Here is a 56,303-nt window from a genome sequence, read left to right as displayed (position 1 = left end):
CTCCAGGATGTAGAGGTTGCTGCTCTTGTTGGCAGGGTCGTAGTGGCGCTTGATCGAGTAGATGTAGTCGGCCGCGGTCAGTTCGCGCTTGCGGCCCTTGAAGGCGGGGTCGTCCGCGAAGTAGATGCCGGGCTTGATGCGGAAGGTGAGGGTTTTGAAGTCCTCGCTGATTTCGGGCAGCGCCTGCGCGGTGGCGGGCTTGAGGCGCACCGGGCGGGCGAGGTAGTCGAAGCGCAGCGGGGCGTCGAAGATGCCGGCGGTGATGGTGCGGGAATACAGATCGGAGACCTGCGCCGGGTCAAAGCCGGTCTCGGCGATGCGGATGGCGTAGCGCAGCACTTTCTTCGGGGCGACGCCCTCGGGCGGCGTGGGCTCGGCAGGTGCCGGTGCCGACGACGGGCCGGGCGCCTGGGCTTGCGCCGGCGCGCCCAGGGCACCCAGCAGGAGAGCAACAACGACAACAGCACGCATTCTTGGCATCCCTCGAGAACCGTCCTGCCGGCAGCCAAGCCCGGCACGGGCTGGCGATTGTGACGCGTAAAGGCGCAGGGGCGCCCTGGAATTCCCCTAGGAATAATCCGGCATCGCCTCCGCATAAACCGGCATGGGCAGGGCGCGGGGCCTGCACTAGACTGCGCCCGAAGTCCGAGCGGCCAGCGCCCGCCGCCGGGTCCCCTCACGAGCTCTGGCCGTCGCCAGGGCTGGCAGTCCGATTTGGAGACCGACAGCCATGACGGCTTATCTCTTGCGGCGCCTGTGGCAAATGATCCCCACCCTGCTGGGGGTCGTGCTGCTGGTGTTCTTCCTGTTCCGCTGGTTCGGCGGCGATCCGGCCGAAATTCTGGGCGGCCAGAACGCGTCCGCCGAGCAGATCCAGGCCATCCGCGAGCAGCTGGGCCTGAACCGGCCCGTGTGGGAGCAGCTGCTGATCTTCCTCAAGCAGATCGCCACCTTCAACTGGGGCCACAGCTGGGCCACCAACGAGTCCGTGGCCACGCTCTTTGCGACCCGCATGCCGGCCACGCTGACGGTGATGCTGCCCATCCTGTGCCTGGAGGTGCTGCTGGCCATTCCCTTCGCCCTGGCCGTGGCCGCCGTGCGCGGCTCGCTGACGGACCGGGCGGTGATGGTGCTCAGCACGGTGGCGGTGTCCATCTCGCTGCTGGTCTACGTCATCGTGGGCCAGTACTTCTTCGCCTTCCGCCTGGGGCTGTTCCCGGTGCAGGGCTGGAGCAACAGCACCTGGACCAATCTCACGACCTACGCGCCGCTGCCGGTCATGGTGGCGGTGGCCGTGGCCCTGGCGCCCTACACGCGGCTCTACCGCAGCTTCTTCCTGGACGAGATCGGCCACGACTACGTGCGCACCGCCCGCGCCAAGGGGCTGCCCGAGCGTCGCATCCTGCTCAGGCATGTGCTGCGCAATGCCATGATCCCCATCCTCACCAACATCTCCGTGGCCCTGCCTGGCGTGTTCGTGGGCTCCTTCCTGCTGGAGGTTTTCTTCTCCATCCCCGGTCTGGGCCGCGAGCTGCTGCTGGCGGTCAACCGCAGCGACTACCCGGTCATCCAGGCCTTTGCCATCTACCTGGCCATGCTGACCATGGTGATCAATCTCCTCACCGACCTGCTCTACAAGTGGGTCGATCCCAGAGTTGTCCTGAAATGAGCGCCACCATGACCTCCGCACCGGCCGCGACCAGCACCGATTCGCGTGGCTCGCAGGGCGTCTGGGCCGCGGCCTGGCGGCGCCTGCGTGGCGACCGCCTGGGCATGGCCTGCCTGTGGGTCGTGGCCCTGTTCCTGGGCCTGGTGCTGGCCACCGGCCTGGGCCTGATCGCCTCGGGCTGGCAGAAGGAGATCGGCGTGCCCAACGCGCCGCCCAGCTTCATGGGCCCGGCGCCGGGCGAGGCCAGCCAGGCCGCGCAGGGCCCCCTGGGCCCGAACGTGGACCTCTCCGACATCGACCCCCTCGCCCCGCGTTACGCCGAGTGGGAGGCCAAGGCCCGCAGCTTCAAGACCGAGGATCTGGTCAAGCAGGAGACCCTGCCCTTCGGCGGTGACCGCCTGGGCCGCGACGTGCTGTCCAAGGTGCTCAAGGGCGCTGAGGTCTCCATCATGGTGGGCGTGCTGGCGGCCCTGGTCGCCACCCTGATCGGCACGGTGCTGGGCGCCCTCTCCGGCTTCTTCGGCCGGCGCGTGGGGGACTTCCTCGAGTGGGTCTACAACGTCTTCACCGCGGTGCCGGACATCCTGCTGATCTTCGCCTTCGCGGCCATCTTCGGCCGCGGCGTGCTGCCGGTGGTGATGATCCTGGGCCTGGCGGGCTGGACCGGTGTCTACCGCCTGGTGCGCGCCGAGTTCATCAAGCATTCCAGCCGCGAGTACGTGCGCGCGGCCGAGGCCATCGGCGCCTCGCAGGGCTCGCGCATGTTCCGGCATATCCTGCCCAATGTGTCCCACGTGACCCTGGTGCAGCTGTCCTTGCTGGTGGTGCGCTTCATCAAGAGCGAGGTGATCCTGTCCTATCTGGGCCTGGGCGTGAGCGTGGACCAGGTCTCCTGGGGCACCATGCTGGCCGAGGCCCAGAGCGAGCTGATCCTGGGCTACTGGTGGCAGCTGACGGCCGTGGCCGTGTGCATGGCGGTCTTCGTGACGGCGTTTGCGCTGTTCACCGATGCCTTGCGAGATGCCCTCGATCCCAAGCTTCGCGGTCTCGAGTGACCCGCTGGAACCACTGACATGCTTCTGAGTATCCAAGACCTCCACGTCGCCTTCCGCATGGGCAAGCTGCGCGGCGAGATGCAGCGCCAGCAGGCAGTGAAGGGCATCAGCTTTGACGTGCCTGAGAACCGCACCGTGGCCCTGGTGGGCGAGTCGGGCTCGGGCAAGAGCGTCACGGCCATGTCCATCCTGAACCTGCTGCCGGACAACGCCGAGCGCAGCGGCCGCATCCTCTTCCAGGGCAGCGATCTGCTGCAGGCCTCTGCGCGCGAGCTGCAGCGGCTGCGCGGGCGCGAGATCGCCTGCGTGTTCCAGGACCCCATGAGCTCGCTCAACCCGGTCTTCACCGTGGGCGACCAGATCATGGAGCCGCTGATGCTGCATCTGGGCATGAGCCGCCGCCAGGCCCTGGCCCGCGCTGAGGAGCTGCTGCACGAGGTGGGCATCCCCGACCCCAAGCGCCGCCTGGGCTCGTATCCGCACGAGATGTCCGGCGGCCAGCAGCAGCGCGTGATGATCGCCCTGGCCCTGTCCTGCGGGCCCAAGCTGCTGATCGCTGACGAGCCCACCACCGCCCTGGACGTCACCATCCAGCGCCAGGTGATGGAGCTGCTGGCCAAGCTGAAGGAGGCTCACCGCATGAGCCTGCTCTTCATTTCCCATGACCTGGGCGTGGTGGGCGAGATCGCCGACCAGGTCGTGGTGATGCGCCACGGCCAGGTCCGCGAGCAGGCGCCTGTGGCGCAGATCTTCCAGGCCCCGCAGGATGCCTATACCCGGGCCCTGCTGGCCTGCCGCCCCTCGCTGCAGGACAACCCGGCCCGGCTGACCGTGATCGACGACCACATCGCCGGCCGTGCGGCACGGCTGGTCGCCCCGGTCAAGGACCCGGCGGCGCCGGTGATCCTGGAGGCGCGCGGCCTGCGCAAGAGCTTCTGGTTCCGGGAGGGCCTGTTCGGTCGCAAGGAGTTCCAGGCCGTCAAGAACGTCAGCTTCCGGCTGCGCAAGGGCCACACCCTGGGGGTGGTGGGCGAGTCCGGCTCGGGCAAGACCACCATGGGCCTGACCCTGCTGCGGCTGCACGAGCCCACTGGCGGCGAGGTGCTGTTCGAGGGGCGCGACCTGCTCAAGATGGGCGCCGCCGACTGGCAGCAGATGCGCCGCCGCATCCAGGTCGTCTTCCAGAATCCCTATGCCTCGCTGAACCCTCGCTTCACCATCGCCCAGACCCTGGTGGAGCCCATGGAGATCCACGACATCGGCGCCGACCACGAGGAGCGCCTGGAGATCGCCGCCGGCCTGCTCAAGAAGGTGGGCCTGGATGAGTCCGCCCTGCCCAAGTATCCGCACGAGTTCTCCGGCGGCCAGCGCCAGCGCATCGCCATCGCGCGCTGCCTGACGCTCAAGCCCGAGGTGCTGGTGCTGGATGAAGCAGTCTCGGCGCTGGATGTCTCGGTGCAGGCCCAGGTGCTCAACCTGCTGAAGGACCTGCAGGATGAGTTCGGCCTCAGCTACATCTTCATCAGCCATGACCTGGCCGTGGTGCGCTTCATCTCGGACGAAGTGCTGGTCATGCAGCACGGCGATGTGGTCGAGCAGGCCGACACCGCCCGGCTCCTGGCTGCGCCGCAGCAGGAGTACACCCGGCGTCTGCTGGGGGCGGTGCCGCGGGGCTACCAGGGGGCGGTCTCGTCTACCGGGCAGCCGGGCTGAGCAGGCTGTCCGTTCGCGGCGGCAGTTCGTCGCTTTGCGGGGTGGGCCGGAACGAGAAGGCCCTACAGTCGCGTCCATTCCAAACGAACTCTCCGGAGAACACCCATGAATCGCATCGCCACCCTGGCCACCGTCACCCTCGCCGCCCTGCTGAGCACGGCCTGCGTCATCGCCCCCAACGGTGAGCGCGTCGTCAGCGACCGCGAGGCGCTCACCCAGATGAGCGAGCAAGCCACCAAGACCTGCGGCGCCGGCAACGTCAAGGACGTGACGCACAAGAGCTTCACCTGCAAGTGAGGACTCCCGGACCAGTCACTGCGTGCGAGGCCCCCAAGGGGTCTTGAGCTGCTGTCACAGGCGCGGCCTATGATGGCCGCATGCAACGCCATGTGAACGCCAACGGCCTGCGCATCGCCGTCGACGACCAGGGGCCCCGCGGGGCCCCTGCGCTCTTGATGATCATGGGCTTGGGCATGCAGCTGGTTGCCTGGCCTCAGGGCCTGGTCGATGCCCTCACGGCGCGGGACCTGCGCGTGATCCGCTTCGACAACCGCGACATCGGACTCAGCCAGCATCTGGACCACCTGGGTCTGCCCCATGTGGGCTGGGCCTCCTTCAAGCATCTGCTGCACCTGCCTGTGCGCAGCCCCTACAGCCTGGCCGACATGGCCCGCGACGCCCAGGGCGTGATGGACGCCCTGGACCTGCCCCGTGTCCATGTCTGGGGCGCCTCCATGGGCGGCATGATCGCCCAGCACCTGGTGGATCAGGCGCCGGATCGCGTGCAAAGCCTGACCCTCATGATGACGACGGCCGGTGCCCGCCACCTGCCCGGTCCCACCTGGCCGGTGCGCCAGGCCTTGCTGGCCCGTCCGCCCCGCCGGGACGAGGCCACGCTGCAGGCGCATTTCGCAGCTCTGTATCGCCTGATCGGCAGCCCGGCATACCCGCCGGCTCCCGGCTGGCTGGAGGCGCGCGTGGCCGAGGCTCTGCGCCGCAGCGACCACCCTCAGGGCATGCTGCGCCAGCTCATGGCTGTGGTGGCCGACGAAGACCGCACGCCCCGGGTGACGCGTATCCAGGCGCCCTCGCTCGTGATCCACGGCGAGGCGGACCCGCTGGTGCCCATCGCCGCCGGGCGCCACCTGGCCCGCCACCTGCGCCACGTCGAGACCGACTTCATTCCCGGCATGGGCCACGACCTGCCCGAGGCCCTGTGGCCGCGCTATGCGGACCGGGTTGCGGCCCTGGTCCACGGCGCAGGCGCGGCATGAGCCCGGCGGCCCCGGATCTCCTGGCCCGCTGGCACTCGACCTGCCAGGCCCTGGGGCTCAGGCAAGACCTGACCCTTGCCGAAGCCCTGCTGGCCGCCTGGAGCGAGCCGCAGCGCCGCTACCACACGCTGCAGCACCTGGACGAGTGCCTGGCCGCCCTGGCGCAGTGGCGCCACCTGGCCGGCGAGCCCGAGCTGCTGGCCCTGGCCCTGTGGTTTCACGACGCCGTCTACGACCCGCGGGCGCATGACAACGAAGCCCGCAGTGCCGACTGGGCCCACCGCGCGCTGCCCGCCCTGGGTTTGCCCGAGCAGGCCTGCGATCGCGTGGCCCGGCTGGTGCTGGCTACGCGCGACCATGTGGCCAGCGATGCCGACATGGGCCTGCTGCTGGACCTGGACCTGGCCATCCTGGCGGCCAATCCCCAGCGCTTTGCCGCCTACGAGCGGCAGATCCGTGAGGAGTACGCCTTCGTGCCCGAAGCGGAATTCCGGGCCGGCCGGCGTCGCATCCTGGAAGGCTTCCTGGCCCGCGGGCGGCTCTTCGTCACCGAGGCCCTGCACGCAGTCTGGGACGGCAGGGCTCGCGCCAATCTGCGCCAGGCCTGCGCGGCCCTGGCCCAGGCCCAGGCCTAGAGCTGCGCCGCCACCACCTGCCCGCCGCGCAGCTGCACGCGGGCCTCGCCGAAGCGGGCCAGGTCCTCGGGGTCGTGGGTGATCATCAGCAGGGGGATCTGCACGCGGGCCAGCAAGCGCTCCAGCTCCCCGCGCAGGCGTTCGCGCAGCTCGGGGTCCAGTGCCGCGAAGGGTTCGTCCAGCAGCAGGGCGCGGGGCTCGGTGATCAGGGCGCGGGCCAGGGCCGTGCGCTGGCGCTGGCCGCCGGACAGCTGGTGCGGCAGCTGCGAGGCCACGCCGTCCAGCTCCATCAGCGCCAGCCAGTGGGCCAGCTTCTCGCTCATGACGCCGCGCGGCGGATTGCGCCAGCCCCGCTGCAGGCCGAAGGCGACGTTCTGGCGCACAGTGAGCTGTGGGAACAGGGCGTAGTCCTGGAAGAGATAGCCCAGGCGCCGCTCGCGGCTGGGGCGGTCCAGGCCGGCGTCGCTGTCAAACAGCGGCTCGCCCGCCACGCTGAGGCGGCCCGCATCGGGCCGCAGCAGACCCGCCACGGCCTGCAGGGTCAGGCTCTTGCCTGCACCCGAGGGCCCGTGGATCACCAGGCAGCGTGCCGTGGTGCGCACATCCAGGTCCAAGGCAAAACCTGACCCCGTGCCACCCGGCGCGGGTGGCAGCTGCTTGCGCAGACGGATCTCGAAGCTCATCTGGGCACCCTTTGCCTTGCTTGCTGTCCTGCCATGCGGGCATGAAGCCCTTGGGACCGCAATGCGGGGTTCATGCCCGCTCCCGGCTCGGCGGCGCCAGGCGGCTGGCGGCCACCAGCACGGCCACGCAGCTCAGCGAGGTGATCCACACCAGCAGCTGAGCCGTCGCGTCCTGCCCGGCCTGCACGGCTTCGTAGATGGCGATGGACAGGGTCTGGGTCTGGCCAGGAATGCTTCCCGCCACCATCAGCGTGGCGCCGAACTCGCCCAGGGCGCGGGCAAAGGCCAGCAGCAGCCCGGCCAGGATGCCGCGCCAGGCCAGGGGCAGGCTCACGCGGCAGAACACCGCCCATTCGCTCAGGCCCAGCACACGGCCAGCCTGTTCCAGTTGCGGGTCCACCTGTTCGAAGGCGCTGCGGGCGGCCTTGAGCACCAGGGGGAAGGCCACCAGCGCGGCAGCGAGGGTCGCCCCCTGCCAGGTAAAGATGAGACGGACGCCGAAGGTCTCGAACAGCCAGGCGCCCAGCCAGCCCTTGCGTCCTACCAGCACCAGCAGGTAGTAGCCCAGCACCGTGGGCGGCAACACCAGAGGCAGGGTGAGGAGGGCGTCCAGCAGCTCGCGCCCAGGAAAGCGCCAGCGCGCCAGGGCATAGCCCAGGGCCGTGCCCAGCAGCAGGTCCAGGCCGCTGGCCCACAGCGCCACCTTCAGTGACAGGCCCAGCGCGATCAGGGCGTCAGGCATGCGGGTGCGGCTGCGGGCCGTTCGGGAGGGCGGTCATGGGGCGGAGGGCAGGCAAGGCAAAAGGCGGAGGGGCGGTACGCAATATACCTTCCTGCATAACGACTGATGCCGAGGCGTATCAGGCCAGCAGCTTCAGCAGGCGCTGGATGTCCGCCTTGCAGGCTGACTGAGCCTGAGCCTCGATGCCTCGATACAGGTCCAGCAGCTGCCGGCCGCTGGGGCTGAGCTCGCTGCCGCCGCCCTGTGCACCGCCGGCGGCGCTGACGACGGCAGGCTTCTTGAGCGAGCGGTTCAGCTCGTCGATGAGGGCCCAGGCGCGCCGATAGGACATGCCCAGGGCCTTGGCCGCTGCGGTGATGGAGCGGGTCTCGTCCAGGGCTTCCAGCAGGGCGATCTTGCCGGGGCCGACGGCGATGGTGTCGTCCACCGTCACCCGCATGCGCAGCCGCAGCTGGGGCTTGGCCGCCTTCATCTCAGGGCTTGCCTGCGAGCTTCTGCAGGGTCAGCACGGCTTCGTAGTCCGCCGGGTTCGGCGGCTTGCGGGTGTTGGGGCGGGGCTCCAGGCTCTTGAGCTGCAGGCTGTAGCCACCGGCCTTGACCGGCTCGGCCGCAGGCCATGGCAGGGTCAGGACTTGTCCGGCGCCCTCGGCCGGCTGCACCCAGAACAAGGCCTGGGCCGTGCCGGCGGTGATGCACTGCACATTGACCGGGCAGCGCTGGTCGCGGTAACCGATGAACTGGACCTGGAGGCTGCCCGCGGCATTGCCGCCGGCAGCCTGGAACTTGAGGCGCAGGGTTTCCTCGGCGGGCGCGGCCAGGGCCGAGGCGCTCAGAAGAGCCAGGAGGGTCATGAGCGGGCGGCCGGGGGCCAGTCGTGAAGGCAGGGCAGTCATGCGGGTGTCCTTTCAGCAGACATGGGCGCATTCTGGCATTGCTGCAGAGGGGGCTGCTAAGGTGCCGGGTCCGCGACTCCTGCATGAAGCGCTCCATCATGGATACCAGTTCCCAGTCCGCCCAAGTGTTTGACCAACTGGCGGAGTTGTACCAGAGCAAGTACATGGACCTCGACCTCTACGATGAGAGCTATGCCTTGCTCACCCGCGAACTGCCTGAGGGCGCGCGCGTGCTGGATGCCGCCTGCGGCCCGGGCACTGTGGCGCGCCGTCTGCTGGGCTGGCGGCCGGACCTGCAGCTGCTGGGCGTGGACCTGGCGCCGCGCATGGTCGAACTCGCCTGCGCCGCGGTGCCGGCCGCGCAATTCGTGGTGGGCGACTGCCGTCAGCTGCCCGGTGAGGACGGCCGCTGGGACGCCATTGTCTGCGCCTTCGGCCTGCCCTACCTGAGCCCCCCGGACGCGCGGGCCTTCATCGCTCAGGCCGCGCGCCTGCTGAGCCCCGGCGGACGGCTCTACCTCAGCACCCAGGGCGGCCGCCCTGAGGACTCAGGCCCGCAGCGCAGCAGCCGGGGTGATGTGGTGCATGTGTTCTTCCATGCATTGGAGGGGCCAGAGGGGATCGGGGCCTGGCTGGCGCAGTCCGGGCTGGTCGTGCAGGCCCATGCCTCCCTGCCTTGCCCCGCCAATGCACCCGTGCAGACGAGCGACTGGTACTGCATTGCCCGCAAGCCGGCCGCGCTGCATCGTCATGACGGCACTGCCGTCACGTGATGTGCCGGCAAGGCGGCTGCCCTGCCGGCGCTGTCGCCTGCGGTGGGGTCAGGGCCAGTAGACCGCCACGTCTGCAATCGGCGCATCGGCGCTGTCGACACCGCCGATCACAAACACTGCGCCCGTGTAGGCCAACGTAGCCACGCCCCAGGCCCGCTCCTTGCGCAGCTTGCCCACGGCCCTGAACGTGCCTCGCACAGGGTCATAGCGCTCCACCGAGGGGGTAACGGCCCCCGCGCTGATGCCGCCCAGCACCACGGCGCCGCCGTCGTACAAGGCGCTGACCGCTTCATAGTTGCGTGCCTTGAGGGGCCCCGCCAGAGGCTTGAAGGTCTGGGTGACGGGGTCGAACAAGTCTGCATCCTGGCTGTTCAGCACCAGGACGTGGCCCGAACTCAGCTTGACGTTCAGAGGCATCTCGTTCCTGGAGGACAGCGGCGACTCCAGCTGCGTGAACGTGTTCTCCACCGGGTCGTACACCTCGGCCGAATGCGGTGCCCGGAGCGTTTGCCAGTCGGTGCCGCCGGCGATCAGGACCTGGCCAGAATCAAGCAGCGTGGCGGCGTGATACGTGCGCGGTGCCACGAGGCGCTGAGGCGCAAGGCTCTCGAACCTGCCGCTGACAGGGTCGAAGAGTTCAGCGGAAAAGGAGACCATGCCTGGCCGGACCCCTTGGCCGCCGGTGATCAGCACCTTGCCGTTCTTCAACAGCGTGGCCGTGTGGTGCGCGCGTTCAAGCGTCATGGGCATGGATGCGGTGCGGAAGGTCTTGCTCTTGGGGTCGAACAGTTCTGCCGAGTTCAAGGCCAGGACGCGGCCGTCGCCCAGATCGCCTCCGGTGACCAGCACGCGTCCGTCGGGCAGCAGCGTGGCCGTGTGACCCTGGCGCGCCTGCACCATGCTGCTCAGCAGCTCCACCCGGCCCGTGCGCGGGTCGATGAGCTCGGCCGCCGAGGTCGCCAAGTTGTTGCTCTTGCCGCCCAGCACCAGCAGGCGGCCATCGCGCAGCGTCGTCACCGTATGCCCCTGGCTGCGTGCGATGTTCAACCTCAGGGGGGCAGCGGCGTTTGCCGCGCTGCCTTCGACATAGGTGGCTGCCTGATCAGCCGCTGAGGCGGCCTGCGACGCGGTGGGTGCCAGCAGGCTCAGTGCAAGGCTCAGGATCAGAACGTTCAATGGATTTTTCATGACTCAATGGCAAGCGCCAACTCCAGTGTGATTTGCTGTAGATCCCTTGTGGGGACCCGCTCGGGCGCGCAGCTCGGGTGTGAGTGCGCGCCTCGGCTAATCTAGGGGCGCATCAATAACAAATTAGTGAATCTCCCTATTGATTGGGCCGGCATGCGCACGGCGGATGCATTTGCATGCGGTGCGAACAAGGCGGAGGCCGGGCTGCGTGGCGTGGTGTGAACGTAGAAATCCATCCATCTCTGAACTTCTACGCAGTTGGTGCATCCTTGAACTCTTGCGAGTTGCAAAGACGAAGAGAGAGGCGGCGCACTCATGAGTGGCAAACCTGCCTGCGCTTGGCGAAACCGATTGCACTGCTGGCGACCAGCGAACGACACGGGAGCAGAGGCAGCAGCACGGGCCATGCGGTGCCAGAGCTGATCTATCGACACTTCTGGGCCCAGGCGAGCGGTGCACAAGCCAGGCGCAAACTGCGCGTCAGAAAGACGCGACCCGCACGACAGAATGCACCACAGCGATAAGCATGTCCGACTTATGTACGCCCGCCGCATCGAGATGGTCAGACAGATAGATGACCACAGGCGCTCCCCATGCCCCTGAAGCTGCCGCGGCGCAAGGCGTGACGGCGCTCACCGCCAGGAAGTGGCTGGGGATGCTATCTGGCGGCGGTGAGGCTGCCCTGACCGATGCCTCGCCGCGCAGCATCGATCCGGTCAAGGCACGGCTCATCGTTGAACTGCGACGCAGGCGCATGCTGCAGTCCAACATCGCACGCAGCGTGGGCGTGTCGGCCTCGACAGTCAGCAGCGTGCTGGCACGAGCCGGGCTGTCCAAGCTCAGCGACCTGGAACCCGCACAGCCTGTCGTGCGCTACGAGCGTGAGGCGCCGGGCGAGATGCTGCTCATCGACACCAGGAAGCTCGGCCGCATCGTGCACCCGAGCCGCCGCGTCACAGGCAATCGGCACGACTCGGTCGGTGGCGCAGGCCGGGAGACGCTGTTCGTCGCCATCAACGATCATGCCCGGCTGGTCTTCACGGCCAGGCAGCCGGACGAGAAGAAGGCGCAGGCGGTGCTGTGCCTGAGAAGCGCCGTGGCCTACTACGCCGGGATGTGGGTCTCCGTGCAGCGGCTGCTCACCGACAACGGCTCGGCCTTACGCTCACGCGAGTTCCGCCAGGCCTGCCTGGAGCTCGGCATCAAGCGCGCGTTCATCAAGCCTTTCTCCACATTGACCTTGGACCAGATGCTGCGCGCCCGCCGCGGCGTGAAGCGCTGGAGATGGTGACGGTCGTCGAGGCGATTCTTCTGGGCGTCGATCCAGCCCCGGCACAGCGTGATTGCCACCGCTTCGGCGTAGCTGACACTGGGCTCGGGCGCGCCGCGCTTGGCGATCTGGAGCCAGAGGCCGTCCGAGCTGGCGTGGTGCTTGCGGAGCCAGGTCTCGAAGGCCTGGGCGGTCTCGAACAGGACCGGCGCGGCTTCGGCTTGGAGGGCGGGCTGGGCGGCATTCATCGTTGAGAGTGTGTCGCAGTGCCATGTGACGTGCTGCTGTCTTCAAATCCCTCGCGCAGCACCTGGTCCTGCCGCCGCCTCAGGTCCAGTGACTGTCTCACGTCGTCGGCACTCGCCGCGCGCCCATGCACGCCCAGCACGCGCTGCGGCTCCAGCCCGGCCTGATGCAGTGCCTGGCTCAGCTCCTCGGCACCCTCAAAGGCAGGCGGCACCGGCCCCTGCTCGGGGGCGTAGAACAGGTCGCCATGGAAGACGGAGCGGCTGGTGGCGTCCCAGGCCACCAGCATGTCCTCGGCATGGCTGCTCGTGATGGGCAGCAGGCGCAGGGGCCGGCCGGCCAGCTCGATCGCGAGGGTCTGCTGGACCTCCTCGGCGCGTTCGGCCTGCGCGGCACCGTGCTGCCGTCCCAGGGCCTGGCGGCCGCCCCGGCCAACGAAGAGCCGGGTGCCGGCCTCCAGATAGGCGGGCAGCCCCGCGCAGTGGTCACGATGCCCGTGCGAGAGCACCACAGCGGCGATGGGCAGACCCGGCGCCGTGCGCTCGATCAGGGCGCGCACCTGGGTGCCTTCCTCGCGACTCACCGGCGTGTCGAAGACCACCACGCCCCGGGGGCCGACGATGAAGTGGTTGTGGTAGCGCGAGGCCATGCCTTCGACGCGGTAGACCCCCGCCGCCAGGCGTTCCGCACGCAGCTCGCCGATGGGCATCTGGGGCTGGTAGCCGGCGGGCAAGGGCGGGCGGGTGCTGGACGGCTCCACGGCATCGGGCCGCTGCAGTTGCCAGCGCTGGGTGCGCCGCTCGCCGTTGTAGATCTCGATCTCGGCGGCTTGCAGGCCGCGCTCATCATGAGCGCCGAGGTAGACGTAGCGCAGCGCTCCCTGGCGTACTTCCAGCAGCCGGCCCTGGGCGCCGGACCAGCGCAGCTGCAGATCGCGGCCGGCGGGATCGCGCAGGGTCTGCTGCCAGTGGCCCTGTTGCTCCTGCACCGCGGTGAGCGGCGTGGACTGGCGCAGCAGCTCGGCGGGCAACCACAGCAGCTGGTCGGCAAGGTGCTGGCGGGCCGTCTGAGCATCCACGGCCTGGATGGCGGTGCCGTCCCGCCAGCCCATGAGATCGATCCGCTGCGCGCCCTGGGCATTGCCTGCCTCCCGGTAGCGGAACACGATCTCGCCAGGAAAGCGATTCTCCGTCTCCAGCCGGAAGTGCCCGTCGCGGGCCAGCCAGAGCGTCTGCCGCGCCGGCACTGGCACGGAGGCGTCACCCGGATGCGCCGCCTGCTCGCGCGCGAGCAACTCCCCGTGCATCTGCAGCTGCCAGGCTTCCGGCTCGGCACTTGCTGCCCCCATGGCGGCAAACCCGAGGGCCAGCGGCAGTGCCAGGCGCCGCCGGGTTGATTGGCGCCACCTTGCGGCGCTGCGCGAGGTGCGAGATGTCATGGCGGTCCTCCCTGAATGGTCCGCGCAGTGTCGCGGCCTGTTCCCACCCTCCTGGAAGTCATGCTGAGGTCGTGGGTGCACTCCCACGAACTCGGCCAGGCTTGCAAATTGCCCTCAACTGTATTACTGTATTGATACACAACGCAATCAACCATGACACCCCTCCACCTCTTCCACATCCAGACGGGCTCCACCGAGCCCATCTACCGTCAGTTGCTGGAGCAGCTGCGACGCCTGGTGGCGAGTGCCCAGCTGTCGGCGGGGCAGGAGCTGCCCTCGGTGCGTGAGCTGGCGGCGCATCTGGCGGTCAACCCGATGACGGTCTCCAAGGCCTATGGGCTGATGGAGGCGGAAGGCCTGGTGGAGCGCCAGCGCGGTCTCCCCATGCGGGTGGCGGCCCAGCATGGGCGGCGCCAACCGTTGGGTGCGCGCGTGGAGCTGTTGCGCCCGACGCTGGAGAAGGCCGCCAGCGAAGCCCGACAGCTGGAGCTCAAGCCTGCCCAGGCCCTGCAGCTGTTCCAGACCATTCTTGACGAGGGAGAGTCCGCATGAACACCCAGACCCTGAACGCCTCCGGCCTGCAGATGGCCACGCCACTGTCCGGCCAGTCCGACGCCCTGTCTCCGGCACTGAGCCTGCGAGGACTGAGCCTGCGCTATGGCGCCCAGACGGTGCTGGACGGCATCGACTGGCAGCTGATGCCCGGTCAGGTGGTGGGCCTGCTGGGCCGCAACGGCGCCGGCAAGACCAGCCTGCTGGAAAGCCTGCTGGGCCTGCGCGACCCGCAGCAGGGCGAGGCCCGGCTCTTCGGCTGCGATGTACGCACCCTGGACGACGCCACCCGCGCCCGCATCGGCTACGTGCCCCAGCAGTCGGACCTCTTCGACCAGTTCACCCCCGCCCAGCTGCTGGCCTACTTCCGCAGCTTCTACCCGCGTTGGAACGAGGGCCTCGTGGAGGGCCTGATGTCACGCTGGGACCTCCCGAAGGACAAGCCCATCGCCAAGCTCTCGGGTGGCCAGCAGCAACGTCTGTCCATCGTGCGGGCCCTGGCGCACGGCCCTGATCTGCTGGTGCTGGACGAGCCCGTGGCCGCCCTGGACCCCCTGGGCCGCCGTGACTTCCTGCGTGAGCTGGTGGAGCAGGTCCTGGACCGCGGCACCACGGTGGTCTTCTCCACCCACATCCTCTCGGACCTGGAGCGGGTGGCCTTCAATGTGGCCTTCATGGCCCGCGGCCGGCTGGCACTGCAGGCGCCGCTGGACGGGCTGATGGACCAGTGCCGGATCGCGCAGGGATCGCCCCAGGCGCTGCAGGGCCTGCACGCGCCCGGCGCCAGGCTGCTGTCCCGCCGCGCCCTGGATGATGGCCTGGAGCGCTGGCTGCTGCAATGGCCAGAGGGTCAGGTCTTGCCTGATGGAACCGAGCGGCTGCAGCGCGTGCAGCTGGAAGACCTTTTCGAGGAGCTGACCGCATGAATGACCACCTTGCTGCAATGAGGCTGCTGCTGGCCGCCCCCTGGCGCTGGCGCCTCAATCAGGCCTCGCCGCGGCTGCTGTGGGGCGGGGCGCTGGTCCTGGGCGGGCTGCTGGGCCTGCTGGCCTGGACCAAGGGTTGGGCCGCCGTGGCCTTCGCCGGTGTCGGGGCGCTTGTGGTGCTCTTCATCACGGCCTGGATGCTGACCCTGTCCGGCCTGCGCCGCCAGAACCATCCGCACCTGGCCCGCCTGGTGCCGGGGCATGTGTGGCGGCTGCGGCTGGCCGTGTTGTGGCTGTGGGGCCTGCCGGTCATGGCCGCCGGGGCCGTGGCGGCATGGCTGCAGCTCGATGCCTGGACCGCCGTGCTGATCTCGGCCCTGGGGCTCAGCACGTTGACCGCTCTGATGCGCTGGCCCATCAGCTTCGTGCTGCTCTTCTTCGTGCCGCCCGCCATCATTCCGCTCCTGCAGGGGAGTGCCCTCTGGCAGGGCCTGGTCCGGGCCGCCAGCCAGGCCTGGCATGCCAATCCCGCCTGGCTGTGCCTGATCGTGCTGGGCGGCCTGGCCTGCTTCCAGATGAACCTGATGGGCACGGGCGACGCAGCGCATGCCCGGCGCTACCGGCAGATGCAGCGCATGCTGGCCTCCATGCAGGACGAGGGGGCGGGCTTCAACCCCCGTCACCAGGGACGCTGGGGCCTGCGCATTCTGTGGCTGCTTTCGGCTCCGAACCGCTGGTACCTGGGGCGTCTGGTCCGTCGTCCGCAGCCCACGCTGCGTCATGTCCTGGCCCGGCTGGAACTGCCCCTGTACGGTAGTGCGCACTGGACCATGGTCCTGGGCTGCCTGCTGGTCGTGCTGCCGCTCGTCGCGCTGGGCTTCGGCCTTCTCGGCCTTCTGGTGCCCGGCATGTTCCGGTCGGAGGGGGTCTGGCGGCAGGTTTCCTGGGCCTGGCAGCTCTTGGGCCTCGGTCAGCTGTGCATGGGGATGATGATGGGGACGATGTTCAGCCTGGGCACCGCGCTGCAGCGTTCGCGGCGCGAGCAGGCCCTGCTGGTTCTGCTGCCTGGCGTGCCGCAGCAAGGCCGCCTGCGTGCCCGCCTGCTCAGGCGGCAGGTCTGGCTGATGCTGAGCCTGGCCTTGCCGGGTCTGGTTCTGCTCAGCCAGCCGAATCTGCCGCCACCGGCGTCCTTTCTGCAGGGCTTGGGCGTGGGCGCCCAGGTGGCCAGCCTGCTGCTGCTGCGGCGCTGGGACACGCGATCCTCTGCCGGCAGCACTGCGCTGCTGATGGTGGCCATGCTCTGTGCCATCGCCTGGCATGGGCTGCTGCCGGACGGCTGGGGTCACCTGGAGCGCGGTGTCCTGGCCGGCCTGGTCTTGCTCCTGGTCACCGGGACCTGGATCTGGGCCTTGCAGCGCGCGCAGACGGCCATCACGCCAGCCCTGCCTTGGGGGCGCAACGCTGCAGAGGTGCTGGCTTGAGGCTTCGGTGAAGTCTTTTCATGCAATCTCCATGAAATCTCCCTGATGCCTTCCTGACGCGGGGCCTGCTACCGTTGCGCCCCATGACACTCCCGCCCCTGCTCAAGCGCTGCCTGCCGCCGGCCCTCATCTGGGCGGCATGCTGGGGCCTGATGCTGCGCGTGGATGCTCATGTAGAGCTGGCCAACCTGGTGCTGCTGCTGGTGCTGGCAGCCACCTTGAGCACACTGTGGCTGCCGCTGTTGGCTTCCATGGGCCTGAGCCTGCTGGCGGTGCTGGCCTTCAACTGGCGCTTCGTGAGTCCCGAGCGCAGCATGGAGCTGCAGGACTGGGGCCATCTGTGGCTGCTGGCGACCATGCTGGCGCTGTCGTGGCTGGTGGCCGTGCTCCTGAGCCGGTTGCGCCGCGAGGCCGACGCCGCACGCCGCCACGCCGAGCAGGCCGACCAGCTGCGGGCCTTGGGCCAGGCACTGCGGGACAGCCAGTCCCCCGTCGAGGCCGCGGCGCTGCTGCAGGCCCAGCTCGACGCCCTGCTGCCCACCCCCGCCCCCCTGCTGCTGGGCACTGGCTCCCTGCCGAAGGACAACCGCCTGGGCGAGGGCCAGCTGCTGATCGGCGAGCCTGATGCCGACCAGTTGGCGGGTCTCTGGGCCTGCTGGCGCCAGGGCGCGCCCTTTGGTCCCGGCACCGGCCGGCACCAGGAGCTACGGGCCTGGTACTTGCCGCTGCGTGGCCGCATGGCCAGCCATGGAGCCGCCCTGCTGGTCCTGCCGGACACCCTGCACCCTGATCCCGAGCTGCGCGCCCATGCGCAGTCCCTTTGCGACCAGATGGGCCTCGCGCTGGAACGCCAGGTGGCCGAGCAGGCCGCGCGGCGAGCGCACGACGAGGCCGAGGGCCAGGCTACCCGCAATGCCCTGCTCGCGGCCATCTCGCACGACTACCGCACGCCTCTGGCCACCATCATGGGGGCGGCCAGTTCCCTTCTGGACCAGGGTGAGCGCCAGACGCCCGCCCAGCGCCAGAAGCTGCTGGCCACGGTGCTGGACGAGACCCGCCAGCTCTCCCGCATGACGGACAACACCCTGCAGCTTGCCCGCCTGGAAAGCGCCGGCCTGCAGCTGCGCATGGACTGGGAAGCGCCGGAGGAGGTGGTGGGCGCCGCGCTGCGCCGCGTCCGGCAGCGCCAGGTGCAGGCGGCACAACGGGTGCGCCTGCGGGTGGCCAGCGCGTTGCCCTTGCTGCAGTGTGATGCGGTGCTGCTGGCCCAGCTGCTGGACAACCTGCTGGACAACGCCCTTCGCTATGCGCCGGAGGGGCCCATCGAGCTGCTGGTGCGCCATGAGGCCGGCGAGCTGTTGATGGCCGTGCGCGACCGCGGACCCGGCGTGCCGCCCGCTGCGCGCGCACGGATCTTCGAGCCCTTCCAGCGCGTCGAGGAGCTGGACCGCGAACGGCCGGATGCCGCCGGCAGCCGGCGTGGCGCCGGCGTGGGTCTGGCGGCTTGCCGCGCCATCGTGGCGGCCCATGGCGGCAGTTTGCGCCTGCGGGCCCGCAGCCATGGCGGCACGAGCTTCGAATGCCGGTTGCCCGTGCAGGCACCGCCGGCCCCGGTCACTAGGATGGAGAACACGCCATGAGCCTGCGCGTGATGCTGGTCGAGGACGACCGCGAGCTGCGCCGCACCTTGCGCGACGCCCTGGCCCTGGAGGGCTACGAAGTGCAGACTGCCGCCAGCCTGGCAGAGGGGCACGCCCTGCTGAGCCACGCCGAGCTGCCGGATCTGGTGCTGCTGGACCTGGGCCTGCCCGACGGCGATGGCGAGGAACTGCTGCAGCGCCTGCGCCGCGAGCGCGGCACGCCGCTGCTGGTGATTTCCGCCCGTGAACAGGATGGCGCCAAGGTGCGCCTGCTGGATGCCGGCGCCGACGACTACCTGGTCAAGCCCTTTTCCATCAGCGAGCTGCTGGCCCGCATGCGCGTGGCCCTGCGCCACCGCGGCGTGCACACCCGCGCGGCGGTCACCCGCTACGAGCAGGGCCGGCTGTGCGTGGACCTGGAGGCGCACCGCGTGAGCCTGGATGGCGTGGCCCTGCACCTCACCCCCACCGAGTTCAAGCTGCTGGCCCGACTGGTGCGCAGCGCAGGGCAGGTCGTCACGCACCGGGCGCTGCTGGCCGATGTCTGGGGGGCGGAGTTCACCGAGCACACCCACTACCTGCGCCTCTACATGGGCCAGCTGCGGGCCAAGCTGGAGGCTGAGCCGGCCGATCCCAGGCTGCTGCTGACCGAGCCCGGCGTGGGCTATCGTCTGGCCGACGCGCGCTGAGGCGAGTCAGGGGCGCTGGCCGCGCGAGCGTCTGCTGCTTGCTGCGGGCTTGCTGCTCTCGTTGCCTCCGGCATCCTGCTGGAGGCTGTGCCTGCTGCCGCGCCGCTGATGGGGTCAGCTCTTGCCTCCCAGCAGCGCGGGCTTCAGGCTGGTGTCCACGGGCTTCTCGCCCAGCCAGATCTTCAGCACGGCGTTGTAGAAGCCGACGTCGGGCAGGGTCTCGCCCACGGTCTTGCCGTTGATGGCCATCACCATGCCGGTGCCGGGCACCCAGTCGGCGGTGAGTACATCGCCCTTCTTCATGGCGCCCTGGTTGACGAAGACCTCGCCGAAGGAGGCCAGCTGGTTGACGAACTTGGAGCGCTCGGCCTTGTCTGTGTTGGCTGTGATGCCGGCCATGAAGGCCTGACCGAAGTCGTCACCTGTCACCTCGCGCAGCATGGTCAGTGCGAAGCGGCGGGGTCCCGGCGCATCGAAGACGGCCGCCGCGCTGGTCTGCTTTTCGGGCAGATACAGGGCCATCACATAGACCTTGACGATCACGCGCGTGCGAACGCCCGCACCGTTGAGCTTGAGTTCCTTGCCGGCCACCTTGGCCGTGGGTTCGACGTTGACACCGGCTACCTCCAAGGCCTGCGCCGTCCAGGGCAGGGCTGCGGCCAGCAGGGCGGTGGCGACGAGGGTGCGACGAGAGAGACAAGAGGGACGAAGACTCATGGGCGCTCCTAGTATCGAAGGGGATGTCAGCGGCGCTCATCCAGCTGGAACAGGCTGACCACCTGCTCCAGGGAATCCGCCTGGCTCTTCATGGAATCCGCGGCCGCGGCGGCCTGCTCGACCAGGGCCGCGTTCTGCTGGGTGCTCTGGTCCATCTCGTGGATGGTACGCGTGACGCGCTCGATGCCTTCCGTCTGGGATTCGCTGGCCATGGAGATCTCGCCGATCACGGTGGTCATGCGCTGCACGCTGGCCACCACGCCGTCCATGGTGGAGCCCGCCTGCTGCACCAGCTGGCTGCCCTGGGCGACCTTCTCTACCGAGTCGCTGATCAGGCTCTTGATCTCCTTGGCCGCGCCTGCGCTGCGTTGGGCGAGGCTGCGCACCTCGGCAGCCACGACGGCAAAGCCGCGGCCCTGCTCGCCGGCACGTGCTGCCTCCACCGCGGCGTTCAGGGCCAGGATGTTGGTCTGGAAGGCAATGCCGTCGATGACGCTGATGATGTCCACGATCTTCTTGGACGAGGCATCGATGGAGCCCATGGTGCTCACCACGCGCGAGACCACTTCGCCGCCTTCGTGTGCCACCTGCGAGGCCTGCTGCGCCAGCTCGTTGGCCTGGTGGGCATTGCGCGCATTGCGGCGCACGGTCTCGGTGAGCTCGTTCATCGAGTGCTTGGTCTGCTCCAGGGCGGCGGCCTGGGTCTCGGTGCGGCTTGACAGGTCCATATTGCCGCTGGCGATCTCGGCCGACGCCGAGGCGATGGACTCCGTGCCGTCGCGCACCTTGCCCACGATCTGCTTGAGGCCCTCGTTCATCTCGGCCAGGGCTTCCAGCAGTTGGCTGGTCTCGTCCTGGCCGCGGATCTCGATGCTGCTGCTGAGGTTGCCCGAAGCCACCTTGCGGGCCACGGCCACGGCACCCCTGAGGGGGCCGACGATGCCGCGCGAGACCATCACGCTGATCAGCACGCTGGCCGCCGTGGCACACAGGGCCAGCACGGCGATGACGGTGATGCTGCGGCTGGCCAGTGCCTGGGCATCGGCGCCGGCCTCTTCCATCTGCTTGTTCTGGGATTCGGCGAACTTGTCCATCAGCGCCAGGTACTTGACCTGCAACGCACGGACGGAGAACAGGAACTTCAGTGTGGCCTGGTCCTTGTCGCCCTCGGCCACCAGCTTCACGAAGCCGGCCTGCGCGGGCATGAACTTGCCGCGCACCTCGGCCATGGCCTTCAGCGCGGTCTTGCCTTCGTCGTCGTTGACCAGCTGCTCCAGCGCCGCCATGGTCTTCTCATGCGACTGCAGCTGGCTTTCGACGGAGGCCAGCTCCTTCTTGACCTGCTCCTCGTTGGTCATGATCAGTGTGCTCATCATGCCCCGCGAGGCATCGCCCAGCTCGGCCTTGGCCTTGTTGGCCAGGAAGGTCTTCTGGAAGCCCTGGTTGACGGCCTCGTTCACGTCCCGGCTGAGTGCGCGCGTGCCGGATATCGCCATGCCGGCCATCACCAGCAGCAGGACGATCACCACCCCGAAACCCAGGGTCAGACGCTGACCGATTCGCAGTGAACTGAACTTCATCACGGCACACCTTCTCTGACGGATGGGGCAGGCACGGGAATGCGCGCGCTGCCGCCCCCTCGAATGCGGGGGGCCTTTCAGTCTTCCATATCCGCACTGTGCCGGTGGCATGGGTGACGTGACATATGGCGCTGTTTTGGTGCCTTCCGCACCCTCTTGTGGCGCGATCGGCACTTATGCGTTCCTGATGACGCCAAGGCGACAGTGCCGGCAATTCCACTCGCGGCACACGCACCATGGCATCCCCACCTCCCTCTCCCGATGGCCACCGTCCCCAGGCCCTGGCGGCCCTGACGCTGGGCGCCATCGGCGTGGTCTACGGCGACATCGGCACCAGCCCGCTCTACACGGTCAAGGAGATCTTCCTGCCGGCCACCGGCGTGACGCTGGCCGCGCCCAGCATCATCGGCGCCGTGTCCACCATCCTCTGGGCGCTGATGCTGGTTGTCTCGCTCAAGTACGTGCTGCTGATCCTGCGGGCTGACAATCGCGGCGAGGGCGGTGGGCTGGCGCTCACCGCCCTGGCCGCGCAGGCGGTGCGGGAGCGCCCCCACTTGCGGGGCGTGCTGCTGCTGCTGGGCGTGTTTGGCGCCACCCTGTTCTATGGCGACAGCATCATCACCCCGGCCGTGTCGGTGATGGGCGCCATGGAGGGCCTGGAGGTGATCACGCCCGCGCTCAAGCCCTTGGTCCTGCCGCTGTCGTTGCTGATCCTGGTGGCGCTGTTCGTGATCCAGCGTTTCGGCACGGCGGTGGTCGGAAGGCTCTTCGGCCCGGTGATCACGCTGTGGTTCCTGGTGCTGGCCGGCATGGGTCTGTGGCACATCGCGCAGGAGCCGGGCATTCTGGCGGCCCTGAACCCTCTGCATGCCTGGCACTTCCTGACCGAGCGCGGCTGGCACCTCTTCGCCACCGTGGGCGCCGTCGTGCTGGCCCTGACCGGCGCAGAGGCGCTTTATGCCGACATGGGCCACTTCGGCGCCCGCCCCATCCGCCTGGCCTGGACGGGCCTGGTGCTGCCGGCCCTGGCCCTCAACTACATGGGCCAGGGCGCTCTGCTGCTCAAGGACCCGACCGCCATCGAGAACCCCTTCTACCGCCTGTTTCCCGCAAGCTGGCTGCTGCCGGCCGTGGTACTGGCGGCTCTGGCCGCGGTGATCGCCTCGCAGGCCGTGATCTCGGGCGCCTACTCGATGACCAAGCAGGCCATCCAACTGGGCTTCCTGCCCCGCATGGAGGTGCGCAACACCTCCGCCCGAGAGGCTGGCCAGATCTACATGCCCGGCGTCAACTGGGCCCTGCTGGCCGGGGTGCTGGCCGCCGTGCTCTTCTTCGGCAGCTCCTCGGCCCTGGCCGGCGCCTACGGCATCGCCGTGACCCTGACGATGATGATCACCACGGTGCTGACCTTCTTCGTGGTGCGCCACGGCTGGGGCCTGCCGGCACCCCTCGCCTATGGCGCCACCCTGTTCTTCCTGGCCCTTGACGCCCTGCTGGTGGCCGGCTGCGCCATCAAGTTCCTGGACGGCGGCTGGTTCCCCCTGGCCATGGGCGGCCTGCTCTTCCTGGTGATGAGCACCTGGGCGCGCGGCCGCAAGCTGCTGATGCAGGGCATCCAGCGTGACGGCCTGGCCCTGCTGCCTTTTCTGCAGGGCATTGCCGGCAGTGACCACGACGGCAGCATCCACCGCGCCAGCCGCACGGCAGTCTATGCCGTGGCCAATCCGGACACCGTGCCCCAGGCCTTGCTGCACAACCTCAAGCACAACCAGGTGCTGCACGAGCAGAACCTGATCCTGACCGTGGTCTACGCCGAGCGGCCCCATGTGCCCCCGGGCGAGCGGGTCGAGCTCGAGCCCCTGGTGCCCGGCTTCTGGCGGGTGACCCTGCACTTTGGCTTCATGGATGCGCCCGACGTGCCCGCCGCCCTGGCCCTGTGCAAGCCGCTGGGCCTGGACGTGCCGCCCTTCGAGACCAGCTACTTCCTCAGCCGCGAGACCGTGGTGCCCACGCCCGGCTCCGGCATGGCCGACTGGCGCGAACGCCTCTTCGCCACCCTGAGCCGCAACGCCGGCAGCGCGGCGGAGTACTTCCACCTGCCCGACAACGCGGTGGTGGAGCTGGGCACGCGGGTGCAGATCTGAGCGTGCGCCGGGTTGCAAGACCTCAGGGAGGAGGTCCGCTGCCGCCGGCCCGGTGAGCCCATTGCAGGCACCGGGCCGGCATGGCTGCTGGCCGACTGCCTACAATCGCGGCCCGCCGAACCGTTGTACCCGTCCCGCACCCGTCATGAACATCATCGTCAAGGAAGAACTCAAGGCCTACATCGACCCGCTGACGCCCGAGGAGCATGAAGCCCTCGAGCGCAGCATCCTGGCCGAGGGCTGCCGCGACGCGCTGGTGCTGTGGGGCGATGTGCTGGTGGACGGGCACAACCGCTACGGCATCTGCCAGAAGCACGGCCTGCCCTTCCGGACGATCCAGCATCCGCACTTCAAGTCCATGGAAGACGTGCACCTGTGGATGATTGACCAGCACCTGGGCCGCCGCAGCGTCTCCGACTTCCAGCGGGGCGTGCTGGCCCTGCGCAAGAAGGAGATCCTGGCCGAGCGCCGCGCCCGCAAGCTGGCCGAGAGCGCCGAGCAGATGGCTGCCGCACCCGGCGAGGCCGGCGTCGCCGAGCCAGCGGCCGAGGCGCCCTGGGACGGCCAGGCCGAGCTGCCGCCCGTGCCCGCCCTGAACACCCGCGAGGCGGTGGCCCGTGCTGCGCGCATCAGCGCATCCCAAGTCCAGCAGATCGAGAAGATCCAGAAGAGCGCTGCCCCCGAACTGGTCGCTGCCGTGCGCGCCGGCACGGTCTCGCTCAATACCGCCGCGACCGTGGCCGCCCTGCCGGTGGAAGAGCAGCAGGCCGTGGTGGCTGCCGGCAAGGACGAGATCAAGCAGGCCGCCAAGCGGGTGCGCCAGTCCAAGGCCAAGCCCAAGGAGGCCTCGGCCGAGGGCGATGAGAAGCTCAACAGCGCCGGGCTGCCGCCGGTCACGGCCGAATCTGCCACCGAGGCCCAGATCAAGGCCTTGCAGGCACGTGTCGCCGAACTGGAGGCGGAGAATGCCACCCTGCGCGCCCAGCTCGCCGCCCTGCAGGCCTGAGCGAGGCGGGCTGCGGCGCGCGGAGCGTCCGCGCCAGCGGTGGGGCCAGTGGCATCCGTCCGGGGGTAATCAATTGCAAGCGAGGTAAATGCTCGCGCCAACGCTTGCGATGCGCGGCATGCCGCGTGATCATGTCGGCCCCTGGCTCCCTCATAGATCCTTTCGTGCCTGACCCCTCTCTGCCGCTGCAAGCACTTGCGCACGGGCGCGGGCTGGCCTGCCTGCTGGCGCTCAGCATGTTGTCGGGATGCGGCGGCGGGGGCGCCACGGGAGGGGGCTCGCCCGTACCGACACCTGCACCGACACCGACACCTGCACCTGCACCTGCACCTGCACCTGCACCTGCACCTGCACCTGCACCTGCACCAAGCCCGGCGGCCTGGCTACGGGTCGCGGTCGCAGGCATGGGGCACATCGGCACGGCGGACCAGATGCTCAGCTGCGGCGCCGTCCCGGCAGGGGTGCAGGCGCTGGCTCATCGCTGTGCCCTGGCCTCCCCGAAGCAGGCCTTGAGCCTCCAGGCTCGGCCCTACAGCGCTGCCTTCCGCTTCGTCGAGTGGCGGGGCGCCTGCCGCGGCAGCCGGAGCACATGCGAGCTGCCGGCGGGCCAGACCGCAGCCGTGCTGGCCGTGTTCGCTCCCGTGTCGGACCAGCAGGACCTCTGTGCGGCGCTGGGCCTGCAAGGCGGTCTGGACGTCCGTCCCTTGAATGGCAGCTTTCCCCAACTGGCCCCGGGGGAGGCCCTGCGTGATCCGCAGTTCGGCACGACCCTGCGGCGTGTGACGGATGTGCGGGGCGATGGCCGGGGTAGCCACCGGGTGGTCAAGACGCTGTACTCCACGGTGTCGGCCTGGAATGCGGACGAGTCGCTGCTGCTGCTCTATCGCACCGATGGCGGGCCTGCCCGCCATGAGCTCTACGATGGCCACAGCTACGCCTTCTTGCGCGCGCTGGATGACATCCGGCCGGTGGATCTTGAGCAGGTCTACTGGGACACCCAGGATCCGGACCTGCTCTACTACAGCGCCCGCACGGACAACACCCTGTATCGCTACCGGGTCAGCCAGAGGCGATCAGAAGCGGTGCGCGTGTTCACGGCGCAGTGCGGATCGCTGGAGCTGCACGGTGGCAGCGACCCTCTCTTCAATGACTGGCAGTCGCGGTACTTCGGCTATGCCTGCACGCCGAATGGGTCGCTGTTCAGCTACGACCTGCTGAACGACCGGGTGGGGCGCCCGGTGAACGGCCGGCTCGACTACGGCGCACCTCAGGTGGCGCCCAGCGGACAGGTCTTCCTGGTCAACGAGAACGATGGGGCCAGCAGTGGCCGTTCCGCCACCGTGCGTGATCCCGACATGCAGGTGCTGCGGACTCTCGATCTGGCCAGCGGCAATGAGCATGGCGCCCTGAGTCTGCGGTCGGACGGACTGGACACCTGGAATGCCGTGGCCTTCGATGCTGGCCCGGGCGGCAGCGGGATCGGCACCGTGGTGAGCCATGTGCTGCAGACTGGCCAATGGCGGGTGCTTGTCGGTCCGTCACGTGGCTACCCCTACCCTCCCAGTGGCACCCACATCGGCGCGACGGCGTTCCACCGTCGGGCCTTGCTGGCCGTGTCCGTCAAGGACGATCAACGGGGCGACAGCCTGCTGGACTCGGAACTGCTGTTCATCGACAGCGACCCGCTGACCAACCCGGCAGCCTCCGTCTGCCGCGTCGGGCACCACCGGTCCATGTCGGACAGCTACTGGGCTGAACCGCATCCCGCGATCAGTCCCAGCGGGACGCGCATTGCCTTCAGCAGTTCCTGGGGCGACGCCAGCCGGGACCCGGTCGTCAACGTCTATGTGCTGGAGCTGCCGGGCTACCGCCGCCCTGGCGGCACGACACCCTAGCGCTTCCAAACTGGCGCAGGGCGATCTTGGCGGGGCTCAAAGCGGCAGCTCGGTGTAGTAGCGCCCGCCGTGGAAGATCAGCGGCTGAGCCTGCGGCGTCACGCTGCAGCGCTCCACCTCGCCTACGAAGATGACGTGGTCGCCTTCCTCGTACTGGCTGCGGTTGGCGCATTCGAAGACCGCCGCGCAGCCCTGCAGCACGGGCACACCGCCGGCGCCCTCGCTCCAGGCCTGGCCGGCGAAGCGGTCGATGTCCCGCGTGGCGAAGCGCTGGGCCAGGGCTTTTTGGTCGGACGCCAGGATGTGGATGGCGTAGTGCGAGCCGCGGCTGAACACCGGCATGGACCCCGCACGACGCGCCAGGCTCCACAGCACCAGGGGCGGGGAGAGCGAGACGCTGTTGAAGGAATTGGCCGTCAGCCCGACCAGGGGCCCGCCCTCCGAGCGTGCCGTGACGATGCACACGCCGGTGGCGAACAGGCCCAGGGCAGCGCGGAACTGCTGGGCATCGGCCGGATCGGCGGCGGTGCCGGGGGGCTCGGCAAGAGGCGTCGGGAGCGCGGGTGGAATTGACATGCGTCTATTATCGCCCGCCCGCCTTCTCCAAGGGTGCGCCAGGAAATGGGCGTCGCCAGGGCTGGAATTCGTCAAAGATTGCGCTGGCTCAGAGCGCCCAGGGCGCAGGCCGGGTCCACTGAGGGCGTGGAAACGTCTCGTCCTACCCCCTTCAGCAGCGCCGCCACCTGGCCGGTCCTGCCGCCCCTGCCCGTCGCACTGGCACCGGCGGGACGAGCTGGCGTGTCCGGTCCCTGCGAGCTGTGGCTGCTGGACGGCAGCCAGTTGCAGGGCAGTCTCAGCGCCTTCCACGACGGCGACCTTGCCCTGGATCTGGAGCTGCCGGGCCAGCGTCGGCTCCTGTGCGTGCCGCTGAGCCGGCTGCAGTATCTTCATCTGGACATCCCGCCCGAGGCTCAGGATGGCTTGCGCGAGCTTCACGGCCCGCGGGTGGCCGTGGACGGTCCGGCCTCCGAGCCGCTGCTGGCCGAGTGCCTGGGCGAGCGGACGGTGTCCTGCGGCCACTGGCTGCTGCTGCGCACCGCGCCCGGACGGGTGGGGCAGTGGTTCCTGCCCCGGCACCGGGCGGTGACTTTGCGCTGTCTGGAGTCGGGCCCGTCGCTCAGCTGAGGCCGGCACAAGCCCCCGCACGGCCCGCTCCGGGCCGGGGACAGGAGCCATCCCTGGGCGTCGCGCCCGGAGCCCGCCCCTAGAATCCGCGCCATGCCCATCCCCCCCGCCTCCGTGGCGCCTTCGGCTGCGCCCGGTCTGGCGGCGCGGCTGCAGAGCGTCTACCGCCTCGCCGTCGTCACCCTGCTGGGCTTTGCCTCCGGCCTGCCGCTGTCCCTGACCGGGCCTACCATGCAGGCCTGGCTCAGCGGGGAGGGCATTGATCTGGCCACCATCGGCGTGCTGAGCCTGGTGGGCCTGCCCTACACCTTCAAGTTCCTGTGGGCACCGTTGATGGACCGCTTCGAGCTGCCCCTGCTGGGGCGGCGACGCGGCTGGATGGTGCTGACCCAGCTGGCCCTGGCCGGCCTGATGATGGCCATGGCGGCCTGCTCGCCCCAGGCCAACACCCATCTGTTCGCCCTGTTGGCGCTGGGCGTGGCCTTTGCCTCGGCCGCCCAGGATATCGTCATTGACGCCTACCGCACCGATGTGCTGCTGCCCGCCGAGCGCGGCCTGGGCGCCTCGCTCAACGTGGCGGGCTACCGCCTGGCCATGATCGTTTCCGGTGGCCTGACCTTCATCTGGGTGGACCCGCAACAGGGCGGAGGCTGGACCTGGCCGCAGGTCTACCAGGCCATGGCCTGGCTCATGGTGGTGGCGGCCGTGGCCTCGGTGCTGCTGGTGCCTCGCCTGCGCCAGGCGAGCGCGCCGCACAGTGTGGCCCAGCATGATGTGCAGGGATTTCTGGTCGTGCTGGCCGTGGTGGTGGCGGGCGCTGCGGCGGTCAACCTGCTGCTGGCCCCGGCCTTGCGCGAGGCGTTGGCCCCGCTATGGGCTACCACCAGCTTGCCCGCCGCCCTGGCCGGGAAGTGGACCGACTTCCTCACCCTGCTGCTGGGCATTGCCCTGATCGGTCCCGCCGCGCTGTGGGCTGCGCGCCGGGCGCGTTTCGAGACCCTGCTGAACAGCCTGGGCAACTACTTCGCCCAGCCCGGCGCCATGGCCTTTCTCGTGCTGATCGTGCTCTACAAGCTGGGCGATGCCTTCGCGCAGGCCCTGCTGACGCCTTTCTTCCTCAAGGGCATGCACTTCAGCACCGCCGAGATCGGCGTGGCCTACAAGGTGATCGGCATGTGGCTGAGCATCCTGGGTGCGTTGCTGGGGGGGGCCCTGATGCTCAAGCTGCGGCTGTGGCGCTCCTTGCTGCTCTTCGGCAGCCTGCAGACCCTCAGTGCCTTGGGCCTGTGGTGGCTGGCGCAGGCGGGGCCGGGGCAACTGGGCCGCATCGTCATGCCGGCCTTTGACTGGGGCTTCGTCAAGCTGGCCCAGGCCACGCCGGTGGACGTGAGCCTGATGCTGGCCGTGGCCAACGAGAACCTCTGCGGCGGCATGGCCACCGCCGCTCTGCTGGCCCTGCTGATGAGCCTGTGCAACCAGCGCTTCACGGCCACGCAGTTCGCGCTGCTGTCGGCTTTTGCCATGGTGGGGCGTGTCTGGGTGGGGCCGCTGGCGGGCGTGTTGGCTGAGTCCATCGGCTGGCCCAGCTTCTTCATCGTGGCCTTCGTGCTGGGTCTGCCGGCCCTGCTGATGCTGCTGGGGCCCTTGCGGCGGGCCATCGTGGCCCTTGAAGTGGAGCCGGACGACGCCACCTCAGAGGCCTGAGTGCGAACGGGCTGAGCGGGAAGCGGCTGAGTGCGAACGGCTTGGGCCTGGGCGCGAATGGCCCGAGGCCGTGCCGGCAAGATGGCTGATTCCCTGCGTGGCCTGAGGGCCGCGGCGGGCTGTGTACAGTCGGTGCCTGGCGTCCGGGCGCCGGCCCGACCGGGCTTGCCGCGCAATGATCTGCATGACCATGAACGACTTCACCCTCCACCACGAACTCTCCCTGGGCGGCGTGCCGGCCTATGGTTTCGGCCACTGCGACTGCACAGGCTGTGCGCCACAGCAACCGGCACGACGGCTCTTTACCGGCCTGCTGGGGCTGGGCGCCCTGGGCGCGGCCGCCCCTGCCCTGGCCCGCGAGGGAGTGGAGGTGGGGGAAAAGAGCTGGACCACCAAGCTGGTCTCTGCCGAGCAGGTGGAGGCCGCCGCCGCCCAGCAGTACGCACAGACCATGCGCCAGGCCGCCCAGCAGCGAGCCCTGGCGCCAGCCAACCACCCGCAGGTGATCCGTCTGCGTGCCATCGCCCAGCGCATCATCCCCTTCGCCCTGCCCTGGAACCCGCGGGCCCAGGAATGGAAATGGGAGATCAACCTCATCGGCAGCGCCCAGCTCAACGCCTATTGCATGCCCGGTGGCAAGATCGCCTTCTACTACGGCATTCTGGAGAAGTTGCAGCTCAGCGACGACGAGGTCGCGATGATCATGGGCCATGAGGTGGCCCACGCACTGCGCGAGCATGCCCGTGAGCGCATGGGCAAGGGTGCCGCCACGCGCCTGGGCGCAGGCCTCATCTCCAGTCTGCTGGGCCTTGGCAATGTGGGCGATGCCGTCGTCAACTTGGGCGCACAGCTGGCCACGCTCAAGTTCGGCCGCGAAGACGAGACCGAGGCTGACCTCGTGGGCATGGAGCTCGCCGCTCGCGCCGGCTACGACCCCGCGGCCGGCATCAGCCTCTGGCAGAAGATGGGCCAAGCCTCCAAGGGGGCGCCGCCGCAGTGGCTGTCCACCCACCCGGCTGGGACTACCCGCATCAAGGACATCGAGGCCAATCTGCCCAAGGTGCAGGGCCTCTACGAGCGGGCGCCCAAGCCCACGCAGCGCTTCGAACCTGCCCCGCCGCTGAAGAGTCGCAGCGCCAATTGAGTGGCTGCTGGCGTTCCACGGCCTGGCTGGACCCTATGGACGCGGCCGGCCCTCACGGCCGGCTTCGAGGCTGACTCGGCAATGGCCCCAAGGCCCGGCCCGCAGTACGCCGCAACCACAAGGACAACCCTGAGCACGGCACCGGCGCGACCGGCATGGCGGCCACGAGGATCTCTGCGCTCACCCTGGCCTTGCGATCACCACCGCGCGGGCAGATTGCGCAGCCGTTCGTAGCGGCCGCGCTCGGCTTTCACCAGATAGCCGCCCAGCTCCAAGTCCTTGATCAGCTTGGAGATCATCTCGCGTGAACAGCCCAGGCGCTGGGCCATGGCCTGATGGGTGAGGCGCTGGTGGGCGGTGTCGGGATCCTCCAGCAGGTGCTTGAGCCGGCCGTAGACATCATTCAGCGCCAGTTGCTTGGTGGACAGGGTGGCCGCCCGGGCGCGCTGGATGACCTTGGCGATCAGCTCCAGCGCGAATTCGGGCTCGGCACGGATGTGCTCCAGCAGGCTGGCCCGCGTCAGCAGCACGCAGCGGCAGGGGGATTCGGTGATGACGCTGGCACTGCGCGGGCCGCCGTCCAGGCTCATCTCCCCCACGTACTCGCCGGCACCGTAGACGCCATAGGTGATCTCGCGGCCGCGGTGATCGCAGCTGAAGACGCGCAACTGCCCGCTCAGCACCAGGTACAGGGTGTCGCTCTGGCTGCCTTCCTCGATCAGCAGCGTGCCTTTGCGGTAGCTGCGCTCCACGCCGCGGGCTGCCAGACGCTGCAGAAGCGGCGGCAAGCCGGGCCAGTCGGCCGCGGGCGGGTTTTGAGGGGGCGCAGCAGCAGGGCTCATGAAACGAAACAGAGGTGACGCGGCGCGGGTCGCGCACCATGCGAATCATGTTAGCGCGCTCACTCCAGCATGGCAGCAGCCCCCAGATGCAAGGAATAGGGACAGCGCCGCCTGGCCGGTCGAGCTGCAAGAGGGCCCCGTGCAGAGGCCTCGGGATGAGGATCTGCGAAGACACCTCAGGAAGCCAGCGCATGAAGCTACCGCATGAAGCCGCTGCAGGAAGCCGCTGCAGGAAGCCGCCCGAAGCGGCCCCGTGTGGACGCCCGGAACCGAGCCGCTATCTGGGCCACTTGCCTAAGCGTGCCCTGCGGACGGCAAGTCCAGCGGACAGCAAACCTTCGCGTCCGGCGACGACGATGGGCGGTGAGGGCCCGCAGTGAAGACCGGCGCTGGCCATCCGGGCTGAGGATGGGCACTGAGCACTCGCGCCAGCACTCGCCCCGGACCGCCGTTCCAGACCTTCGTTCCGGACCGACGCCCTGCAAGCACCCAGGCCCGCGCCGTTCATGTCTGCTCAACAACCACAACCATTGCCATTGCCATTGCCATTGCCACTGACTCTGACTCTGACTCTGACTCTGACTCTGACTCTGACTCTGACTCTGACTCTGACCCTGACTCTGACCCTGACTCTGACCCTGACCCTGACTCTGACCCTGACCCTGACTCTGACTCTGACTCTGACTCTGACTCTGACTCTGACCCTGACCCTGACGAGTGCTCGCGAGGGCCCGGGACGATCCTGGAACCATCGCAAAAGGGGGAGCCGCGCGGTGGTGGCGCAGTTCGATGGAAAAGGTTGTCAGGGCAGATGGGCAGAGCAGATGGGCTGTGCGTGAATTTGCGTGGTTAGCTGTGTGCTTAGATGCATGGACGGTTGCCCGGGCCGGTATGTGTAGAGCGCTCGGGTCGAGCGCTCAGTCTGCTGGCCTGGCCGCAGGGGCCGCTCAGGCCAGCTCCATGCGCAGCGCCGACATCAGTGGCGGCAGCACCGCCAGCTGGCGCATCAGCTCACCGATGCTCTGGGCGCCGGACTTGGCGCGGATGCTCTGGATCTGTGTGCGCACGGTCGAGATGGCCACGCCTTGCTGCTCAGCCACTTTGTTGGGGCGGGCGCCGTCGCTCAGCAGCTTGAGCACCTCGGTTTCGGTAGGGGTCAGCCCATAGCGCAGGGCGAACCACTGGGCGGCCAGGTCCGCACAGAGTTGCAGGCGCTCCAGCACCAGCAGCACGGCGGCCTGCTCCACATTGCGGTTCAGCGGGACCACCACGACATTGGTCCGTTCGCTACCTTCGCCCAGGCGCAGCAGGCAGCGCCGCCCCTCGACCTCGGCCTTGCCCAAGGCCTCGAACAGCGGGCCGCTGTCGGCCTCCAGGCGGGTGCGCAGCTGGCCTCCCTGCACTTGCAGCGGGAAGTCCGCGTCAAGGGTGCGCCGGGCGGCGTGATTGGTGTAGAGCAACTGGCCTGTGCCGCTCACCAGCAGCACGCCGTAATCCAGTTCTTCCAGCACCAGGTTCAACCAGTGGGTGCTGAGAGACACGGCGCGTCGCCGCTCCTGCGGCACGCTGCGCGGCAAGGGCTGGCGAAGTTCCTGCATCACCTGGTCGGCGATGCGAAAGGCGCCAGCGCGTGACAGGGCGGCCGGCTCCATTGACGGATTGCTTGACCACATATTCATCTCCCTGATGTGGCGGAGTCGCAGCCTGCGCCCCGCCTGTTGGATATCACCGGCCGGGACGCGGCTTGTGCCAGGCCTCGTGCCGGTAGCGGACACGGCGCAGACCGCGCGCCACCGCCACGGAGCGCTCCCAGAGGCGTCACTTCATGCCAGCCCGCGATGGGCTCCGGGCAGCTGGGGCGGGCCGGCGCTTCCTTGAGAGATGACAGGCCCCGTAGCGAAGGTCATAGCCTAGGAGTACGCCTATCGCACTGGCGGTGAATCTTCTGAAGCAGAAATGTGAGGAATTCACCAGAACAATGCCGAGCGGGCACCCAGGCCTCCGGCACCGTCCGGACAGTGTGCGCGGCCGCCATCGCTGTCCGGACGGGCGTCCGCAGTGTCCGCGGACACCTGTCCAGCGAATGGCCAAGGATGCAAGTCATTGATTCCAAAGAAAATATTCCCCCCGGGCGACATGGCATGGCGCTTGCAAGGAAGAGGCATCACAGCCGCTTCTTCGTCCACCATGATTCGAGACACTTCTGCCCAGGACCGCCCCATCACCCGCACAGTTACCCCCAAGCGCCGCTGGTGGCAGGCGAGCCTGGTCTTGCTGGCCGTCCTGGGCTTGAGCCTGGGCGCTTCACGCCTGTTGCAGGGCCTGGGTGGTGCCGCTTCGGTGAGCCTGGCCCGGCTGACGCTGTCCGAGGTCAAGATCGGCCCCCTGACCCGCGACGTGGCGGGTGAAGGCAAGGTGGTGGCGGCCGTCAGTCCCACGCTCTATGCCGGCAATGCGGGCACCGTCTCTGTCAAGGTGCAGGCGGGTGACCAGGTCCGCAAGGGTCAGGTCTTGCTGCAGCTGCAGAGTCCCGAGCTGATGGCCCGCCTGAGCCAGGAGCGCTCCAATGCCGATGCCCTGCGCAGTGAGCTCCTGCGGGCCGAGGCGGACGCCCGCCAGCAGCGCGCCCAGGCCCAGAGCAATCTGGAGACGGCCCAACTGGCTCGTCGCACGGCGCAGAACGACCTGGCCCGGCAGGAGCAGGCCTTCAAGGCCGGTGCCACGGCCAGCATGCAGGTCGACCAGGCGCGGGATGCTCTGGCCAAGGCCGAGATCGCGCTGAAGCAGGCCCGGGAGTTGCTGGACCTCAAGGACGATGCCACCAAGTTCGAGTTGCAGGCCAAGCGCCAGGCCCACGAGCGCCAGCAGCTGGTGGTTGCCGATCTCAGCCGCCAGGAAGAGGAGCTCAAGGTGCGCTCGCCCGTCGATGGCCAGGTGGGCCAGCTCTTCGTGACTGACCGCATGAGCGTGGCCAAGGATGCCAAGCTGCTGAGCGTGGTCGATCTCTCCGCGCTGGAAGTGCAGATGCAGGTGGCCGAGAGCTTTGCCCGCGAGCTGCAGCCCGGCATGCCCGGCGAGATCCGCGGCCCCAGCCAGAGCTGGAAGGGCGTGCTGAGCTCGGTCTCGCCCGAGGTGGTCAACAACGAGGTCGCAGCCCGCCTGCGCTTCGAGGGTGCCCAGCCCGAGCAGCTCCGCCAGAACCAGCGCCTCTCGGTGCGCGTGCTGCTGGACCACCGCGAGCAGGTGCTGCAGCTTGCGCGCGGCGCCTTCGTCGACGAGGGCGGCGGCCGCTTCTGCTACGTGGTGCAGGGCAGCGAAGCCGTGCGCCGGCCCATCCGCCTGGGCGCGCAAAGCCTCAGCCAGGTCGAGGTGCTGGAAGGCCTCAAGCCCGGCGAGCGCGTGATCACCAATGGCGCCGAAGCCTTCAAGGGTGCCGAGCGCGTCACCCTCAGCCAGTAAGCCCGCCGCTCCATCGCCCCAACGAATCCCAGGGACAAGAAAGGAATTCCCATGCTGAAGATGCAATCCCTCGCCAAGGTCTACCGCACGGAGATGGTCGAGACCTTCGCGCTGCGCCAGTTCAACCTCGAGGTGAAGCCCGGCGAGTTCGTTGCCGTCACCGGGCCCTCGGGCTCGGGCAAGACCACCTTCCTGACCATCGCCGGCCTGCTGGAGTCCTTTACCGGCGGCAGCTACCTGCTGGACGGACAGGACGTCAGCGGCATGGACGACGACCAGCGCTCCCGCCTGCGCAACCAGAAGATCGGTTTCATCTTCCAGGCCTTCAACCTGATTCCCGACCTCAATGTGCTGGACAACATCGAGGTTCCGCTGCGCTACCGCGGCATGGGGCGCGAGGAGCGCCAGCGCCGCGCCCGCGAGGCCCTGGCTCGCGTGGGCCTGGCTGCGCGCGAGAAGCACTATCCGGCCGAGCTGTCCGGCGGCCAGCAGCAGCGCGTGGCCATCGCCCGCGCCCTGGCCGGCGAGCCCAAGCTGCTGCTGGCCGACGAGCCCACCGGCAACCTCGACAGCGCCATGGCCCGCAGCGTCATGGACCTGCTGGAGGAACTGCACCGCGAAGGCGCCACCATCGTCATGGTCACCCACGACATGCAACTGGCCGCCCGCGCCCAGCGCAATGTGCATGTGATGGACGGCCAGGTGGTGGACATCGCCGCCGAGCTGCGCCTGGGCGAGTTGCTGCATCCGCAGGGCCAGGCCTTGCGTGAGACGGTCTGAGGGGGGGCCATGCAGCGACGCTTCCCTTCCCTGATGCGCTGGCGCCTGCCTGCGCTGGGCCTGGCCCTGATGGCACTGCTTGGCCCGGCAGGCGCCGATGACCTGCTGAGCATCTACGCCCGGGCCCGCGCGGCCGACCCGGTGCTGGCCCAGGCCCGTGCCCTGCGCGGCGTGCAGGCCGAACTGCTGATCCAGAGCCGCGCAACCCTGCTGCCGCAATGGTCCCTGAGCGCCGAAGAGGAGCGCAGCGAAGGCCAGCGCAGCCGCAGCAGCGCCAGCCACCTCAGCCAGGTGCTCGTGGACCTGAGCCAGCTGCGCAGCCTGGATGCCGCCCAGGCCCGCCTCGAGGCCGAGGATGCCCGCCTGCGTGCCGCCGAGCAGCAGCTCTGCGCCCGCGTGGCCCAGGCCTACTTCCAGGTGCTGTCTGCGCAGTCGGCCCTGCAGACGGCCGAGGCCAACGAGGCCGCCTTCGCCCAGCAGGTGTCCCAGGCCCAGACGCGCTACGAGGCGGGGCTCTCGGCCCTGGTCGACGTGGAGCAGGCGCGTGCCTACCACGGCCTCTCGCGCGGCCAGACGCAGCAGGCCCGTCAGCAGCTGGCCGATGCGCGCCAGGCCCTGGCCGAGATCACCGGCCAGCTGCCGGGTTCGCTGCAGGCCCTGAGCACCGAGCTGCCCACGCCGCCGCTGCAGCCTGAGGACGCCGAAGCCTGGGTGGCTCGTGCCCTGAGCCAGCAGCCCTTGCTGCAGGCGGCCCAGGGCAGCCTGCGGGCCAGCGAGCGCCGCATCGACGCGGCCCGTGCCGGCCACCTGCCTACGCTGAGCCTGGGCCTGGACAGCCAGCGCCGCAGCGGCCTCGGCGTCCCCTCGGCGGATGCTGGCCGCGTGGTCAACACCGTCGCCGTGCGCCTGAGCATTCCGCTCTTCGCGGGCGGGGCGACCCAGTCTCAACAGCGCCAGGCCGTGCATGAGCGCGACCAGCAGCGCGAGCAGCTGGAGGCCACGCGCCGCGCCCTGGTGCGCGAGACGCAGGCCCAGGTGCTTGCCGTCAAGCTGGGCATCGAGCAGGTGGCCAGCAGCGCTGCCGCCGTGCAGGCCGCCGAGCGCGCCCTGGCCGCCACCCGTGCAGGCCAGGCTCTGGGCACCCGTTCCATGACCGACCTGCTGCTGGCCATCCAGACCCATGCCCAGGCCCGCAACGCCCATGCCCAGGCCCGCCACGCCTATGTGCTGGCGACCCTGCAGCTGCAGGCTGCGGTGGGCCAACTGGGCGAGGCTGAACTCGCCCGCGTGAACCAACTCCTGCAAGGAGCAAGCTGATGTTTGCCTACTACATCGAACTGGCCCTGCGCAGCTTCAGGCGCAGCCGCGGCCTGACTGCGCTGATGCTGCTGACCATCGCCATCGGCGTGGCCGCATGCATGACCACGCTGACCATCTTCCACGTGCTCTCGCGCGACCCCATCCCGCACAAGAGCGACCGGCTGTTCAATGTGCAGCTGGACGCCGGCCGCATGCGGGACGGCTTCGTGCCGGGCGGCGAGCCCATCTACCAGCTCACCCGTTTCGACGCCGAGGCCCTGCTGCGCGAAGCCCGCGGCAAGCGCCAGGTGACGATGAGCGGCGGCGGCGTGGCGGTGACGCCGCCCGATGGCAAGGAGCGCCCCTTCCTGGCCACAGGCCGCTGGGCCAGCAGCGACTTCTTCGCCATGTTCGAGGCGCCCTTCCAATACGGCGGTGGCTGGAGCCGCGAGGACGATGCCGGTGAAGCCCGCGTGGTGGTGCTCTCGCGCCGGCTCAACGACCGCCTCTTCGGCGGTACCGACAGCCGTGGCAAGACGCTGCGCCTGCGGGACAAGGAGCTGCGCATCATCGGCGTGCTGGACCACTGGCGTCCCGTGCCCCACTACTTCGACATCAGCCTGGGCGCCTATGCCGAGACGGCCGAGCTCTTCGCGCCGCTGTCCACCGCCATCGCGCTGAAGTTCGGCACCGCCGGCAATGTGAACTGCTGGGGCAACGTCAACGGCGACATGCGGGTGCTGCAGGCTCCCTGCGCCTGGTTGCAATACTGGGTGGAGCTGGCCCAGCCGGGCGATGCGCCGGCCTACAAGGCCTATCTGGAGCAGTACTCTGACCAACAGCGTCAGGCCGGCCGTTACGAGCGGCCCACCAATGTTCGCCTGCGCTCCGTGATGGACTGGCTGCAGTCCCAGCAAGTGGTGCCGCATGACGTGGGCCTGCAGCTGTGGCTGTCCTTCGGCTTCCTGGTGGTCTGCCTGGTCAACACCGTGGGCCTGCAGCTGGCCAAGGCGCTGCGCCGCTCGGGCGAGATCGGTGTGCGGCGGGCCCTGGGCGCGCCGCGGCGGCAGATCTTCCTGCAGTTCCTGATCGAGGCCGGCAGCCTGGGCCTGGCAGGCGGCGTGCTGGGCCTGCTGCTGACGGGCCTGGGCATCTGGGCCGTGCGCCATGGCAGCAGCGACTATGCCGCTACTGTGCACCTGGACCTGCCCATGCTCTTCACGACCCTGGGCGTGGCTCTGGTGGCCAGCGTGCTGGCCGGCCTGCTGCCCGCCTGGCGCGCCTGCCAGGTGCAGCCAGCCTTGCAACTCAAGACGCAATGAGGAGCTTCCCATCATGGAACTGATGCCCATTCTGGCGACCCTGAAGCGCCACAAGACCGCTGCCGGCCTCATCGTGCTGCAGGTGGCCCTGACCTGCACCATCGTGTGCAATGCCCTCTTCCTCATCGGCCAGCGCCTGGAACGCATCCAGGAGCCCAGCGGCATGGCGGACGAGGAGCTGATCACCTTGCGCGTGTCGGGCGTGACGCCCAGCGAGAACCCCCAGGCCCAGACCCAGGTGGACCTGGCCGCGCTGCGTCAGCTGCCAGGCGTCAGGGGCGTCACGCTGATGAACCAGGTGCCCTATGGCCCGCAATTCACGGTCAGCGGCCTGCGCCGCAGCGATGACGAGAAGGCCCAGGGAACCGGCGTGCCGGAATATCGCCTGGGCGAAGGTGGCCTGGCCCTGCTGGGCCTGCGCCTGGTCGAGGGCAGGGATTTCACGGCAGAGGAGTTTCGCGACGGCAAGGCCTATGACGAGGAGGACGGCGTCAACATCCCCGCCCTCATCATCAGCCGAGTCACCGCCCGGCGCCTCTTTCCGGAGGGCCCGGCCGTGGGCCAGAAGGTGTGGGGTATTGGATCCGGTCCCAGCACCATCGTCGGCGTGGTGGACCGCATGGTCTCGCCGCATCCCGGCGGCGCCGACGAGGGTGCACTGGCCATGATCCTGCCCCTCAGGCAAACCTTCCAGCGGGCCGAGTACGTGCTGCGGGTTGATGCTGCCCAGCGCGACGCCACGCTGAAGGCCGCCGGCGCGACGCTGGATCGCGTGGGACCGGACCGCATCCTGCGCGGCAGCAGGACCTGGGCCGAGGCGCGTGCCCGCTACTACGCCCAGGACCGCAGCATGATCTCCCTGCTGATCGGCGTCTGCGTGGCCCTGATGGTGGTGACGGCCTTCGGCATCGTCGGCCTGGCCAGCTTCTGGGTGCAGCAGCGCACCCGCATGATCGGCACCCGCCGCGCCCTGGGCGCGACACGCGGCCAGATCCTGCGCTACTTCCAGACCGAGAACTTCCTTCTGAGTACTGTGGGCATCGGCCTGGGCGTGCTCGGGGCGGCCGGGCTGAGCAGCGTGCTGGTGCATCAGTACGAGCTGCCGGGCCTGCCGTGGTACTACCTGCCGGCCGGCGCCGTCGCCCTGTGGCTGCTGGGCCAGCTGGCCGTGCTGGGTCCGGCGCGCCGTGCTGCGGCCCTGCCGCCGGTGGCTGCACTGCGCGGCTGAGACCCGGTACCACCCCGGGATGATCCGGCCCCGCGTGCCTGCGCCGCGGGGCTGTCTGCTTGCTATCCTCGCCCCCACATGCGAACCGTCCTGATCATCGATGACAACCCTGGCGTGCGCGAGGCCCTGGCCCTGCTGCTGTCCCTGCACGACATCCGCGCCCTCTGTGCCGCCGACCCCGCCGAGGGCCTGGCCCTGCTGGAGCGCGAGGCAGCAGACCTGGTCATCCAGGACATGAACTTCAGCGCCGACACCACCTCCGGCGAGGAGGGGCGCGTGCTCTTCCAGCAGCTGCGCCAGCGCCATCCGGACCTGCCCGTCATCCTGCTGACGGCCTGGACGCAGCTGGAGCAGGCGGTCGCCCTGGTCAAGGCTGGCGCAGCCGACTACCTGGCCAAGCCCTGGGACGACCTCAAGCTGCTGGCCACGGTGGAGAACCTGCTGGAGCTGGCCGAGTCCAACGAGGCACTGAGCCAGACCCGCCGGCAGCGGCGCCAGCGCGTGGACGCGCTGCGCCAGCGTTATGCGCTCGGCGATCTGGTCTTTGCCTCAGACGCCATGATCAGCACGCTGGAGATGGCCTGCCAGGTCGCCCGTGCGCCGCTGCCGGTGCTGATCACCGGCCCCAATGGCAGCGGCAAGGAGCGCATCGCCCGCGTGGTACATGCCAACTCCGCCGTGGCCCAGGGCCCGCTGGTGGCGCTGAACTGCGGCGCCCTGCCGGCGGAGCTGATCGAGGCTGAACTCTTCGGCGCGGAGAGCGGCGCCTTCACAGGCGCCGGCAAGGCGCGCGAGGGCCGCTTCGAGGCCGCCGATGGCGGCACGCTGTTTCTTGACGAGATCGGCAACCTGCCGCTGGCCGGCCAGATGAAGCTGCTGCGCGTTCTGGAGACCGGCCAGTTCGAGCGCCTGGGCTCCACGCGCACGCGCACGACCCGCGTCCGCGTGGTCAGCGCCACCAATGCAGACCTGCCCGCCATGGTCGCGGCCGGCAGCTTTCGTGAAGACCTCTACTACCGGCTCAACGTGATCGAACTGCGCCTGGCCCCGCTGGCCGAGCGCCGCGAGGACATCCTGCCGCTGGCCGAGCAGGCCCTGGCCGAGCATGAGCGCCAGACCGGCCGGACCGTGCGCCTGGGCGAGGCTGCGCGCGCCGCGCTGCTGGCGCATGCCTGGCCCGGCAATGTGCGCGAGCTGCGCAATGCCCTGGCCAGGGCGGCCCTGCTGTGCCGTGAGGAACTCATCCAGCCGACTGATCTGGGCCTGGCTGCAGCAGCCCCGGCCCAGGCGGCCGCCCTGTCCCATCGCAATCTGGACGAGCCCAGCCGCGAGGCGGTGCTGGCTGCACTGCAGTCCGCCCAGGGTGTGGTGGCCCGTGCGGCACAGCAGTTGGGCCTGTCGCGTCAGGCCCTGTACCGCCGGATGGATCGATACGGCCTGCCGCGAGAAGGCGTCTGAGCACCATGGGCGCTGCCGGCCAGGACTCGATGCCGCCATCCCCACTCGAGGCGCCGCCTGGGGGGGCCATGGACACGCCGCCGATGCCGCCGCGTGCGATCCGCTCCTCGCCTTTCGCCTACCTTGGACTGCGTCTGCTGCTGAGCCTGCTGCTGATTGCTCTGCTGGCACTGGGCCTTCACGCGGCCTTCAGCCTGGGGCCGCTGCCGCCCCTGCTGCACGAGCTGGGCTGGGGTGCGCTGACCGTCCGCAGCAGTGTGCGGCTGCCCGTGCTGATCATTGGCCTGCTGCTGCCGGTGGCTGGTCTGCTGGTGATGTGGTGCCTGGCGCCTCTGCGCCGCGTGCTGCGCGCCCTGGAGGGCGCCGTGCTGAGCTACCGGGATGGCGACTTCAGCACCACCCTGGCCGCCGACGGGCAGGGCGAGCTGCAGGACCTGCTGAGCGCCCATCGTGAGCTGGCCACCATCCTGCGCAGCCAGCGCCAGCACCTGGCCCAGCGCGAACTGCTGCTGGACACCGTGGTGCAGAACACGCCCGTGGCCCTTCTGCTGGTCGATGCCCAGGGCCAGGTGGCCTACGCCAACATCGCCGCCCGACAGCTGTTGGCCCAGGGCAGGCGCCTCGCGGGCCAGGACTGGGAGGCCGTGCTGGCGCCTTTGCCGCCGGCCCTGGCCGAGGCCCTGCGCCAGGGTGAGGATCAGTTGCTGACCCTGGCCGAAGCCCTGGACGGCGCCGCCGAGCCCGAGAGCTTCCACCTCTCGCAGCGCGGGCTCAACCTGCTGGGCCAGGCCCACCGCCTGGTGCTGCTGCGCCGCATCACCCGCGAGCTGTCACGCCAGGAGGTGGCCAGCTGGAAGCGCGTGATCCGCGTCATCAGCCACGAGCTCAACAACTCACTGGCGCCCATCTCCTCGCTGGCCCACAGCGGGGCCGAACTGGCCCGCCGCGGCCAGACCGAGCGCCTGCCGCAGGTGTTCCAGAGCATTGGCGAGCGGGCACGGCATCTGCATGAATTCCTGGCCGGCTACGCCAGCGTGGCCAAGCTGCCCCTGCCGCGGATGGCGCCCGTGGCCTGGGCCGATTTCCTGGCTCAGCTGATGAGCCAGCAGCCCTTCGAGCTGGACGGCGCCCTGCCAGCCGGCGTGGCCAGCTTCGACCGCGCGCAGGTGGAGCAGGCCCTGATCAACCTGCTGAAGAATGCCCATGAGGCCCAGCAGGGCGCGGGCGGGGCCGCACGCGACGTGCCGCCGGGTGAGCCCGGGCCTGCCGCCGGGCCGCAGCCCGAGGTGCGCCTGTCCGTGCAGCGCCAGGGCGATGAATGGTGCGTGACCGTCAGCGACCGCGGGCCCGGCATGAGCGAGACCGTGCTGTCCCAGGCCCTGCTGCCCTTCTACTCGACCAAGCGCAGCGGCACCGGCCTGGGCCTGGCCCTGGCGCGCGAGATCGCGGAGGCCCATGGCGGGCGCATCCTGCTGGCCAACCGTGAAGGGGGCGGCTTGCGGGTCAGCTTGCTGCTGCCGGTGCGCTGAAGGGGCACGGCAGGGGCCGTGAAGGAGTCGCAAAGGGGCCGCAAAGGGGCCGCGAAGGGGCGCACGCCCAGGGCTGCGGCGCGCGGGCGGACCTGGAGCCCCCAGCGGGGTCAGGTTTTGCCTGCCTTCAGCCCCAGCGCGCGTGGCTCAGGAAGGGGTTGCTGCGGCGTTCCTCGCCGAAGGTGGATTCGGGGCCATGGCCCGGGATGAAGACCGTGTCGTCGCCCAAGGGCCAGAGGCGCTCGGTGATGGAGCTGATCAGCTGCGCGTGGTTGCCGCCGGGGAAGTCCGTGCGGCCGATGGAGCCCGCGAAGAGCACATCTCCCACGAAGCAGCGCCTGGCCGAGGCGCTGTGGAAGACCACATGGCCCGGCGTGTGGCCCGGGCAGTGGCGCACCGTCAGCGTCTCCTGGCCGATCTGCACCGTGTCCCCGTCCTGCAGCCAGCGCGTGGGCGTGAAGGTTTCCACCGCCGGGAAGCCGAACATGGCGCTCTGCTGCGGCAGGCCGTCGATCCAGAACTGGTCCCCCGCGTGCGGCCCGATGATGGGCAAGCCCTTCAGCCGCGCCAGCTCCGCCGTGCCGCCCGCATGGTCGATGTGCGCATGCGTCAGCCAGATCGCCTTGAGCGTCAGCCCCAGGCGCTCCACTTCCTTCAGCAAGCGCGGCACCTCGCCGCCCGGATCCACCACCGCCGCCTCGCGCGTCTGGTCGCACCAGACGAGGGAGCAGTTCTGCTGGAAGGGGGTGACGGGGAGGGTGAGGTAGTGGAGGGGCATGGTGGGGGCTGAGAACAAGGTTTCGATGGGGCGGGCAAATTATCGAAGGGTTGGGGGGAGGCAGGCCGGGCGATGAGACCAAAGTTTCGAAGCCTGGTTCTGCAGTTGGGAAAGCCTCGGCTTGGACGGGCCTGGCGGCGCGTGGCGTGGCGTTGAGTGGTGAGGGCTAGCGAAGGCTGACTGCTATAGGCTGATTGCGGCCGCTCAATATGGCTGATCTGAAGGGCAGCTTTGAGGCACAAGCGACCCCAGCGAGGGGCTGCTTTGCTGTGACTAGTCTGCTGGGAAACTCGGCACATCGGCCCCTCGGGTGTGTATTAAGGTGACAGGCGATTCAGTGAGAGGTAGCAGAGTGAACGCAATCGAGTTTCATGTGTTCCCCCCAAGGACACACATCAGTGCCGCGAACGCACCAACGTTCGTTCTGAGGCAAGACAACTGGAACGACTACTCGTTCCAGACTCTCTATCACCTGTCGCATTTTTCGGACAAGGACGGTGTTCGGGAGGAAACCGTCATCGGTCCGGTCAAGATTCTGCGGAAAGGACAAACCAAGAGCGATGGACTGCTCATTTCGAGCAACTTTGAGCAGCTTGGTCTAGAGTTTTGCTCAGTGGGAGGCTCGCTGGACTACTACGAGCGTCTCCAGGAACTCGGCGAGCTTGGCGGCCGCATCCTCCGAGCGTTGCGTGACGTTGTGCAGAGCCCTGTCTTAGTCGATGAGTTTCGAGGTGAGGAGGGCTGGCGAACCTCGCTGTTTAGAGACCAAACGGACGCCGGAGAGAACTTCCGCCACATGGCCTCAGGCGTCGCGGATGGGCATTACGCAGCGGTGGCTGAAGACCAGCAGGCCTTTAGTTTTCACATGCCTGGTTGGTTGAATCCGGTTGACATTGACACGACATCCGGAGAATCCAATCCATGGCTTGGCGCGACATTGCCTGAGCGAGTCAACGTTGTTGTCGGACGCAACGGCTCCGGCAAGAGCACCTTACTGTCTCGATTAGCTAGGGTCGCCTTTGCGTCCGTGACCCAACGAGTGGCTCCAGCGATGAGTGCGCTTGGCAAGATGGAGCCCGCAGGCGTGGGCTTTCCTCGCATCATTACCGTGGCCTTTAGCCCGTTCGATAGCTTCCGGCTTCCTGGCTCCGGTGAGCGAGACGTGGCGCAGGTTGCAAAAGATTCTGAACGCGGCGTCGGACGGTTCGCATTCATCGGACTTCGAGACTTTGCCGCTGAGGCTAGCGCCTCTATTGCGGACCTGCCTGTCCGAGACCTAGGCGACGTCGCGGTAGAGGCAGACCGAGTGGGTGAAACGAGGCTGAAGTCCATTGCGCAGCTCTGCGAGGACTTCGACCGCTATCGACAAAGGATTAGCGACGACCAGCAACGGCAGCTGGTCCTAGCCCAAGCGCTTCTGAAGCTGAAGAGCGGTTTGCTATCCGAGGAGTGGGGGGATGCCCTCACGGGCCTCCAGGACGAAGCGGCGAGAGCTTGGTTTCATCAGTGCAGCACAGGACACAAGATTGCGCTGCTCGTGGTGTTCGGGCTCGTGGCCAGCCTTCAGAAACGCTCGCTTGTTCTGATAGACGAACCAGAAGCACACCTTCATCCGCCGCTGCTGTCCGCGATGATGCATGCGCTACGGCATGTTCTGAAGAAGTTCGAGTCAACCGCACTGGTAGCCACTCACTCACCGGTCGTGGTGCAGGAATGCTTGGCCAAGCACGTGCACGTGATTCGTCGCGAAGGAGAGACATTTGCTGTACGTCCACTGCTTGCGGAGACATTTGGGGAGAGCATTGGGCTGATTACTTCCCAGGTCTTCAGCATGGAGAGTGACGCCTTGGACTACCACCGCGTCCTCGACAAGCTGGTCGATGAGAAGAAGTCGATGGCGGCTATCGAAGCGCAATTCCTCGATGGTGTGATGAGCAATCAGGCTCGCGCCTATGTTCTGTCACGACTTGCCGAGGGTGACACACAGTGACGATGTGGAACCTCAAGCAGCTAGCGGACTTTGACGCCAAGAAGCACCTTGACACGGTGTTCGCGGATGGGGAAGTCACAGAGCCGGAAAAGTCGGACCTTCTTGCTCTATATAAGCGGTACGTTGCAACGAACGGAAGGCCGTCAGATGAGCTGCGCGCCGAGGGGCACAGGAAGGAGCTATATGAGCTCATTCACAAGGCCTATGGTCAGGTTCAAGACAACGGGAGGTTGAAGCAGCTTCGGGCGGACTTGAAGCTGCTCGCGGACTACTGCCCCTATTGCGGATTTGCGCCGATTTCTGACCTCGACCATCACTTGCAGCGTGCGCACTTCAAGTTGCTCAGTATCTATCCGCTGAATCTGGTTCCCTGCTGCAGTCCTTGTAATGCTGGCAAGCGGAGGAAGCCGTCAGACGACCCGGCAAAACACCAGATTCACACTTATCTTGACTCGCTGTCGAACTTCGACTTTTTGCGAGCAAAGGCGAGCTTGCATCCAAAGACCGGAGCACTGAAAGTGCAGTACTCGATTGAACAGTGCGAGGGAATGAGCGACGAGCTTTACCGCAGGCTTCAGTTGCATCTCGAGGAGTTCGACTTGCAGGCGAAGTACAACCGGCAAGTGAACATCCACCTCGGCGAGCACGAGCACTCGATGTCATCGACCTTTGCGAGAGGGCCTGAGGAACTTCGCTCCTGGCTAGTGGGAACGGCTGACGCAAACAAGAAGCGCTTTGGAGCCAACGACTGGCGCAGGGCACTGTTTGCCGGGCTTGCGCTCTGTCCAGCGTTCTGGAGCGGTGGGTTCCGCAAGGCACTCGGACTAAAGGATCAACCTGATTGGGCGGCAGCCTGAGCGACTGGACTTGTTTTTCAAGACTGAACGGGATCTCAACTTCAGCTGGTTGCTGTCGCTGGTTCGATTGCCTCGCCCAGCCTCCCCGGATAACCACAATGCGCAGCACTGCGTGAATTCAATGGCTGACTGCGGCCGACTGAGATCGCTGCAAATCGAATCCCACCGAACTCCGGCATCCCGCCGGTCTGAGACCATCGCGGCTGCAGGCTTGAGCAACCGCTTTCTACGGGCGCTTGTCGTCGATCCTCCAGCCGCTACGCAGCAGCAGGAATGCAGCCCCTCCCTACAACGCCGACTCCCTCTGCCACAACGCCACCGCCCAGCGCCAGCCCCGGCCCAGCCAGGAGCGTCGCTCCCCCTGGAGTTCGGCGCGGCCGGGCAGCTCCATCAGCGGGGGCTGGGTGCGGTCGCAGTGCTCCAGGCGCACCCGGAAGACGGGCTGCAGGGGCAGGAGCCGCCCGTCGGGCGCTTTCTGCACGGCAATGTCGCCGCCATGGACGCTGGCCAGCACCGGCGCGTCCAGCTGGCTGAGCTGCACGGGGTCCACGCGCTCCACCCGGCATTGCACGGAAGGCTGTTCCAGGGCGGACGGCACGAAGCGGGCCGCCAGGCCGGGCGACAGGGTGTCCAGCGCCGCTTCGTCGACATAGGCATCCACCTTGCTGCCCCGGGGGCCCACCAGCATCAGCAGGCGTTCGCCGGCAGGTACCCAGGTCCCGGGCTGGACGTCTTCGTTGGATTCCGCCACCCGGGCATCGAAGGGCGCCTGCAGCTGGAGCCGCTGGATCTCCGCCTGCAGCCCGGCCACCTCGGCCGCCGCGGACTCCCAGCGCTTGCGCAGGGCCGCGCCGGCCGCCATCAGCTGCGGATCGAAGGCCTGCTGGCTCAGCTGCCACTGCAACTGCTGCTCGATGGCCTGGGCCTGCTGGAGGCGCACGGCCAGCTCGGGTGAACGCAGTTGCAGCATGGGCTGTCCCGCCTGGAAGGACTGCCCGGCCGCGGGCAGCGGTGACATCAGCTGCGAGGCGTACGGCGCATAGACCGCCTGGGCCTGCAGCGCCCCCAGCACGGCCGGCGCCTGCACCACGCCCTGCCAGGGCCAGACCAGCGCCAGCAGCCCCAGTCCCGCGAGCAGCGCGCTGCGCCGGGACGCGCGATTCCAGCGCATGGCCTCACGCGCCTGCCACCAGACCCGCATTTCCCGCCACACCGGCCTGGCGATGAACCAGCCCAGCTCCACCGCCATCAGGGCCAGGCCCAGGGCCTTGAAGAAGGCGTGATAGACCAGCAGCGCAATGCCGAAGAACAGCAGCAGGCGGTACAGCCAGGTCATCAGGGCAAAGGCGATCAGCCCCGCATGGCGGGCCGGCGGCAAGGTCTCGGGCGCAGGCAGCCCCCAGCCGAAGAGGCGCTCGCGCAGCCACCAGCGGGCCAGGGCAAAGGAGCGCTCGTGCAGATTGGGCATGTTCAGCGCATCGGACAGCAGGAAGTAGCCGTCAAAGCGCATGAAGGGGCTGGCATTGATGGCCACGGTCAGCAGCCAGGTCGTGGTGGCCAGCAGGAAGGCCCCGGAACGCACTGGCCCCCAGGCCGGCGTGTCCGGCAGCAGGTGCCACAGGAGCAGCGCCACACTGGCCAGCGCCAGCTCGCTGAGGATGCCGGCCGCGCCGATGGCCAGGCGCTGGCGGCGCGAGCGGAGCTTCCAGGCCTCGTTGGTGTCGGTGTACAGCACCGGCCACATCACCAGAAAGGCCACGCCCATGGTGGGCACGCGGCAGCCGTAGCGTGTGGCCGTGAAGGCATGGCCCAGCTCGTGCAGGACCTTGGCCACGCTCAGGGCCACGCCCACGGCCAGCAGGCCATCCCAGCTGCCATAGGACGTGAAGGTGTGGGTGAACTCGTCCCAGCGGCGGGCGGACAGGACGCCGCCCAGCAGCCACAGGAGCGCCACGCCGCCCCAGAACGCCGGCCGGTAGGCCCAGCGCACCCAGGGGCTCATGCGTTGCAGCCAGTGCATGGGCCGCAGCAGGGGCAGGCGGAAGAACAGGTAGTTCTTGAGCAGCCACTGCCCGGCGGACAGGTGCTGGGCCCGGGCCTGCTCGCCCAGGCGCTGGCTGTCCTGTGCACTGCTGGCCACCAGCAGGTGGTTGCCGGCCAGCATCTGGAGGAGGCCCTGGACGTCCGGCTCGCCGATCTGCAGCGTGGTCTCGGCATGGACGGACGCCAGCACCGCCTCCACGCTGCCCAGGCCCCAGCGGGCCAGTATTTCAAAGGCCGGCCAGCTGAGGGCGAAGAAGCGGTTGCTGGCCGGGTCGTGCAGGGTCCAGGTGGGAGCGCCGTCCGGCGCATCTGGGCCGGGATGCAGGGCCAGGTCTTGCCTCAGTGCCGGCAGCATCACCAGCCCAGCCACTGTCGGGCCACCGCCAGGGGGCGGCGCAGGGCCACATAGATCAGCGGTGCCCAGCCGCCATGCAGGCGTGCCGAGCCCAGCTGGCCGATGCGTGGCGGGGCCTGGCCGGCCTCGAAGCTGGCCTTGATGCGATAGGCCAGGAAGCCGTCGCGCGTCATCTCGGCACGGTAGGCCACGCTGCTGATGCGGGCGTCAAAGGACTGCAGCGGCGCGCCTTGGGGGTAGAGCGTCAGCCGGTCGCCCACGGCCAGCGGCAGCAGGTCCGCGGCAGGCAGCCAGGCCAGCAGCTCGACCTGACCCGGATCGGCGATGAGCAGCACGCGCTCGCCCAGGGACACGGCCTTGCCGATCCAGTCATTGCCATCGGCAAACACCGCCACCCCTTTGCGGTCCGCCTTCACCTGGATGCGGGCCAGCTGTTCCGCGGTGTAGTCCACCTCCACGGCCTTCTCCTGCAGCTTGCCGCGGCGCAGGGCCGTTTCGGCCCGGCTCTTGTCGCTGGTGACGGCCGCCTGCGCGGACTGCCGGTACTCCTCCTGCGCAGCGTCCAGGGCCTTGCGCGCCAGTTCCATGCGCGTGCGCAGGACGCTGGTGTCCAGGCTGAACAGCGGCGTGCCGGGCTGGACGGCTTCATTGGGACGGATGTCGAAACGCTCGATCACGCCATCCAGCGGTGCCCGCACCATGAAGGGGTTCTGAGGCACGACTTCGGCCTGGGCCAGCGCCGTCAGCCGCACGGGGCACAGGCTGACCAGCAGCAAGGCCGCGATCCACCGCCGCCGCGCCTTGCCGCTCAGGGCCGCCCCCAGGCGTCCCTGCCAGGCCTGCCGGGGTCGAAAGGCGTGCAGGGCGTGTGCATAGGCATGGCCCAGCTCCTGCAGCAGGGCCTTCTCATGCGGCAGCCAGGGGGTATCCCGGGCCAGCAGCAGACCCGCTTCGGCCGCCCCGCCCTCCAGGTCCGGGGCGTGGCCCAGGCGCAACCACAGTGCAGAGGGGGGCAGCCACTGCGTCCAATCCGTGCGCAAGGCCTCCGGCAGGCTCTCCACGGACACCTCGGTCAGCGCCGCCGACGGTTCCGGGGCTGCGCCCGGCTCGCTCTGGCCTGGGAGGGGCCGCATCAGATGCCGGCACAGGCGGCCCGCCCACTGCACATAGGGGGCACTGGTGTCTGGCTGGGGCAGTCCCGACACTGCGGCCACCTGTCCCAGGCCGGCCTGGGTCCACAGCACGGCCTGGCGGTAGGGCAGCAGTTGCAAGGTCTCGTTGACCATCACGAAGCCCAGGGCTTCGGGCGTGGCAGCGTCACGGGCACGCCGCTGCAGCTGAAGCAGGCTCAGCAAGGAGGCATTGGGATCTGCAGCGCTCATGTCAGGCGGCCTGCACGCACGGGGCACACACTCATTTGCGCGCAGGGAACACGGCCCAGCCACTCATGCCCGGCAGAAGGCCCGGCTGGCTGCCATCCATCACGCCGTAGACCGGCAGAGTCTGGCTGACCGGGTCGATCTGCGCACCCAGGCGCTGGACCTTGGCCGGGTAGCTCTTGCCCAGCTCCTCGACTTCCACGCTGAAGCTGCTGCCGGGCTTGAGCCAGCTCAGCCATTTCGAGGGCACGATCATCTGCAGCTCCAACTGCCCGGTCTCGACGATGTCCAGCAGCGGACTGCCCGGCGAGACGTACTGGTGCGCCGCGACCTGGCGCTTGACCACCCGGCCCGCGAAAGGCGCGGCAATGGCACAGCGCCCCACCAGCAGCTTCGCGCTGGCCGCCTCGGCCTGCGCTTCCTTGAGCTTGGCCTGCGACTGCTCGACTTCGTACCTGCCAATCGAATTGAGCTCGGCCATGCGCTGGTTGGACTGCAGCACGGCGGTCGCTGCCTCCACCGTGGCCTCGGCCTTGCGCTGCTGGTTCTGGTACAGCGCGCAGTCAAAGCCGACCAGGGTCTGGCCGGCGCGGAAGGCTTCGCCCTCACGCAGCGGGAGGCTGGCCACGCGGGCCGCGATCTCTGCCGATACCGTGAGCGCATTGCGGGCGCTCAGCTGGGTGCGGATGCGGCCGTCCTTGTCGGTGGCCAGCGGGGAGGTCTGCGCCCAGGCCGTTCCGTGGGTCAGGGCGATGGAAACAAGTGCCGTTCCGATGCCTCGGATCATGCACCGCCTCCGGGGTTGATGGTCTTGGTCCAGTTGGCTTCCGAGGCCCGCACTGAATCACCCAGGGTCTTGAGGTCATGGGACGGCACCGACTCGGGCAAGGGATCCAGCCCCAGGGTTGCCACCAGCTGGCCATAGGCCCCTTGCAGCGCGCCATAGGTCTGGTAGAGCCGCAGCTCGGACATCATGGCCGAGGCCGAGGCCCGGATCTCCTCCAGCTTGCCCTGCGAATTGGCGGAGGCCGCATTGCGGGTGTATTGCAGGATGCGCTGCTCGACCTTGTTGAGGTCGTCCGTCAGCTGGTACTGCTTGAGACGGCCCAGGTAGTCCAGCCGCGCGACGTGCACTTGCGTGAGGACCGCCATGCTGAGCGCCAGGCGCTGCTGGCGGGCCAGATCCAGCTGGGTCTGCGCCACGCCGCGGATGGTGCTGGCGTTCAGCATATTGAACAAGTTCCAGCTCACGCGCAGGCCGACATCGCCCCAGCGGTGGTTGGACAGATAGCTGTTGCTGTCGTAGTGCTGGCCCACGCTGAGCTCCAGCCCGGGCAGCAGGCGGGCCAGCGCCTTGCGCGTCTCCAGCAGGCTGATGCGCTCGTTGTACTGGGCTTCCACCAGTTCGGGGCGGCGCAGCATGGCCGCCTCTTCCATGTCGGCGACCGGCAGGCTGACCTTGGGGGTGGCCAGCGCGGCACCCACGGCCACCGAGAACTGCTCGCCCGGCGGCAGGTTCATGATCGAGGCCAGCCGCGGCTTGGCCTGGGCCAGCTCGTCACGGACAGCCTCGAGCTGGCGCACGATGTCAAGCAACTGTCGTTGGTAGGTCAGGGCCTCGATCGGCGAGCGCAGCTTCTCGACTTCCACCTGGCGGGAGTCGTCCAGGGCCTGGCGGGCGAGCTTCAGCACGGGTTCGATGCGGGCCTCCAGCAGCTGCGCGCCGGCGGCCTGCCACCAGGCCTGGCGCGTCTGCTGCATCAGCAGGTGCAGCACCTTGCGGCGGCGCTCTTCGGCCACCAGCGCGCGGTCCGCCTGCTGGTGCGCGCCGTAGTAGCTCACGCCGAAGTCCAGCACATTCCAGCTCAGGGAGAGGTCGCCGGTGCGATGGTTCTTGTCGCTGGAGGTCGAGGGCTCCAGCGACTGGTTGCCGCTGAGCACGCTGCGCGAGGATGAGGCCAGCTCGTTGTCACGGCCGGCATAGCCTGCCGACAAGGCCAGCTTGGGCAGCAAGTCGGTGCGGGACAGGTTCAGCTGGCGCTGGGACAGCGCCTCCTCCATCAGCTTGACACGGTGGTCCAGGTTGTACTTGATGGCCCGTGCCATGGCCTCGTCCAGCGTGACAGGCCCTTGCACGGGCTCCTGCTGCTGGTACATCTCGGTACGGCCGGCCTTGAGGGCGGCTTGCCGTTCGTCGGGACTCAAGGCCTGCGGCTGGATCGCGCAGCCGGCGAAGGCGGCGGACATCAGGATGGCAAGCAGCGAGCGAGTCGGCAGTCGGCGGGATTGCGGCATCTGGCAGTTCTCCTAGGAATTTTGGCAATGAGATCAAGCGCGCTGCGCGGCGGCCTTGAGGTGCTGGATCCAGGCCTGACGCTCGGCCTTCAGGGCGGCGCTGCCATGGCGTTCGAACTGATCGGCCAGCGCGGCACGCCCTTGCGGCACGGGCGCCGGCTCACGCGCCTGGGCCAGCAGGTCCTGCAGCCCGGCGAAGTCGGCTTCCGCCCCGTCGGGGGCCCACAGGAAGGCGTTGGGCTTGCCCGTGGCCTTGACATCGATTTGCATGTGCGAGCTGACGCGGTGCCCCTTGCTGTCGCGGGCAATCACCTCGATGTTGAGACGCTGACTCAAGCCGGCAGGCGCCTGCCCGCTGAGGGTGCCCGTCACCGGATCGAACTTCAACCAGCTGGGCAGGGGCCTGCCATCAGCCAGGCGGATTTCGACGGTGATCTGTTCCTTGCTGTCCGTGTGGGTGAAGGTGGAGGCGGGCAGCACGATGCTGACGGCTTGCCCGGCGCGCACCGAGAAATCACCGACGTCCGGCAGCGACTGAAGGCCCTGCCCGCCCACAGCGCCCAGCTCCACGAAGCCGGGGCGGGTATCGACCGGTGCAGAGAGCGAGGCGCTGGGCGTGGGCGTCGGCGGGCTGCCCAAGGAGAAGCCACCCGTGGCAGACAGGCCGGACGTCCCGCTGGAGCCTCCTCCCACCGAATCGAGCGCGGTCTGCAGCGGCAGCTGCGTGCTCAGTTGCATGCTCAGCTGCAGCACAGGCTGAGACGACAGCTGCGGCGTGGGCGGCAGTGTTGGCAGGTCCACGGAGCGTACCGGCCCGTCGGACTGGAAGGTCAGCGGCGGCGTCCACCGATCGGGCTCCGGCGCAGGGGCGGGGGTGGGCGTCGGCGCCGGCACCTCAACCACGGGCGGGATTGCGACCACGGGACTCAGCTGATAGGTCTGGGACACGCCGCCGCTGGCCAGGGCGTTGCCCACAGCATCGGCAATGCCACTGCCGGCGGCATTGAGCCGCAGGGACAACTCGCCCATGCCAGAAAGGCCGCCCAGCACGACGGTGTAGGTGCGTGCGTCCAGCTGGGTGAGAGACCGGATGGTGCCTGTGGCCGTGCCACTGCTCACCAGGGAGAGATCCGCGAGGTCAAGACCTGTCACGGCTTCGGAGAACACCAGCGAGTAGCTGGCCGTGGCAGCACCGGTGGGCGAAGGATCCAGGCGGTTGAAGCCCGTCAGCGTTGGGGCCACGGCATCGATCTTGAGGCCATCCGTGCCGGGTACGCCCTGAAGTGTCAGGGTGGCTTCATTGCCCGCGCGGTCGCGCAGCGAGGCCCCTTGGAGCTCGATGCGGGATCCCAACGCAATGCCCGTGCTGTCCAGTTCGCCGCTGCCCACGACATGCCGGAAGGTGAGCGTCGTGCCCCCCGAGCCGGCGAGGTAGTCGGCATAGACGGTTCCGCCAGAATCCAGCGTGATGGCGATGCGCGGCGTGCCGCCCGTCGTGTCCACGGTGAGTGCTTCACTGAACTGCACGCTGAAGTCCAGAACCTGGCCTGCCACGTAGTTGCCGTTGGCCGGCAGGTTCACATGGACGACCTCGGGTGCCTGCCCGTCGATCACCAGCGCCTTCTGTCCGGCCAGCGCATCGGCGCTGCCTGTGGCGGGCAAGGTCAGCACCGCGTCCAGAAGCGAAGCCCCGCGAATGCGGCCGCCGTTGAGGGCAAGGGCCGCGTTCGAGGCGTAGTCCAGGTCGGCACTGCGGTCGCCAGGCTGGACCGTGTAGGTGAAGCTGAGGGTCTTGGTGCCAGAACCGGACACATAGACGGCATTGCGGTCGACGGCCCCGGTCTCCAGCAGCAGCGTCGGCGTGCCGCCTGCCGTGTCGACGGTGACGGCCTGGTCGAAAGTGACGGTGAGGGTGAGGGTATCGCCGACCTTGTAGTGTCCATCGGCCCCGGACGAGCTGACGACGGTGACGACCGGATGGATCGGGTCGATGCTCAGGGCCACGCTGTCCAGGTCCGTCTTGGCGCCTCCCGCACCGCTGTGGCCCAGGTCGCTGGTGCTGATCTGCAGGCTCGCGGGTCCGTTGTATCCCGTCGTGGGCGCGAAGCGCAGGCCATTCAGCGCAGCGTTGATGTCTGCCACGGTGCCCTGGAAGGTCATGCTGGCGTCGCCGGTCCCGGTGCCCGAGACAAAGCTCAGACCGCCCAGCCCGGAGAGCGTGAGCGTGCCGTGTGTGACGGTGAGCGTGACCTGCTCCAGGCCCCCGCCCGCGTCGACGTCACCGATGCTGATCGGATTGCCCTGGGCGCTGCCAAACACCAGATGCCCATCCTGGTCCACATGCTGGGTGAGCACGGGAACGCTGTTGACGGGACTGTCGTTCGCCGCGGCCATGCTGATGAGCCGGGTCGCCGCAGGGCTGCTCAAGCCACCGTCGCTGACGCTGAAGCTCACCGTGCGGGTGCCGGTGTCCGGTGTATCCGAGGTATTGGTGTACGTCACGGCTCGCAGGGCCGCCTGCCACTGGGCCAGGGTTGCGGTGGAACCCGCCGAGCTGAGGGTCAGCACCCCGGTGCTGCTGTCGTAGCTGCCGCCGATGTTGCCGAAGCTGCTCGAGCTGGTGTTGGCAAAGGCCAGCACATCCTCCGCGCTGTGGAAGTTGCCGCTGATGCTCACGATGGCGCTTGCCAGGGTGGTGCTGTCGACATCGCTGACCAGGATGCCACCATCCACGACAACGGGCACGCTGGCGCTGTCTGTGCCCTCGACGAAGGCGGTGCTGCCGCTGGTGGTGCCGAGCACCGGCGCATCGTTGATCGCCCCCACGCTCACCGTCGAGGCAATGGACAGACTGCCGGTGTCCAGGCCGCCGCTGGCCGTCCCGCCGCCGTCCTGAAGGCTTGTGAGGGTCACGACGCGGTTGCCGGCGGTCGGAGCGTCTCTGTCATTCCGGTAGGTCAAGCCGTTGATCAGGCTTTGCGTCGTGGCCACGCTGAGCCCGGCCGGCTTCGTGAACGTGAGCGTGGCCGTATCGCCCGCCACACTCACCGTGACGTTCAGGCCGTTGCCGGCCGTCGTCAGGGTCGTGCCATGGGTCAGGGCCACGGAGCTGCCATCGATCCCCAGCAACTCACTCCCCCCATCGCTCAGCTGGCTGACCGTCAGGGTGAACTGCAGGATGCTCTGCCCGGCTTCCCCCGTGCTGATGGAGGCTGCACTGAACAGGCCCACAGCGGCACCGCCCTCGACGAAGGCGAAGGTCCCTGTGCTGGCACTGAGGGTCGGTGCATCGTTGACCGGCACCACCGCCACGGTGACGTCCGCGCCGGTGCTGGAGCCGCCGTCGCCATCGTCGACGGTCACGCGCACCGTCCGGGCCGCGGTGCTGGGGTCCACGCTATTGGCGTTGCGATAGGCAATGTCGCGCATCAAGGCCTGCACGGCAGCGGGCGTGGCATTGCTGTTGAAGGTCACGACCAGGTCGTTGGAGCCACTGCCGCCGGTAAAAGTGCCGATGAGCACGCCCCCGTAGCTGACCTGGCTGCCCGACACGCCGATCTGGCCCGCGCCATTGCCCTGGTGCACGATGGACAGGAGATCCTCACCCGCGACTCGATTGGTCACGATGGCGGCGCGGAGGGTGCCGCCGTCGAAGTCGGCGCTGTCGCCATCCACCACGGTGGCGTCTTGCCCGGCGTCGAGCAGGACGACCGCGCCGTCCTCGGTATAGGAGATGCTGTCTCCGCCCAGACCGCCCACCACGGGCGTGTCGTTGCCCTTCACCACCAGGTCATTGCCGCTGTCCCCGGCGTAGGTCAGCCGGAAGGTCCTGGCACCGAAGCTGAGGCTGCCCCCTTCGGCGGTGCTGCCCGGGTTCACGAAGGTGTCTGCCCCATCGTTGACGATGAGCACGAAGGTGCCGCTGCCAGTGAAACCGCCACTGGAGGTAAGCGCCACGCCACCCACCCCGCCCAGGTCCACGGCGCCGTTGACGACGACTTGGTCGTACTGCGTGCCCGGCGTGGTACCCGCCAGCTCAGCATTCAAGGTGCCGGACAAGGCCAGGTCGCCCTGGATGGTCAAGGTGCCAATGGCATTGGCCCCTGGCGCCAGGGTCGCGCCGCTGTTCACGGCCACGTTGCCTGTGATGGTGCCGCTGCCGCCCAGGGTGGTCCCGCTGGCGGCCTGCACGGCACTGCTCACGCTGCCGTTGACCCACAACGAGCCTCCGCTGAGGGTGGTGGCGCCGGTGAAGGTGTTGGTGCCGCTCAAGGTCAGCGCCCCGGTACCCTGCTTGGTCAAGCCCCCGGTGCCGCCGATGGCGCCGGAGAAGGTGGTGCTGCTGTTGTCTCCACCCGCACTGAGCGTGTTGGCGCCGAGATTGACCGTACCCGCGCCCGCCAGCGAGCCTATGGTCTCGTTGGCGGACAGGTTCAGCACGCCGCCC

General features: G+C 68.7%; 46 protein-coding genes and 1 pseudogene (1 of these 47 running past the window's edge). 29 read left to right on the top strand and 18 right to left on the bottom strand.

Translation table 11 applies throughout. The features are described from left to right. A protein-coding gene (locus tag ACS5PK_RS18380) for an ABC transporter substrate-binding protein (RefSeq protein ID WP_439441716.1) crosses the window boundary here: on the bottom strand, window positions 1–471 show its beginning. It extends 1,383 nt beyond the left edge of the window; the window shows 471 of its 1,854 coding nt (coding positions 1–471); its start codon is at window positions 469–471; its stop codon lies beyond the left edge, outside the window. A 259-nt stretch (window positions 472–730) separates the two neighbouring features. Between ACS5PK_RS18380 and ACS5PK_RS18375 the strand changes: the two genes are divergently transcribed. The 6 genes from ACS5PK_RS18375 (at window position 731) to ACS5PK_RS18350 (ending at window position 6,346) form a co-directional block, all read left to right on the top strand. Beyond that, window positions 731–1,669 carry an ABC transporter permease gene (locus ACS5PK_RS18375; RefSeq protein ID WP_439441715.1) on the top strand — a complete coding sequence of 313 codons (939 nt, stop codon included), beginning with the start codon at window positions 731–733 and terminating at the stop codon, window positions 1,667–1,669. An 8-nt stretch (window positions 1,670–1,677) separates the two neighbouring features. Next, the gene (locus ACS5PK_RS18370) at window positions 1,678–2,724 is read left to right on the top strand and encodes an ABC transporter permease (protein WP_439441714.1); all 1,047 of its coding nucleotides are present in this window, start codon (window positions 1,678–1,680) and stop codon (window positions 2,722–2,724) included. Between the two features lie 18 nt (window positions 2,725–2,742). Further along, window positions 2,743–4,437 (top strand): ABC transporter ATP-binding protein, encoded by a 1,695-nt coding sequence (locus ACS5PK_RS18365; RefSeq protein WP_439441713.1) that lies wholly within the window; start codon window positions 2,743–2,745, stop codon window positions 4,435–4,437. A 105-nt stretch (window positions 4,438–4,542) separates the two neighbouring features. Beyond that, window positions 4,543–4,734, top strand: a complete 192-nt coding sequence (locus ACS5PK_RS18360; protein WP_439441712.1) for a hypothetical protein — start codon at window positions 4,543–4,545, stop codon at window positions 4,732–4,734. A gap of 80 nt (window positions 4,735–4,814) precedes the next feature. Beyond that, window positions 4,815–5,711 carry an alpha/beta fold hydrolase gene (locus tag ACS5PK_RS18355; protein ID WP_439441711.1) on the top strand — a complete coding sequence of 299 codons (897 nt, stop codon included), beginning with the start codon at window positions 4,815–4,817 and terminating at the stop codon, window positions 5,709–5,711. Next, window positions 5,708–6,346 carry an HD domain-containing protein gene (locus tag ACS5PK_RS18350; protein WP_439441710.1) on the top strand — a complete coding sequence of 213 codons (639 nt, stop codon included), beginning with the start codon at window positions 5,708–5,710 and terminating at the stop codon, window positions 6,344–6,346. Before ACS5PK_RS18355 ends, ACS5PK_RS18350 begins: the two co-directional genes overlap by 4 nt. Here the strand turns inward: ACS5PK_RS18350 and ACS5PK_RS18345 are convergent. From ACS5PK_RS18345 to ACS5PK_RS18330, 4 genes are all read right to left on the bottom strand, one after another. Then, window positions 6,343–7,029, bottom strand: a complete 687-nt coding sequence (locus ACS5PK_RS18345) for a sulfate/molybdate ABC transporter ATP-binding protein (protein ID WP_439441709.1) — start codon at window positions 7,027–7,029, stop codon at window positions 6,343–6,345. The genes ACS5PK_RS18350 and ACS5PK_RS18345 overlap by 4 nt on opposite strands. A 70-nt stretch (window positions 7,030–7,099) precedes the next feature. Then, window positions 7,100–7,771 carry a molybdate ABC transporter permease subunit gene (gene modB / locus ACS5PK_RS18340; protein WP_439441708.1) on the bottom strand — a complete coding sequence of 224 codons (672 nt, stop codon included), beginning with the start codon at window positions 7,769–7,771 and terminating at the stop codon, window positions 7,100–7,102. A gap of 118 nt (window positions 7,772–7,889) precedes the next feature. After that, the gene (locus ACS5PK_RS18335; protein ID WP_439441707.1) at window positions 7,890–8,243 is read right to left on the bottom strand and encodes a winged helix-turn-helix domain-containing protein; all 354 of its coding nucleotides are present in this window, start codon (window positions 8,241–8,243) and stop codon (window positions 7,890–7,892) included. Window position 8,244: 1 nt separating this feature from the next. Beyond that, entirely contained in the window at window positions 8,245–8,664 is a 420-nt protein-coding gene (locus tag ACS5PK_RS18330) for a hypothetical protein (RefSeq protein ID WP_439441706.1), read from the bottom strand. A 98-nt stretch (window positions 8,665–8,762) separates the two neighbouring features. On the opposite strand from ACS5PK_RS18330, the gene ACS5PK_RS18325 reads away from it, so the two are divergent. Further along, window positions 8,763–9,437, top strand: a complete 675-nt coding sequence (locus tag ACS5PK_RS18325; RefSeq protein WP_439441705.1) for a class I SAM-dependent methyltransferase — start codon at window positions 8,763–8,765, stop codon at window positions 9,435–9,437. Window positions 9,438–9,485: 48 nt separating this feature from the next. Here the strand turns inward: ACS5PK_RS18325 and ACS5PK_RS18320 are convergent, their stop codons facing one another. Beyond that, on the bottom strand, window positions 9,486–10,613 hold the full coding sequence (locus ACS5PK_RS18320; RefSeq protein WP_439441704.1) for a Kelch repeat-containing protein: 1,128 nt from the start codon (window positions 10,611–10,613) through the stop codon (window positions 9,486–9,488). Between the two features lie 519 nt (window positions 10,614–11,132). Between ACS5PK_RS18320 and ACS5PK_RS18315 the strand changes: the two are divergent. Both ACS5PK_RS18315 and ACS5PK_RS18310 read left to right on the top strand, forming a co-directional pair. Further along, window positions 11,133–11,865: pseudogene (locus ACS5PK_RS18315) on the top strand (DDE-type integrase/transposase/recombinase); the annotation flags it as partial. 44 nt (window positions 11,866–11,909) lie between these two features. Next, window positions 11,910–12,149, top strand: a complete 240-nt coding sequence (locus tag ACS5PK_RS18310) for a hypothetical protein (RefSeq protein WP_439441703.1) — start codon at window positions 11,910–11,912, stop codon at window positions 12,147–12,149. On the opposite strand, the gene ACS5PK_RS18305 is transcribed toward ACS5PK_RS18310, so the two are convergent. After that, a complete protein-coding gene (locus ACS5PK_RS18305) occupies window positions 12,140–13,579 on the bottom strand; it encodes an MBL fold metallo-hydrolase (RefSeq protein WP_439441702.1) in 1,440 nt (479 codons plus the stop codon). The two genes, ACS5PK_RS18310 and ACS5PK_RS18305, sit on opposite strands and share 10 nt — an antisense overlap. A gap of 153 nt (window positions 13,580–13,732) precedes the next feature. On the opposite strand from ACS5PK_RS18305, the gene ACS5PK_RS18300 reads away from it, so the two are divergent. The 5 genes from ACS5PK_RS18300 (at window position 13,733) to ACS5PK_RS18280 (ending at window position 18,867) form a co-directional block, all read left to right on the top strand. Beyond that, window positions 13,733–14,131 (top strand): GntR family transcriptional regulator, encoded by a 399-nt coding sequence (locus ACS5PK_RS18300; protein ID WP_439441701.1) that lies wholly within the window; start codon window positions 13,733–13,735, stop codon window positions 14,129–14,131. Next, window positions 14,128–15,057 (top strand): ABC transporter ATP-binding protein, encoded by a 930-nt coding sequence (locus ACS5PK_RS18295; RefSeq protein ID WP_439441700.1) that lies wholly within the window; start codon window positions 14,128–14,130, stop codon window positions 15,055–15,057. The genes ACS5PK_RS18300 and ACS5PK_RS18295 overlap by 4 nt, the downstream gene beginning before the upstream one ends. Beyond that, window positions 15,054–16,538: a hypothetical protein gene (locus ACS5PK_RS18290; RefSeq protein WP_439441699.1), complete on the top strand. Its 1,485-nt coding sequence runs from the start codon at window positions 15,054–15,056 to the stop codon at window positions 16,536–16,538. Before ACS5PK_RS18295 ends, ACS5PK_RS18290 begins: the two co-directional genes overlap by 4 nt. Window positions 16,539–16,621: 83 nt before the next feature. Then, window positions 16,622–18,178: a sensor histidine kinase gene (locus tag ACS5PK_RS18285; RefSeq protein WP_439441698.1), complete on the top strand. Its 1,557-nt coding sequence runs from the start codon at window positions 16,622–16,624 to the stop codon at window positions 18,176–18,178. Then, on the top strand, window positions 18,175–18,867 hold the full coding sequence (locus tag ACS5PK_RS18280) for a response regulator (protein ID WP_439441697.1): 693 nt from the start codon (window positions 18,175–18,177) through the stop codon (window positions 18,865–18,867). Before ACS5PK_RS18285 ends, ACS5PK_RS18280 begins: the two co-directional genes overlap by 4 nt. 114 nt (window positions 18,868–18,981) lie before the next feature. Here the strand turns inward: ACS5PK_RS18280 and ACS5PK_RS18275 are convergent, their stop codons facing one another. Together ACS5PK_RS18275 and ACS5PK_RS18270 are read right to left on the bottom strand one after the other, a co-directional pair. Next, window positions 18,982–19,584, bottom strand: coding sequence for a chalcone isomerase family protein (locus ACS5PK_RS18275; RefSeq protein WP_439441696.1), 603 nt, complete (start codon window positions 19,582–19,584; stop codon window positions 18,982–18,984). Window positions 19,585–19,610: 26 nt separating this feature from the next. Beyond that, window positions 19,611–21,164: a methyl-accepting chemotaxis protein gene (locus tag ACS5PK_RS18270; protein WP_439441695.1), complete on the bottom strand. Its 1,554-nt coding sequence runs from the start codon at window positions 21,162–21,164 to the stop codon at window positions 19,611–19,613. 236 nt (window positions 21,165–21,400) lie between these two features. Between ACS5PK_RS18270 and ACS5PK_RS18265 the strand changes: the two genes are divergently transcribed. From ACS5PK_RS18265 to ACS5PK_RS18255, 3 genes are all read left to right on the top strand, one after another. Continuing rightward, complete coding sequence (locus tag ACS5PK_RS18265; RefSeq protein WP_439441694.1) at window positions 21,401–23,308, top strand: potassium transporter Kup; 1,908 nt, start codon at window positions 21,401–21,403, stop codon at window positions 23,306–23,308. A 145-nt stretch (window positions 23,309–23,453) separates the two neighbouring features. Then, entirely contained in the window at window positions 23,454–24,314 is an 861-nt protein-coding gene (locus tag ACS5PK_RS18260) for a plasmid replication/partition related protein (protein ID WP_439441693.1), read from the top strand. Between the two features lie 509 nt (window positions 24,315–24,823). After that, on the top strand, window positions 24,824–26,209 hold the full coding sequence (locus ACS5PK_RS18255) for a hypothetical protein (protein ID WP_439441692.1): 1,386 nt from the start codon (window positions 24,824–24,826) through the stop codon (window positions 26,207–26,209). Between the two features lie 36 nt (window positions 26,210–26,245). Here ACS5PK_RS18255 and ACS5PK_RS18250 read toward each other — a convergent pair whose 3' ends face one another. Continuing rightward, window positions 26,246–26,785: a flavin reductase family protein gene (locus tag ACS5PK_RS18250; protein WP_439441691.1), complete on the bottom strand. Its 540-nt coding sequence runs from the start codon at window positions 26,783–26,785 to the stop codon at window positions 26,246–26,248. 222 nt (window positions 26,786–27,007) lie between these two features. Here ACS5PK_RS18250 and ACS5PK_RS18245 point away from each other — a divergent pair, with 222 nt between their 5' ends. From ACS5PK_RS18245 to ACS5PK_RS18235, 3 genes are all read left to right on the top strand, one after another. Then, complete coding sequence (locus ACS5PK_RS18245; RefSeq protein ID WP_439441690.1) at window positions 27,008–27,394, top strand: hypothetical protein; 387 nt, start codon at window positions 27,008–27,010, stop codon at window positions 27,392–27,394. Between the two features lie 93 nt (window positions 27,395–27,487). Further along, window positions 27,488–29,098 (top strand): AmpG family muropeptide MFS transporter, encoded by a 1,611-nt coding sequence (locus ACS5PK_RS18240; protein WP_439441689.1) that lies wholly within the window; start codon window positions 27,488–27,490, stop codon window positions 29,096–29,098. Window positions 29,099–29,288: 190 nt separating this feature from the next. Next, window positions 29,289–30,242, top strand: a complete 954-nt coding sequence (locus tag ACS5PK_RS18235) for a M48 family metallopeptidase (RefSeq protein WP_439441688.1) — start codon at window positions 29,289–29,291, stop codon at window positions 30,240–30,242. Between the two features lie 197 nt (window positions 30,243–30,439). Here ACS5PK_RS18235 and ACS5PK_RS18230 read toward each other — a convergent pair whose 3' ends face one another. Together ACS5PK_RS18230 and ACS5PK_RS18225 are read right to left on the bottom strand one after the other, a co-directional pair. Continuing rightward, on the bottom strand, window positions 30,440–31,084 hold the full coding sequence (locus ACS5PK_RS18230) for a Crp/Fnr family transcriptional regulator (RefSeq protein WP_439441687.1): 645 nt from the start codon (window positions 31,082–31,084) through the stop codon (window positions 30,440–30,442). A gap of 947 nt (window positions 31,085–32,031) precedes the next feature. Then, entirely contained in the window at window positions 32,032–32,757 is a 726-nt protein-coding gene (locus ACS5PK_RS18225; RefSeq protein ID WP_439441686.1) for a helix-turn-helix transcriptional regulator, read from the bottom strand. A 514-nt stretch (window positions 32,758–33,271) separates the two neighbouring features. Between ACS5PK_RS18225 and ACS5PK_RS18220 the strand changes: the two genes are divergently transcribed. The 7 genes from ACS5PK_RS18220 to ACS5PK_RS18190 all read left to right on the top strand — a co-directional run bounded on the left by ACS5PK_RS18220 (window position 33,272) and on the right by ACS5PK_RS18190 (window position 42,159). After that, entirely contained in the window at window positions 33,272–34,543 is a 1,272-nt protein-coding gene (locus tag ACS5PK_RS18220; protein ID WP_439441685.1) for an efflux RND transporter periplasmic adaptor subunit, read from the top strand. Between the two features lie 51 nt (window positions 34,544–34,594). After that, window positions 34,595–35,323, top strand: coding sequence for an ABC transporter ATP-binding protein (locus tag ACS5PK_RS18215; protein ID WP_439441684.1), 729 nt, complete (start codon window positions 34,595–34,597; stop codon window positions 35,321–35,323). 9 nt (window positions 35,324–35,332) lie between these two features. Then, window positions 35,333–36,640 carry a TolC family outer membrane protein gene (locus ACS5PK_RS18210; RefSeq protein ID WP_439441683.1) on the top strand — a complete coding sequence of 436 codons (1,308 nt, stop codon included), beginning with the start codon at window positions 35,333–35,335 and terminating at the stop codon, window positions 36,638–36,640. Continuing rightward, window positions 36,640–37,944, top strand: coding sequence for an ABC transporter permease (locus tag ACS5PK_RS18205; protein WP_439441682.1), 1,305 nt, complete (start codon window positions 36,640–36,642; stop codon window positions 37,942–37,944). The genes ACS5PK_RS18210 and ACS5PK_RS18205 overlap by 1 nt, the downstream gene beginning before the upstream one ends. 13 nt (window positions 37,945–37,957) lie before the next feature. Further along, complete coding sequence (locus ACS5PK_RS18200) at window positions 37,958–39,172, top strand: ABC transporter permease (protein WP_439441681.1); 1,215 nt, start codon at window positions 37,958–37,960, stop codon at window positions 39,170–39,172. A gap of 78 nt (window positions 39,173–39,250) precedes the next feature. Further along, window positions 39,251–40,630, top strand: coding sequence for a sigma-54-dependent transcriptional regulator (locus ACS5PK_RS18195; RefSeq protein ID WP_439441680.1), 1,380 nt, complete (start codon window positions 39,251–39,253; stop codon window positions 40,628–40,630). Window positions 40,631–40,698: 68 nt separating this feature from the next. Then, window positions 40,699–42,159 (top strand): sensor histidine kinase, encoded by a 1,461-nt coding sequence (locus ACS5PK_RS18190; protein WP_439441679.1) that lies wholly within the window; start codon window positions 40,699–40,701, stop codon window positions 42,157–42,159. Window positions 42,160–42,286: 127 nt separating this feature from the next. Here ACS5PK_RS18190 and ACS5PK_RS18185 read toward each other — a convergent pair whose 3' ends face one another. Then, complete coding sequence (locus ACS5PK_RS18185; RefSeq protein ID WP_439441678.1) at window positions 42,287–42,937, bottom strand: MBL fold metallo-hydrolase; 651 nt, start codon at window positions 42,935–42,937, stop codon at window positions 42,287–42,289. Between the two features lie 352 nt (window positions 42,938–43,289). On the opposite strand from ACS5PK_RS18185, the gene ACS5PK_RS18180 reads away from it, so the two are divergent. Both ACS5PK_RS18180 and ACS5PK_RS18175 read left to right on the top strand, forming a co-directional pair. Then, a complete protein-coding gene (locus ACS5PK_RS18180) occupies window positions 43,290–44,927 on the top strand; it encodes an AAA family ATPase (protein WP_439441677.1) in 1,638 nt (545 codons plus the stop codon). Between the two features lie 2 nt (window positions 44,928–44,929). Continuing rightward, the gene (locus ACS5PK_RS18175; protein WP_439441676.1) at window positions 44,930–45,784 is read left to right on the top strand and encodes a hypothetical protein; all 855 of its coding nucleotides are present in this window, start codon (window positions 44,930–44,932) and stop codon (window positions 45,782–45,784) included. A 286-nt stretch (window positions 45,785–46,070) separates the two neighbouring features. Here ACS5PK_RS18175 and ACS5PK_RS18170 read toward each other — a convergent pair whose 3' ends face one another. The 5 genes from ACS5PK_RS18170 to ACS5PK_RS18150 form a co-directional block, all read right to left on the bottom strand. Beyond that, on the bottom strand, window positions 46,071–48,182 hold the full coding sequence (locus tag ACS5PK_RS18170) for an HlyD family efflux transporter periplasmic adaptor subunit (RefSeq protein WP_439441675.1): 2,112 nt from the start codon (window positions 48,180–48,182) through the stop codon (window positions 46,071–46,073). Further along, window positions 48,182–49,564 (bottom strand): efflux RND transporter periplasmic adaptor subunit, encoded by a 1,383-nt coding sequence (locus ACS5PK_RS18165; protein WP_439441674.1) that lies wholly within the window; start codon window positions 49,562–49,564, stop codon window positions 48,182–48,184. Before ACS5PK_RS18165 ends, ACS5PK_RS18170 begins: the two co-directional genes overlap by 1 nt. 31 nt (window positions 49,565–49,595) lie before the next feature. Beyond that, window positions 49,596–50,348, bottom strand: coding sequence for an efflux RND transporter periplasmic adaptor subunit (locus ACS5PK_RS18160; RefSeq protein WP_439441673.1), 753 nt, complete (start codon window positions 50,346–50,348; stop codon window positions 49,596–49,598). Continuing rightward, window positions 50,345–51,856, bottom strand: a complete 1,512-nt coding sequence (locus tag ACS5PK_RS18155; RefSeq protein WP_439441672.1) for a TolC family protein — start codon at window positions 51,854–51,856, stop codon at window positions 50,345–50,347. The genes ACS5PK_RS18160 and ACS5PK_RS18155 overlap by 4 nt, the downstream gene beginning before the upstream one ends. Before the next feature lie 33 nt (window positions 51,857–51,889). Then, on the bottom strand, window positions 51,890–56,303 hold a 4,414-nt coding region (locus ACS5PK_RS18150; RefSeq protein ID WP_439441671.1), incomplete at its 5' end, for a putative Ig domain-containing protein.

The organism is Roseateles sp. DB2, from assembly GCF_051857535.1.
Classification (GTDB): Bacteria; Pseudomonadota; Gammaproteobacteria; order Burkholderiales; family Burkholderiaceae_C; genus Roseateles_B.
This window is presented reverse-complemented; position numbering and strand designations above follow the sequence as displayed.

What these genes read in the sequence shown, in the direction of transcription:
- ACS5PK_RS18375 (WP_439441715.1), top strand. Translation starts at nt 731, where the DNA reads ATGACGGCTTATCTCTTGCGGCGCCTGTGGCAAATGATCCCCACCCTG.
- ACS5PK_RS18370 (WP_439441714.1), top strand. Translation starts at nt 1,678, where the DNA reads ATGACCTCCGCACCGGCCGCGACCAGCACCGATTCGCGTGGCTCGCAG.
- ACS5PK_RS18365 (WP_439441713.1), top strand. Translation starts at nt 2,743, where the DNA reads ATGCTTCTGAGTATCCAAGACCTCCACGTCGCCTTCCGCATGGGCAAG.
- ACS5PK_RS18360 (WP_439441712.1), top strand. Translation starts at nt 4,543, where the DNA reads ATGAATCGCATCGCCACCCTGGCCACCGTCACCCTCGCCGCCCTGCTG.
- ACS5PK_RS18355 (WP_439441711.1), top strand. Translation starts at nt 4,815, where the DNA reads ATGCAACGCCATGTGAACGCCAACGGCCTGCGCATCGCCGTCGACGAC.
- ACS5PK_RS18350 (WP_439441710.1), top strand. Translation starts at nt 5,708, where the DNA reads ATGAGCCCGGCGGCCCCGGATCTCCTGGCCCGCTGGCACTCGACCTGC.
- ACS5PK_RS18345 (WP_439441709.1), bottom strand. Translation starts at nt 7,029, where the DNA reads ATGAGCTTCGAGATCCGTCTGCGCAAGCAGCTGCCACCCGCGCCGGGT.
- modB (WP_439441708.1), bottom strand. Translation starts at nt 7,771, where the DNA reads ATGCCTGACGCCCTGATCGCGCTGGGCCTGTCACTGAAGGTGGCGCTG.
- ACS5PK_RS18335 (WP_439441707.1), bottom strand. Translation starts at nt 8,243, where the DNA reads ATGAAGGCGGCCAAGCCCCAGCTGCGGCTGCGCATGCGGGTGACGGTG.
- ACS5PK_RS18330 (WP_439441706.1), bottom strand. Translation starts at nt 8,664, where the DNA reads ATGACTGCCCTGCCTTCACGACTGGCCCCCGGCCGCCCGCTCATGACC.
- ACS5PK_RS18325 (WP_439441705.1), top strand. Translation starts at nt 8,763, where the DNA reads ATGGATACCAGTTCCCAGTCCGCCCAAGTGTTTGACCAACTGGCGGAG.
- ACS5PK_RS18310 (WP_439441703.1), top strand. Translation starts at nt 11,910, where the DNA reads ATGGTGACGGTCGTCGAGGCGATTCTTCTGGGCGTCGATCCAGCCCCG.
- ACS5PK_RS18305 (WP_439441702.1), bottom strand. Translation starts at nt 13,579, where the DNA reads ATGACATCTCGCACCTCGCGCAGCGCCGCAAGGTGGCGCCAATCAACC.
- ACS5PK_RS18300 (WP_439441701.1), top strand. Translation starts at nt 13,733, where the DNA reads ATGACACCCCTCCACCTCTTCCACATCCAGACGGGCTCCACCGAGCCC.
- ACS5PK_RS18295 (WP_439441700.1), top strand. Translation starts at nt 14,128, where the DNA reads ATGAACACCCAGACCCTGAACGCCTCCGGCCTGCAGATGGCCACGCCA.
- ACS5PK_RS18290 (WP_439441699.1), top strand. Translation starts at nt 15,054, where the DNA reads ATGAATGACCACCTTGCTGCAATGAGGCTGCTGCTGGCCGCCCCCTGG.
- ACS5PK_RS18285 (WP_439441698.1), top strand. Translation starts at nt 16,622, where the DNA reads ATGACACTCCCGCCCCTGCTCAAGCGCTGCCTGCCGCCGGCCCTCATC.
- ACS5PK_RS18280 (WP_439441697.1), top strand. Translation starts at nt 18,175, where the DNA reads ATGAGCCTGCGCGTGATGCTGGTCGAGGACGACCGCGAGCTGCGCCGC.
- ACS5PK_RS18275 (WP_439441696.1), bottom strand. Translation starts at nt 19,584, where the DNA reads ATGAGTCTTCGTCCCTCTTGTCTCTCTCGTCGCACCCTCGTCGCCACC.
- ACS5PK_RS18270 (WP_439441695.1), bottom strand. Translation starts at nt 21,164, where the DNA reads ATGAAGTTCAGTTCACTGCGAATCGGTCAGCGTCTGACCCTGGGTTTC.
- ACS5PK_RS18265 (WP_439441694.1), top strand. Translation starts at nt 21,401, where the DNA reads ATGGCATCCCCACCTCCCTCTCCCGATGGCCACCGTCCCCAGGCCCTG.
- ACS5PK_RS18260 (WP_439441693.1), top strand. Translation starts at nt 23,454, where the DNA reads ATGAACATCATCGTCAAGGAAGAACTCAAGGCCTACATCGACCCGCTG.
- ACS5PK_RS18250 (WP_439441691.1), bottom strand. Translation starts at nt 26,785, where the DNA reads ATGTCAATTCCACCCGCGCTCCCGACGCCTCTTGCCGAGCCCCCCGGC.
- ACS5PK_RS18240 (WP_439441689.1), top strand. Translation starts at nt 27,488, where the DNA reads ATGCCCATCCCCCCCGCCTCCGTGGCGCCTTCGGCTGCGCCCGGTCTG.
- ACS5PK_RS18235 (WP_439441688.1), top strand. Translation starts at nt 29,289, where the DNA reads ATGAACGACTTCACCCTCCACCACGAACTCTCCCTGGGCGGCGTGCCG.
- ACS5PK_RS18230 (WP_439441687.1), bottom strand. Translation starts at nt 31,084, where the DNA reads ATGAGCCCTGCTGCTGCGCCCCCTCAAAACCCGCCCGCGGCCGACTGG.
- ACS5PK_RS18225 (WP_439441686.1), bottom strand. Translation starts at nt 32,757, where the DNA reads ATGTGGTCAAGCAATCCGTCAATGGAGCCGGCCGCCCTGTCACGCGCT.
- ACS5PK_RS18220 (WP_439441685.1), top strand. Translation starts at nt 33,272, where the DNA reads ATGATTCGAGACACTTCTGCCCAGGACCGCCCCATCACCCGCACAGTT.
- ACS5PK_RS18215 (WP_439441684.1), top strand. Translation starts at nt 34,595, where the DNA reads ATGCTGAAGATGCAATCCCTCGCCAAGGTCTACCGCACGGAGATGGTC.
- ACS5PK_RS18210 (WP_439441683.1), top strand. Translation starts at nt 35,333, where the DNA reads ATGCAGCGACGCTTCCCTTCCCTGATGCGCTGGCGCCTGCCTGCGCTG.
- ACS5PK_RS18205 (WP_439441682.1), top strand. Translation starts at nt 36,640, where the DNA reads ATGTTTGCCTACTACATCGAACTGGCCCTGCGCAGCTTCAGGCGCAGC.
- ACS5PK_RS18200 (WP_439441681.1), top strand. Translation starts at nt 37,958, where the DNA reads ATGGAACTGATGCCCATTCTGGCGACCCTGAAGCGCCACAAGACCGCT.
- ACS5PK_RS18195 (WP_439441680.1), top strand. Translation starts at nt 39,251, where the DNA reads ATGCGAACCGTCCTGATCATCGATGACAACCCTGGCGTGCGCGAGGCC.
- ACS5PK_RS18190 (WP_439441679.1), top strand. Translation starts at nt 40,699, where the DNA reads ATGGACACGCCGCCGATGCCGCCGCGTGCGATCCGCTCCTCGCCTTTC.
- ACS5PK_RS18185 (WP_439441678.1), bottom strand. Translation starts at nt 42,937, where the DNA reads ATGCCCCTCCACTACCTCACCCTCCCCGTCACCCCCTTCCAGCAGAAC.
- ACS5PK_RS18175 (WP_439441676.1), top strand. Translation starts at nt 44,930, where the DNA reads ATGTGGAACCTCAAGCAGCTAGCGGACTTTGACGCCAAGAAGCACCTT.
- ACS5PK_RS18170 (WP_439441675.1), bottom strand. Translation starts at nt 48,182, where the DNA reads ATGCTGCCGGCACTGAGGCAAGACCTGGCCCTGCATCCCGGCCCAGAT.
- ACS5PK_RS18165 (WP_439441674.1), bottom strand. Translation starts at nt 49,564, where the DNA reads ATGAGCGCTGCAGATCCCAATGCCTCCTTGCTGAGCCTGCTTCAGCTG.
- ACS5PK_RS18160 (WP_439441673.1), bottom strand. Translation starts at nt 50,348, where the DNA reads ATGATCCGAGGCATCGGAACGGCACTTGTTTCCATCGCCCTGACCCAC.
- ACS5PK_RS18155 (WP_439441672.1), bottom strand. Translation starts at nt 51,856, where the DNA reads ATGCCGCAATCCCGCCGACTGCCGACTCGCTCGCTGCTTGCCATCCTG.